Source organism: Bacillus sp. EKM208B, assembly GCF_011800725.1.
GTDB classification, from domain to species: domain Bacteria; phylum Bacillota; class Bacilli; order Bacillales; family Bacillaceae; genus Bacillus; species Bacillus velezensis.
In genome coordinates this window covers 57,456-115,126 of sequence record NZ_JAANHO010000007.1, presented here as the reverse complement: position 1 = coordinate 115,126, position 57,671 = coordinate 57,456, and the positions used below count along the sequence as shown (strand labels likewise).

53 protein-coding genes (1 of these 53 only partly in view) are annotated in these 57,671 nt (G+C 46.0%); 30 read left to right on the top strand and 23 right to left on the bottom strand.

Annotated features, from left to right (window positions below; all coding sequences use genetic code 11):
* The first annotated feature begins 85 nt into the window (after positions 1–85).
* The 8 genes from G9F75_RS13925 (at position 86) to nosA (ending at position 13,807) form a co-directional block, all read left to right on the top strand.
* Complete coding sequence (locus G9F75_RS13925; protein WP_167409168.1) at positions 86–5,995, top strand: SpaA isopeptide-forming pilin-related protein; 5,910 nt, start codon at positions 86–88, stop codon at positions 5,993–5,995.
* A gap of 107 nt (positions 5,996–6,102) precedes the next feature.
* Entirely contained in the window at positions 6,103–6,756 is a 654-nt protein-coding gene (locus tag G9F75_RS13920; protein WP_167409167.1) for a class A sortase, read from the top strand.
* Between the two features lie 242 nt (positions 6,757–6,998).
* Positions 6,999–8,603, top strand: a complete 1,605-nt coding sequence (locus G9F75_RS13915) for a sensor histidine kinase (RefSeq protein ID WP_014417172.1) — start codon at positions 6,999–7,001, stop codon at positions 8,601–8,603.
* Entirely contained in the window at positions 8,600–9,280 is a 681-nt protein-coding gene (locus G9F75_RS13910) for a response regulator (RefSeq protein WP_167409166.1), read from the top strand. Before G9F75_RS13915 ends, G9F75_RS13910 begins: the two co-directional genes overlap by 4 nt.
* A gap of 12 nt (positions 9,281–9,292) precedes the next feature.
* Positions 9,293–10,255 (top strand): tripartite tricarboxylate transporter substrate binding protein, encoded by a 963-nt coding sequence (locus tag G9F75_RS13905; RefSeq protein WP_167409165.1) that lies wholly within the window; start codon positions 9,293–9,295, stop codon positions 10,253–10,255.
* Positions 10,256–10,447: 192 nt separating this feature from the next.
* Positions 10,448–11,746 carry an Mg(2+)/citrate complex secondary transporter CitM gene (gene citM / locus G9F75_RS13900; RefSeq protein WP_060674522.1) on the top strand — a complete coding sequence of 433 codons (1,299 nt, stop codon included), beginning with the start codon at positions 10,448–10,450 and terminating at the stop codon, positions 11,744–11,746.
* Between the two features lie 51 nt (positions 11,747–11,797).
* The gene (locus G9F75_RS13895) at positions 11,798–12,592 is read left to right on the top strand and encodes an MBL fold metallo-hydrolase (protein ID WP_014417176.1); all 795 of its coding nucleotides are present in this window, start codon (positions 11,798–11,800) and stop codon (positions 12,590–12,592) included.
* Positions 12,593–12,715: 123 nt separating this feature from the next.
* Positions 12,716–13,807, top strand: a complete 1,092-nt coding sequence (nosA, locus tag G9F75_RS13890) for a nitric oxide synthase (RefSeq protein ID WP_029974070.1) — start codon at positions 12,716–12,718, stop codon at positions 13,805–13,807.
* On the opposite strand, the gene G9F75_RS13885 is transcribed toward nosA, so the two are convergent.
* Positions 13,801–14,073, bottom strand: coding sequence for an acylphosphatase (locus tag G9F75_RS13885; RefSeq protein ID WP_167409164.1), 273 nt, complete (start codon positions 14,071–14,073; stop codon positions 13,801–13,803). The two genes, nosA and G9F75_RS13885, sit on opposite strands and share 7 nt — an antisense overlap.
* 67 nt (positions 14,074–14,140) lie before the next feature.
* Between G9F75_RS13885 and G9F75_RS13880 the strand changes: the two genes are divergently transcribed.
* Complete coding sequence (locus tag G9F75_RS13880; RefSeq protein WP_014417179.1) at positions 14,141–14,800, top strand: MOSC domain-containing protein; 660 nt, start codon at positions 14,141–14,143, stop codon at positions 14,798–14,800.
* A gap of 40 nt (positions 14,801–14,840) precedes the next feature.
* Here the strand turns inward: G9F75_RS13880 and G9F75_RS13875 are convergent, their stop codons facing one another.
* The 4 genes from G9F75_RS13875 to map all read right to left on the bottom strand — a co-directional run bounded on the left by G9F75_RS13875 (position 14,841) and on the right by map (position 16,509).
* On the bottom strand, positions 14,841–14,975 hold the full coding sequence (locus G9F75_RS13875) for a YflJ family protein (RefSeq protein WP_003155609.1): 135 nt from the start codon (positions 14,973–14,975) through the stop codon (positions 14,841–14,843).
* A gap of 178 nt (positions 14,976–15,153) precedes the next feature.
* Positions 15,154–15,309, bottom strand: coding sequence for a hypothetical protein (locus G9F75_RS13870; protein ID WP_003155608.1), 156 nt, complete (start codon positions 15,307–15,309; stop codon positions 15,154–15,156).
* Between the two features lie 82 nt (positions 15,310–15,391).
* A complete protein-coding gene (locus G9F75_RS13865; protein WP_003155607.1) occupies positions 15,392–15,703 on the bottom strand; it encodes a DUF3243 domain-containing protein in 312 nt (103 codons plus the stop codon).
* A gap of 56 nt (positions 15,704–15,759) precedes the next feature.
* Positions 15,760–16,509 carry a type I methionyl aminopeptidase gene (gene map / locus G9F75_RS13860; protein WP_014417181.1) on the bottom strand — a complete coding sequence of 250 codons (750 nt, stop codon included), beginning with the start codon at positions 16,507–16,509 and terminating at the stop codon, positions 15,760–15,762.
* Between the two features lie 164 nt (positions 16,510–16,673).
* Here map and nagE point away from each other — a divergent pair, with 164 nt between their 5' ends.
* Together nagE and G9F75_RS13850 are read left to right on the top strand one after the other, a co-directional pair.
* A complete protein-coding gene (nagE, locus tag G9F75_RS13855) occupies positions 16,674–18,056 on the top strand; it encodes an N-acetylglucosamine-specific PTS transporter subunit IIBC (protein WP_017419100.1) in 1,383 nt (460 codons plus the stop codon).
* A gap of 126 nt (positions 18,057–18,182) precedes the next feature.
* The gene (locus G9F75_RS13850) at positions 18,183–18,626 is read left to right on the top strand and encodes a YfmQ family protein (protein WP_017419101.1); all 444 of its coding nucleotides are present in this window, start codon (positions 18,183–18,185) and stop codon (positions 18,624–18,626) included.
* Between the two features lie 40 nt (positions 18,627–18,666).
* Here G9F75_RS13850 and ltaS read toward each other — a convergent pair whose 3' ends face one another.
* Positions 18,667–20,604 carry a lipoteichoic acid synthase gene (gene ltaS, locus G9F75_RS13845; protein WP_017419102.1) on the bottom strand — a complete coding sequence of 646 codons (1,938 nt, stop codon included), beginning with the start codon at positions 20,602–20,604 and terminating at the stop codon, positions 18,667–18,669.
* A gap of 245 nt (positions 20,605–20,849) precedes the next feature.
* Here ltaS and G9F75_RS13840 point away from each other — a divergent pair, with 245 nt between their 5' ends.
* The gene (locus G9F75_RS13840) at positions 20,850–21,227 is read left to right on the top strand and encodes a DnaJ family domain-containing protein (protein ID WP_014417184.1); all 378 of its coding nucleotides are present in this window, start codon (positions 20,850–20,852) and stop codon (positions 21,225–21,227) included.
* Positions 21,228–21,236: 9 nt separating this feature from the next.
* Here the strand turns inward: G9F75_RS13840 and G9F75_RS13835 are convergent, their stop codons facing one another.
* Genes G9F75_RS13835 through G9F75_RS13825 form a run of 3 tightly spaced genes read right to left on the bottom strand, consistent with a single transcriptional unit; the run spans position 21,237 to position 22,201 of the window.
* On the bottom strand, positions 21,237–21,668 hold the full coding sequence (locus tag G9F75_RS13835; RefSeq protein ID WP_003155596.1) for an Hsp20/alpha crystallin family protein: 432 nt from the start codon (positions 21,666–21,668) through the stop codon (positions 21,237–21,239).
* Positions 21,669–21,683: 15 nt separating this feature from the next.
* A complete protein-coding gene (locus G9F75_RS13830) occupies positions 21,684–21,926 on the bottom strand; it encodes a spore germination protein (RefSeq protein ID WP_003155595.1) in 243 nt (80 codons plus the stop codon).
* A 14-nt stretch (positions 21,927–21,940) separates the two neighbouring features.
* Positions 21,941–22,201 carry a spore germination protein gene (locus G9F75_RS13825; RefSeq protein ID WP_007408496.1) on the bottom strand — a complete coding sequence of 87 codons (261 nt, stop codon included), beginning with the start codon at positions 22,199–22,201 and terminating at the stop codon, positions 21,941–21,943.
* 270 nt (positions 22,202–22,471) lie between these two features.
* Here G9F75_RS13825 and treP point away from each other — a divergent pair, with 270 nt between their 5' ends.
* The 4 genes from treP (at position 22,472) to G9F75_RS13805 (ending at position 27,184) form a co-directional block, all read left to right on the top strand.
* Positions 22,472–23,887 carry a PTS system trehalose-specific EIIBC component gene (gene treP / locus G9F75_RS13820; protein WP_021493878.1) on the top strand — a complete coding sequence of 472 codons (1,416 nt, stop codon included), beginning with the start codon at positions 22,472–22,474 and terminating at the stop codon, positions 23,885–23,887.
* Positions 23,888–23,962: 75 nt separating this feature from the next.
* A complete protein-coding gene (treC, locus tag G9F75_RS13815; RefSeq protein ID WP_167409163.1) occupies positions 23,963–25,648 on the top strand; it encodes an alpha,alpha-phosphotrehalase in 1,686 nt (561 codons plus the stop codon).
* Positions 25,649–25,669: 21 nt separating this feature from the next.
* Positions 25,670–26,386, top strand: coding sequence for a trehalose operon repressor (treR, locus tag G9F75_RS13810; RefSeq protein WP_014417188.1), 717 nt, complete (start codon positions 25,670–25,672; stop codon positions 26,384–26,386).
* A gap of 132 nt (positions 26,387–26,518) precedes the next feature.
* Positions 26,519–27,184 (top strand): NAD(P)H-dependent oxidoreductase, encoded by a 666-nt coding sequence (locus G9F75_RS13805; protein ID WP_029974056.1) that lies wholly within the window; start codon positions 26,519–26,521, stop codon positions 27,182–27,184.
* A 35-nt stretch (positions 27,185–27,219) separates the two neighbouring features.
* Here the strand turns inward: G9F75_RS13805 and G9F75_RS13800 are convergent, their stop codons facing one another.
* The 3 genes from G9F75_RS13800 to G9F75_RS13790 form a co-directional block, all read right to left on the bottom strand.
* Entirely contained in the window at positions 27,220–27,981 is a 762-nt protein-coding gene (locus G9F75_RS13800; RefSeq protein WP_007408500.1) for a YibE/F family protein, read from the bottom strand.
* Entirely contained in the window at positions 27,978–29,117 is a 1,140-nt protein-coding gene (locus tag G9F75_RS13795) for a YibE/F family protein (RefSeq protein WP_100261648.1), read from the bottom strand. The genes G9F75_RS13800 and G9F75_RS13795 overlap by 4 nt, the downstream gene beginning before the upstream one ends.
* Positions 29,118–29,326: 209 nt before the next feature.
* Positions 29,327–33,619: a multifunctional 2',3'-cyclic-nucleotide 2'-phosphodiesterase/3'-nucleotidase/5'-nucleotidase gene (locus G9F75_RS13790; RefSeq protein WP_167409162.1), complete on the bottom strand. Its 4,293-nt coding sequence runs from the start codon at positions 33,617–33,619 to the stop codon at positions 29,327–29,329.
* Positions 33,620–33,839: 220 nt separating this feature from the next.
* On the opposite strand from G9F75_RS13790, the gene G9F75_RS13785 reads away from it, so the two are divergent.
* Complete coding sequence (locus G9F75_RS13785) at positions 33,840–34,355, top strand: type 1 glutamine amidotransferase domain-containing protein (protein ID WP_160216774.1); 516 nt, start codon at positions 33,840–33,842, stop codon at positions 34,353–34,355.
* A gap of 20 nt (positions 34,356–34,375) precedes the next feature.
* On the opposite strand, the gene G9F75_RS13780 is transcribed toward G9F75_RS13785, so the two are convergent.
* From G9F75_RS13780 to G9F75_RS13760, 5 genes are all read right to left on the bottom strand, one after another.
* Complete coding sequence (locus G9F75_RS13780; protein WP_017419112.1) at positions 34,376–35,407, bottom strand: LacI family DNA-binding transcriptional regulator; 1,032 nt, start codon at positions 35,405–35,407, stop codon at positions 34,376–34,378.
* A gap of 135 nt (positions 35,408–35,542) precedes the next feature.
* Complete coding sequence (locus G9F75_RS13775) at positions 35,543–36,427, bottom strand: shikimate dehydrogenase (RefSeq protein ID WP_014720860.1); 885 nt, start codon at positions 36,425–36,427, stop codon at positions 35,543–35,545.
* Between the two features lie 65 nt (positions 36,428–36,492).
* The gene (aroD, locus tag G9F75_RS13770; RefSeq protein WP_021493872.1) at positions 36,493–37,254 is read right to left on the bottom strand and encodes a type I 3-dehydroquinate dehydratase; all 762 of its coding nucleotides are present in this window, start codon (positions 37,252–37,254) and stop codon (positions 36,493–36,495) included.
* Positions 37,255–37,280: 26 nt separating this feature from the next.
* Entirely contained in the window at positions 37,281–38,474 is a 1,194-nt protein-coding gene (locus G9F75_RS13765) for an MFS transporter (RefSeq protein WP_021493871.1), read from the bottom strand.
* Positions 38,475–38,804: 330 nt separating this feature from the next.
* Positions 38,805–39,020 (bottom strand): DUF1128 domain-containing protein, encoded by a 216-nt coding sequence (locus tag G9F75_RS13760; protein ID WP_003155571.1) that lies wholly within the window; start codon positions 39,018–39,020, stop codon positions 38,805–38,807.
* 155 nt (positions 39,021–39,175) lie between these two features.
* Between G9F75_RS13760 and G9F75_RS13755 the strand changes: the two genes are divergently transcribed.
* The 4 genes from G9F75_RS13755 to G9F75_RS13740 are packed head-to-tail and all read left to right on the top strand — an operon-like array spanning position 39,176 to position 40,992.
* Positions 39,176–39,649, top strand: a complete 474-nt coding sequence (locus G9F75_RS13755) for a low molecular weight protein-tyrosine-phosphatase (RefSeq protein ID WP_109566786.1) — start codon at positions 39,176–39,178, stop codon at positions 39,647–39,649.
* A 13-nt stretch (positions 39,650–39,662) separates the two neighbouring features.
* On the top strand, positions 39,663–39,989 hold the full coding sequence (locus G9F75_RS13750) for a hypothetical protein (RefSeq protein WP_021493870.1): 327 nt from the start codon (positions 39,663–39,665) through the stop codon (positions 39,987–39,989).
* Between the two features lie 11 nt (positions 39,990–40,000).
* Complete coding sequence (locus G9F75_RS13745; RefSeq protein WP_007408509.1) at positions 40,001–40,840, top strand: YihY family inner membrane protein; 840 nt, start codon at positions 40,001–40,003, stop codon at positions 40,838–40,840.
* A gap of 8 nt (positions 40,841–40,848) precedes the next feature.
* Positions 40,849–40,992 carry a hypothetical protein gene (locus tag G9F75_RS13740; protein ID WP_017419116.1) on the top strand — a complete coding sequence of 48 codons (144 nt, stop codon included), beginning with the start codon at positions 40,849–40,851 and terminating at the stop codon, positions 40,990–40,992.
* 34 nt (positions 40,993–41,026) lie between these two features.
* On the opposite strand, the gene G9F75_RS13735 is transcribed toward G9F75_RS13740, so the two are convergent.
* Positions 41,027–42,205, bottom strand: a complete 1,179-nt coding sequence (locus G9F75_RS13735) for an MFS transporter (protein WP_025284425.1) — start codon at positions 42,203–42,205, stop codon at positions 41,027–41,029.
* Between the two features lie 158 nt (positions 42,206–42,363).
* Between G9F75_RS13735 and cax the strand changes: the two genes are divergently transcribed.
* Together cax and G9F75_RS13725 are read left to right on the top strand one after the other, a co-directional pair.
* Positions 42,364–43,419 (top strand): calcium/proton exchanger, encoded by a 1,056-nt coding sequence (gene cax / locus G9F75_RS13730; RefSeq protein WP_007408511.1) that lies wholly within the window; start codon positions 42,364–42,366, stop codon positions 43,417–43,419.
* A 70-nt stretch (positions 43,420–43,489) separates the two neighbouring features.
* Positions 43,490–44,284 (top strand): YfkD famly protein, encoded by a 795-nt coding sequence (locus G9F75_RS13725; protein WP_167409161.1) that lies wholly within the window; start codon positions 43,490–43,492, stop codon positions 44,282–44,284.
* A gap of 28 nt (positions 44,285–44,312) precedes the next feature.
* Here G9F75_RS13725 and G9F75_RS13720 read toward each other — a convergent pair whose 3' ends face one another.
* On the bottom strand, positions 44,313–45,146 hold the full coding sequence (locus tag G9F75_RS13720; RefSeq protein ID WP_072177605.1) for a mechanosensitive ion channel family protein: 834 nt from the start codon (positions 45,144–45,146) through the stop codon (positions 44,313–44,315).
* 6 nt (positions 45,147–45,152) lie between these two features.
* Positions 45,153–46,274, bottom strand: coding sequence for a radical SAM/CxCxxxxC motif protein YfkAB (yfkAB, locus tag G9F75_RS13715; protein ID WP_032872324.1), 1,122 nt, complete (start codon positions 46,272–46,274; stop codon positions 45,153–45,155).
* A gap of 146 nt (positions 46,275–46,420) precedes the next feature.
* On the opposite strand from yfkAB, the gene G9F75_RS13710 reads away from it, so the two are divergent.
* A complete protein-coding gene (locus G9F75_RS13710) occupies positions 46,421–46,606 on the top strand; it encodes an SE1561 family protein (RefSeq protein WP_003155558.1) in 186 nt (61 codons plus the stop codon).
* Positions 46,607–46,706: 100 nt separating this feature from the next.
* The gene (pdaA, locus tag G9F75_RS13705; protein WP_003155556.1) at positions 46,707–47,498 is read left to right on the top strand and encodes a delta-lactam-biosynthetic de-N-acetylase; all 792 of its coding nucleotides are present in this window, start codon (positions 46,707–46,709) and stop codon (positions 47,496–47,498) included.
* Between the two features lie 37 nt (positions 47,499–47,535).
* Here pdaA and G9F75_RS13700 read toward each other — a convergent pair whose 3' ends face one another.
* From G9F75_RS13700 to corA, 3 genes are all read right to left on the bottom strand, one after another.
* On the bottom strand, positions 47,536–48,396 hold the full coding sequence (locus G9F75_RS13700) for an NAD(P)-dependent oxidoreductase (protein ID WP_167409160.1): 861 nt from the start codon (positions 48,394–48,396) through the stop codon (positions 47,536–47,538).
* 50 nt (positions 48,397–48,446) lie between these two features.
* Positions 48,447–49,094, bottom strand: coding sequence for a hypothetical protein (locus tag G9F75_RS13695; protein WP_094296488.1), 648 nt, complete (start codon positions 49,092–49,094; stop codon positions 48,447–48,449).
* Positions 49,095–49,157: 63 nt separating this feature from the next.
* Positions 49,158–50,117, bottom strand: a complete 960-nt coding sequence (gene corA / locus G9F75_RS13690) for a magnesium/cobalt transporter CorA (protein WP_167409159.1) — start codon at positions 50,115–50,117, stop codon at positions 49,158–49,160.
* A 106-nt stretch (positions 50,118–50,223) separates the two neighbouring features.
* Between corA and G9F75_RS13685 the strand changes: the two genes are divergently transcribed.
* The 5 genes from G9F75_RS13685 to G9F75_RS13665 form a co-directional block, all read left to right on the top strand.
* Complete coding sequence (locus tag G9F75_RS13685) at positions 50,224–51,087, top strand: DNA-3-methyladenine glycosylase family protein (RefSeq protein ID WP_167409158.1); 864 nt, start codon at positions 50,224–50,226, stop codon at positions 51,085–51,087.
* 134 nt (positions 51,088–51,221) lie between these two features.
* Positions 51,222–52,622 (top strand): 23S rRNA (uracil(1939)-C(5))-methyltransferase RlmD, encoded by a 1,401-nt coding sequence (gene rlmD, locus G9F75_RS13680; protein WP_029974025.1) that lies wholly within the window; start codon positions 51,222–51,224, stop codon positions 52,620–52,622.
* Positions 52,623–52,845: 223 nt separating this feature from the next.
* Positions 52,846–54,015: a hypothetical protein gene (locus G9F75_RS13675; protein ID WP_167409157.1), complete on the top strand. Its 1,170-nt coding sequence runs from the start codon at positions 52,846–52,848 to the stop codon at positions 54,013–54,015.
* A 320-nt stretch (positions 54,016–54,335) separates the two neighbouring features.
* The gene (locus G9F75_RS13670) at positions 54,336–56,375 is read left to right on the top strand and encodes a hypothetical protein (RefSeq protein ID WP_207719815.1); all 2,040 of its coding nucleotides are present in this window, start codon (positions 54,336–54,338) and stop codon (positions 56,373–56,375) included.
* 735 nt (positions 56,376–57,110) lie between these two features.
* On the top strand, positions 57,111–57,671 hold the 5' portion of the coding sequence (locus G9F75_RS13665; protein WP_007408522.1) for a tRNA dihydrouridine synthase. It continues 423 nt past the right edge of the window; 561 of the gene's 984 nt are visible here — the first part of the coding sequence; its start codon is at positions 57,111–57,113; its stop codon lies off the right edge, out of view.

Sequence of the window (57,671 nt, the reverse complement as noted above, 5' to 3'; positions counted from 1 at the left end):
AATGTAGTTTGGTTCGGATAAGGAGAATCCCATGCTTACCGGCTTGTTCGAACGTAAGTCTATATAAAAGGGGAGGAATAAGACATTGGGAGTGAGGAACTTTTCGTTCAGCCAGAAAAAAAGCAAAAGGCTGAGGGCGGCATTGATTTCATGCTTCACGCTGTTTTTCATCTTCAGCCAAGTTGTCAGCTTTACTCCGATCGCAGCCGCTTCCGGATCACAACAAAGCGAGAGCGGGTTCTTTGATTCAGTTGCAGTCAAAGACGGCAGACAGCAGACCGTTGACGGGTCAAAAGGGAGTGAGCCCGCTTTAGCACCGGGAGATAAAGTGACACTGACATACGAATGGTCACTAAAACACAAGGAAGATGCAAGTGACCGGAATATCACCTTAAAGATTCCGGAAAGTTTTACATTAGATAACGATGCCGAAGGTGAGCTGACATCAGCTGATCGGGTGATCGGTATATATAAAGCTGAAGCAAAAAGCAGCACGCTGGAAGTGAAAGTGAATGATGCTGGAGCGGATGCCGGGGATGCCAAAGGCTCTATTGCACTGTCGGCGAAGTTTACTCCCGACATAACAGATGAGACGAAAATGGCAAAAGCTCTTTTTCAACTGGATGCCGGCAAGACCCAGCAGGTGTTAATCCCTGTGAAGAAAGACGAAACAACGGATTCCGATACAGAAAAAAACACTTCTTCAACACCTGCTGAACCTCAGGAAAAGACAGAGAAAAAGTCAGCATCTGCGGACGGCGGTGATAAAGCAGAACAGACAACGAAATCAAAACCTTCTGCTAAACGCAGTCAATCAAAAATGGTGATTACAAGCAAATCTGCCGCTAAAAGCCTTCAATCAGGCGGAAGCCGGATTACGAAAAATATTTTAACTGATGTGAAATTGACGGATGAAAAAGGAAAACCATATGACAAAAACAACCCTGCGAATACGAACTCTCCGGCAAATATCACCATTCAATGGGCGATTCCGAATGAGCTGGGAAAAACAATAAACGACGGTGATCGATATGAATTTGATCTGCCTAAAGAATTTATCATGCATAATGACATTACGAACCAGCCATTGACCAACGGCGATAGTACGTACGGAACTTTTTCCATTAATACGAGCGGCCATGTCATCATGACGTTTAACGGCGAGGTAAAAGAAGACACTAACGTCAAGGGGTCATTGTATGTAAACACCCAATTCAATCAGAAAGAAATAAAAGGATCAACCACACAAAAGATTAAGTTTCCGGTTAGCTCTGATACGCCGGATGTAACGGTTTATTTTAAACCGAATGTCAATAAAACCATTGAGAAATCAGGGTCATTGGATAAAGGTATTAATCCCGGAAAGGTAACGTGGACGGTTGATCTTAATAAAAAAGAAGAAGAAGTTAAACATGCGAAATTGACTGAAAGCCTTCCGGACGAATTGACTTTCCGCTCTGTGAAAGTGTATGAACTCGATGTGAATATTGACGGTTCGGTGAGTCAGGGAAATGAGATAACTTCAGGTTATACCGTTGGCGAAAACGGTAATGTCACCTTCGCCGGGACGATCGATTCAGCCTGCCGGCTCATATATGACACGGAAATTAAAGATGAGGCAAAGCCGGGTAAAGGCGGAAAGATCACGCTGACAAACAAGGCGGCATTCAGCGGAGACAATGCGGAGCCGATTTCTGCGGAAGCTTCCGTAACAGCGGGTTACGGAAAAATGATAGAAAAATCTTCGACAGGTTATAAAGGAGAATCCCAAACGTTCAGCTGGGCTGTTATGTACAACTACGGTGAGAAAAAGATTGATCAATCCAAAGCCGGCATCAAGGATACGTTCGGATCAGACGATCTGCATCTTGTTCCCGGTTCATTGAAAGTCCTTCCGATTACATTCAGCCAGAACGGCAGCGAACAAGAGGGCGCCCCATTAAAAGAGGGTGAGGATTATACGCTGACTGATAACGGGAACGGCTTTGACATAAAATTCAAGCAAACTGTCACAGGAGCATATAAGATCATTTATCAATCTCAAGTCAACGATGGGGTCATTATTGACAGTCCTGTCAAATACACCAACACAGCAATGACAGATACAGGGGAATCAAAGGAAACTCCGGGAACCGCCATTCAGCAGAATCTGATCAAACATTATTCAAATGCAGACTATGAGAAGAAGACGGTTGATTGGACAATCACAGTTAACAAAAACGGTTACACAATGAAAGACTGGACGCTGGATGATCAATTCACCAGCGGAGGCCTGGCGCTCATTGACGATTCATTTCACATGCAAGACACGACTGATAACAAAACGCTGAAAGAAGGAACAGACTATACATTAACAAAAAAACCCGGAAATCAAGGCTTTACAATAGCATTGATCGGGGATTATGCAGAAACAAACAGTCAGTTTAAGATCACGTATACGACAAAATTCAACGCTGACTTTTCAAACGAACCCATTAAGAATACGGCGGAGTCGACATGGACGGATAAAAACGGCGGCAAACGCACAAATAAGGAATCGAGCGGCTTCACACCGAACAATCAGACGTCCCATAACGGATTCAAAAACGGCTCATACAACGCCGTTTCAAAAGAAATCACATGGAAAGTCGGCATCAATTACAATGGCGAACCTTCAAAAAATCCTTATATAAAAGATACGATCACAGATGGTCAGCAATTTTTGCATGGGTCGGTTGCTGTTAAAACGTATACCATCAGCAAAAACGGTTCCATCACTGAAGGAGAGGCGCTGGATTCTTCAAAATATGAAATAGAAGAGCCGTCAGACGGCAACAAAAATACGTTAATCGTACGTCTCAAAACTGATGACGCCTTACCATACCTGATTGAATTTAAAACGTCATTAAAAGGCCAGGTCATCAAACAGAATCAATACACAAACAAAGCAGAGTACTTTAATAATGACCATGCAGACCGAACGCTGACGGGTTCAGTTTCCATCGCAAACGGAGGAAACCTGATTTCGAAAGGCGGCAAGCAGAACGGAAACAATATCGATTGGAACATTAAGGTCAATGCCAGCCAATCGACACTGGATGACGTAAAAGTCAAAGACACCCCGGATGAGAATCAAATAATAGATGAAGATTCTTTTAAAGTATATCAAGCAAAATATAATGAGAACGGCGTTATGAAAGACAGCAGCGGAAATCTTATTCCGGGTGATGTGAAGCTTGAAAAAGATAAGGACTATAAACTAGATATAAAAACTGACAATGCCACCGGTGAACAATCATTTGTCCTCACCTTTACCGGCAGCTATAAACAAATCGACCGCGCGTATGTCATACAATATCGTTCTCTCATTAATATTTCCGGCAGCAGCGGTCAGGTCAGCAACAAAGTGTCGATATCAGGGACAAATGTTGAGGAGCAGACCCAAGAGAACAACAGCTCAGTGTTTGTCGCCATTTCAAGCGGCGGCGGCTCAGGATCAGGAGAGAAGGGAAGCCTGACGATATCTAAAACAGGATCAGACGGAACATCTCTTTCAGGAGCCGGCTTTCAATTATGGTCTAAAGACGGCAAGCAGCTGCTGCGTACGGGCACAACAGACGATGCCGGTAAACTTGTGTTTGGGAATATCCGTTACGGAACCTATGTACTGAAAGAAATAAAAGCTCCGGACGGCTACACCATCAGCGACGCTTATGTAAACGGGGTCTCCGTTACGATTGACGGCAAATCCTCCGCAGCAGGAGCACTCTATAAAGTCATAAATCAAAAAAATAAGGTGACGCTTATCAAAAAAGACGAAAACAATAATCCTTTGGCCGGTGCTGTATTTAAGCTTGAGAAAAAATCAAGCGACGGCACCTATACTCTGATAAAAAATAATATTGAAAGCGATAAAAATGGGAAAGTTGAGATCAACGGTTTGCCCGCCGGATACTATCGGCTGATGGAGACGAAAGCCCCGTCAGGGTTTATCGTAAACACAAAAGCCATTCACTTCTCAATCGCAAAGAACGAAAAGAATCAAGTACCTGATGTTGAATTGGGATCAATGGTGAATTATAAAGGAAAAGCCGCTTTAACGAAGAAAGATGCAGACGGCCGGAATCTTGAAGGCGCAGTTTTCAAAATCATCGACAGTGATGGTAAAACGGTTCAGGAAGATCTGGTTTCAGAAAAGGACGGAAAAATAGAAACATCCGGCCTTGCACCCGGTCATTACGCCTTCATCGAAACGAAAGCGCCTGACGGTTATGTGTTAAATACGGAGAAAGTGGAGTTTACCATCTCAGAAACAGCGGAAGGAAAGCCGGAGTCAACTGACGCAGGAACGGCCGTCAACTATAAAGGCTCTGTCCAGCTGACGAAGGAAGATGCAGACGGCCGGAACCTAGAAGGCGCAGTTTTCAAAATCGTCGACAGTGATGGAAACACGGTTCAGGAAGATCTGGTTTCCAATAAAGACGGAAAAGTAGAAACATCCGGCCTTGCACCGGGTCATTACGCCTTCATCGAAACAAAAGCGCCCGACGGTTATGTGTTAAATACGGAGAAAAAAGAGTTTACCATCTCAGAATCGGCGGAAGGAAAGCCAAACCCGTCTGACGCAGGAACGGCCGTCAACTATAAAGGCTCTGTCCGGCTGACGAAGGAAGATGCGGAAAGCAAGAAGCTTGAAGGTGCAGTCTTCAAAATCGTCGGCAGTGATGGAAAAACGGTTAAAGAAGATCTGGTTTCCAATAAAGACGGAAAAGTAGAAACATCTGGCCTTGCACCGGGTCATTACGCCTTCATCGAAACAAAAGCGCCCGACGGTTATGTGTTAAATACGGAGAAAAAAGAGTTTACCATCTCAGAAACAGAGGAAGGAAAGCCGAAGCCGTCTGACGCCGGCACCTTTGTCAACTATCAAGGCTCTGTCCAGCTGATCAAGAAGGATCAAGACGGAAACGTTTTAGACGGTGCAGTATTTAAAATCATTGACAGTGATGGAAAAACCGTAAGAGACGATCTGATGACAAAAGAAGGCGGCAAAATTGACGCCGGCGGTTTGGCGCCCGGAAACTATCAATTTGTTGAAACAAAAGCGCCGGATGGTTATCTGCTGTCAACAACCCCTGTGCCGTTTACGATTAAGGCTGAGAACAGCGGAAAACCGAATCAGGCTGCCCTGACTGCAGTTAACATCAAGAACAGCGTTGTTCTCACAAAATTGGATCAAGGTGACAAACGGAAAGTCCTGCAAGGTGCGAAGTTTAATCTGACAGATGCAAACGGCAAAGTACTGACAGAGGGTCTGACGACAGATGAGCACGGACAAATTATTGTACGGGGACTGAAAGCGGGCGAATATCAATTTATCGAAACAAAAGCGCCTGAACTTTACAGTTTGGATCAAACGCCAATATCATTCAAGATCACAAATACCGACATAAAACCAGTCGAAATCAGTGCGGAGAATACACTGACGCCTGGTGATGTCACACTGACAAAAGTGGATCATGACGATAAAAATAAGGTGCTGGAAGGTGCTGAATTCAAGATCACGTATTCTTCGGGACGTCCGGTAAACACCGGCGGCAGCAAAGAACGGCCGGCGGTATGGAAGACGGATCAAAAGGGCCGGTTTACGGTGAAAGGATTGGCGCCAGGGCAGTATCAATTTATCGAAACAAAAGCGCCTGACGGTTATCAGCTGAACGAAAAACCAATTGAATTCACAATTGAAAAAGGACAGTCAAAAGCCGTTGAGGTCGTCGTTTCTAATAAGAAATTAAAAAATCCCGCACCTGGGAAAGACACACCGAATCATCAAACGAATCAAGGCGGGCATCACCCTGATACCAATGGTAAAACCAATCACTCGGATACAGGCAAAAACCTGCCGAAAACCGGTGATACGGACGGTATGATGCCGGTCACGGCCGGTATTCTGCTGCTATTAGCCGGCGGAGCCGCGGCTGTCGTATCAAGAAAGAAGAAAGCAAGGAATAGATAGACGTTATCGCACCTGATCATGTAAGAATCGATCAGGTGCTTTTTTAAAAAGAGAATCATTTCTCACCAAATACTCACCGCATGACGTACAAGAAAGGAATTTTCTTCATGGTTAAAAAAATGATCATTGCCGTTCTTATTTTGTCCGGGCTGCTTCTCATTTCCTCTCCTCTCATGAAAGGCTGTTTGATCGCGTACCTCAGTAAAAGCCAAATTGAATCGGAATTGACCGCAGAACAAGCGCGGAAAAATAACATGAAAAAAGCGGACTATGATTTTGAATCCATTCATCCGCCCGGTTTCAGTGAAACAGTTCAGTCAAGTTTTAATCGCAAACCGAAACCGATAATCGGACGGATAACCATCAGCAGCATCGATTTAGACCTTCCGATTTTAAAAGGCACAACCAATGAAAACCTGCTGATCGGCGCGGCAACTATGCGTCCGGATCAGAAAATGGGCGAGGGAAACTACCCGTTGGCAGGCCACCATCTGAAGCAGGAGAACCTATTGTTCGGCCCTCTTTTACACATAAAAAAAGGCGCGAAAATCGTGATGACCGACTTTAGAAAAGACTATATTTATTCTGTAACATCAAAAACCATGATTTCAGAAATAGAAGCAAACACAATTCAGGAGACAAAAGATAAAGAGATTACATTAATCACATGCGACAAAGCGGTAAGAACCGAAGGGCGCCTGGCCGTCAAAGGAAAATTGATTGATATTTCCGGTCATTCAAATGTATCTCGGCCATCATAGAGAAACACTTTGTCAACTGAATATATGTCCGTTGTTAAACATCCCGAGACTGGCTTCTGTCAGTCTTTTTTGCGCAGCGATTATAAAAAGTTCATCCTTCTTATCTCCCTCTTGAGGGAAATTATACCAGACTGCACTTTTTGAAAGAAATGACAAGAGAAAAAGATCACGAAAATTCTCAAAAATGAGAAACAAAGATTTAAAAAGTGGTATGATTTTAGGAGGAAAGGACGGCTGGTGCTGTGTTGGAAGCGAAGCGGTTTTATGTCTCTCTGCAAATGAAAATCGCCGGATTAATCACGGCTTTATTAATACTTGTCATCGGAACGCTCACTGTTATATTTGCCTTTCAGCAATTAAAGGAAGGCCAGAAGCAGGCTGAACAGCTGGCGGTGCAAACGGCAAAAACCATTTCATACATGCCTCCTGTAAAAGAGGCATTCCGGCTTGCGGATCAAGAAGCTTTTACAAAGTTAGACGTCATTGAACAAATGAAAGAACAGGCAGGCGCGCACGCCGTCTACATTACTGATCAAAAAGGGCATGTTGCATTTCATTCGGCCCGCAGCAGCATTCCGAAAGAAAATCAAAATCTGCAAAATAAAACCGTCATGTTCGGCGGGTCTCCGGTTTCCGACGGAATGACGGCGGTCCGGGGAAGCGCCCCGGTTATTCTGGAGGAAAAAAATCATAACGAAGTCGTCGGAACGGTGACAGTCGAGTTTTTACAAGATGAGATAGAAAAAGATATGAAAGCGCATCTGCGGCATTTAGGCTATTTTGCATGCTTGGTGTTTCTTATCGGCATCGGGGGAGCGGCAGCGCTCGCAAAAAGCATCCGTAAAGATACACTCGGCCTTGAACCGCATGAAATTGCAGCGCTGTACCGGGAGCGCAATGCGATGCTCCTTGCGATGAAAGAAGGGATTATCGCCGTAAACAAAGAAGGCGCGGTAACCATGATGAATTTATCTGCGGCTGATATGCTGAATCTTCCGGCACCGATGATCGGAAGGCATATAAAAGAAATCATGCCGGGCGCAAATCTTATGCCGGTTTTGGCAGGGGGAGAATTACCGCCGAACGTGGAGGTGCGTGCCGGAGATAAAGTGTTTATCTTAAACGTGAAAGAAATGAAGCAGACCGGACAAGTATACGGAGCGGTGATCAGCTTCCGCGAAAAAACGGAGCTCAAGAAACTCATTAACAAGCTGACTGAAATGAAAAAATACTCGGAGGATCTCCGGGCGCAAACGCATGAATTCTCGAATAAGCTTTACGCGATCCTCGGTCTGTTAGAGCTGGGAGAATATAATGAAGCCATTGAACTGATAAAAGAAGAGTACGCCATCCAGAATGAACAGCACGAAATCCTCTTTCAAAACATTCATTCACAGCGGGTTCAGGCCATACTATTAGGAAAAATGGGAAAGGCGTCTGAGAAGAAAGTGAAGCTTTCAATAGATGAAAACAGCTTTTTAGAATCGCTGCCGGAGCATGTGGGTTCATCCCAGCTCATTACGATCATCGGAAATCTTATTGATAACGCTTTCGAAGCCGTCGCCGAAAAAGAGAAAAAAGAGGTCGCCTTTTTTATGACCGATATCGGCAGGGATATCGTCATCGAAGTGGCGGATTCAGGAGACGGCGTGCCTCAGGAAAAAACAGAAACGATATTTGAAAAGGGCTACTCTTCAAAGGGGACGAGGAGAGGATACGGCTTAGCCAATCTGAAAGAAGCCGTCAGTGAATTGCAGGGATCGATAGAGATTTCGCAGCAAAAGAGCGGCGGTGCCGTATTTACGGTGTTTATACCGAAAGAAAGGTCAAAGGGGGAATCGGTGTGATTAACATCGCGATTGCAGAGGACGACTTTCGAATAGCGCAAATTCACGAAAAATTTATCGAACATCTTGATGGATTCAATGTCATCGGCAAAGCAATCAATGCCAAAGACACCATATCGCTGCTTGAGAAACGGCAGCCTGATCTGCTGCTTTTGGATATTTATATGCCGGATGAGCTGGGGACAGATCTGCTTCCCCTTATCCGCGGCCGTTTTCCTTCCGTTGATATCACCATTATTACAGCTTCTGCCGAAACAAGACTGCTGCAGGAAGCGCTCAGATCAGGCGTTTCTCACTATGTCATAAAGCCGGTGTCGGCACATAAATTTACAGAAGTGCTTTTGCAGTACCGTGAAAAAAGAGAATGGCTGCGCTCACAGCCGGAGCTGAGCCAGTCCGTTATCGACATGTTTTTCGGAAGCGGTCAGAAAGAACAAAAACAGCTCAATGATCTGCCGACCGGGATTAATTCGATTACACTTCAAAAAATCAAAAACGCGCTCAGGGCAGCCCAAAAAGGGATGACGGCTGAAGAACTGGGCGAAAAAATGGGCGCCTCCAGAACAACGGCGCGGCGCTACGCCGAGTTTCTCGTTTCTCGGGAAGAAGCGCTCGCTGAATTAGAGTACGGCATTATCGGCAGGCCGGAACGGAAATATTATTTAGCACATGAATAAGGGATGGGAGAAATGAAGCGGTTGGGAGTACTTCTTCTCATGCTGGCGGCGCTGGTTTCTTTTGACGGACGGCAGATGGCGGGCATCCGTTCAGCCGAAGGGCCGGTTGAAATTGTCGTCCCGGCGGCGCCTCAAGGGGGCTGGGACGTAACGGCAAAAGCTTTGCAATCGGTAATAGAGCAGAAGCAAATATTAGGCCGACCCGTAAAGATCGTCTATAAACCCGGCGGAGGCGGAGACAGCGGCTGGAAATATGTAAACGAACGAAAAACAGATGTCATCAGTATGAATTCAAGCCTGCTGTTAAGCAATGAAATTTTGGGACAAAGCCGGCTGAAGGCAGCTGATTTTACGCCTTTGGCCATTATCGCAAAAGAGTGGCAGACCGTCGCTCTTCCGAAGGATTCAAAGATAAAAAGCGGAAAGCGGCTGCTCGGCGATATTAAAGCACATCCGGGCGGCATAAAAATCGGATTTGCGCCCGGCCTTGGAAATGATGACCAGCTCTCCTTTGCGAGAGCGGCGGAAATGGTCGGAATTTCTCCGTTTGATATCCGCTTTTTTCAATACGGGAGCAGCAATGAAGTCATTGAAGCTCTTATCAGCCACGAGATAGACGCCGCCTCAATGACCATTTCAGAAGCGAGAGGCGCCTATCGGAAAGAGAAAATCACATTGGCGGCCGTTACGTCGGACAAAAGGCTCTCCGGCTTCAGCGATGTGCCGACATGGAAAGAGCAGGGGGTGCCGTTTGTCTTTGCGCACTGGAGAGGCATCATGGGGCCGAAAGACATGACCGAAGGCGAGATCGCCTATTGGGATCAGGCTTTGAAACAGATTACCTCATCCGCGGAGTGGAAGCAAATGCTGAAAAAACGGGATTGGGAGAGCTTTTATAAAAACAGCAGCGGCGCAAAACGCTTTTTAGAAGAGCAGACCGAGTTTTATAAAGAGATGATGAGCAGCGAAAAATAAGCCTTCCGCATATTTGCGGGAGGCTTTTTATTTATAAATGAACAAAATGAACGAAAAGGTTATAAAAAATTAAAAATCTTTAAAATCCAAAATATTTACTTCAATATCCAATTCTCATAAGATAGCAAAAAGGCGGATAAAGGGGATCGGGCCTTTAAAATGTAAGCGTATTCATAATAAGGGGGGCATACTGTGTTAGCAATCTTAGGCTTTCTTATGATGCTTGTTTTTATGGTGCTGATTATGACAAAACGGCTTTCCGTGTTAACGGCGCTCGTATTAACGCCGATCGTGTTTGCGCTGTTTGCCGGGTTTTCTTTTAACCGGGTCGGCGAGATGATGATCTCCGGTATTGAACAGGTGGCGCCGATCGCAGTCATGATTATGTTTGCGATTCTTTATTTCGGCATTATGATTGATACCGGTTTATTTGATCCGATGGTTGCGCGTATTTTAAAGCTGGTTAAAGGCGATCCGCTCAAAATTGTAGTCGGAACAGCCGTTTTGACCATGCTTGTCGCACTGGACGGAGACGGCTCGACGACGTATATGATTACGACAAGCGCAATGCTGCCTTTGTATATCATGCTCGGAATCCGTCCGATTATTTTAGCGGGAATCGCCGGTGTCGGCATGGGTATCATGAACACGATACCATGGGGCGGCGCGACGCCGCGTGCGGCGAGTGCGCTCGGCGTTGACCCGGCAGAGCTGACGGGGCCGATGCTGCCTGTCATTGCGAGCGGAATGGTGTGTATGATTGTGGTCGCTTATGTACTCGGAAGGATGGAAAGGAAACGGCTCGGGGTGATCGAATTAAAGCAGCCGTCCCATACAAATGAAACGGCTGCGGCTGCGGAAGATGAATGGAAGCGGCCGAAACTGTGGTGGTTCAATTTAATGTTAACGCTTTCTTTAGTGGGATTTTTAGTGTCAGGAAAAGTGAATTTAACCGTGCTGTTCATCATTGCGTTTTGTATTGCGCTGATTGTCAACTATCCGAAGCTTAACGATCAAAGGGAGCGTATTTCAGCCCATTCGAGCAATGTGCTTGCGATCGGTTCGATGATTTTTGCCGCAGGCGTGTTTACCGGAATTTTAACGGGGACGAAGATGGTTGATGAGATGGCCATTTCCCTCGTATCGCTTATTCCGGAACAGATGGGGGGGTTTATTCCGGCGATTGTTGCCTTAACGAGCGGTATCTTTACGTTTCTGATGCCTAATGACGCCTATTTTTACGGCGTGCTGCCCATTTTATCCGAGACCGCCGTGGCGTACGGTGTAGATAAGGTGGAAATCGCCCGCGCTTCGATTATCGGCCAGCCGATTCATATGTTAAGCCCGCTCGTGCCGTCGACGCATTTATTAGTCGGGCTTGCCGGGGTCACCATTGATGAACACCAGAAATTTGCGATGAAATGGGCGGTTCTTGCCGTTATCGTCATGACGGCCTTTGCGCTCATCATCGGCGCAATCACGATTTTTTAACATAAAACACCCGGTTCGTCGCACACTAAAGGCATCAGAGGAGGTGCCATGATGAGTGATCCGTTTATGCCGCTTTTTTCAGTGAGAAGCGGCGCCGGTTTTAAAGCGGCGGACGGCGTTTACGGACTGACCGTGCAGATTGCGAATGTTTACTTTATCGAAAATCCCTCAGCTCCGCGGGAAATCATTCTGGTTGACGCGGGAATGCCGCAATCGGCGGAGATGATAACAGAAGAAATGAAACGCCGGTTCAAAGAGGGGTATCAGCTGAAGGCGGTCATTTTGACACACGGCCATTTTGATCATGTCGGTGCGATTGAAGAGCTGCTTGAGCTTTGGAATGTGCCGGTTTACATTCATGAAAAGGAGCTCCCGTACGTCACGGGGAAAGCGGATTATCCGCCTGCCAGGCCCGATGCGAAAAAAGGGCTTGTCGCAAAGCTGTCACCGCTGTTTCCGCGCCATACGATCCGCATTCCGTCCGTTCAGGCATTGCCTTCAGACGGTACCGTTCCGTTTCTTGAAGAATGGAAATGGGTGCATACGCCCGGCCACACACCCGGCCATATTTCATTATTCCGGGATAAAGACCGCGTTCTGCTTGCCGGTGATGCCGTGATCACTGTTGAACAGGAATCGCTTGCGGACGTTGTCATTCAAAAGCAAGAGCTTCACGGGCCGCCCGCCTATTTTACAGCGGATACGCAGACGGCGGCCGCATCCGTTCAGAAACTGGCCGAACTGGAGCCGGAAGCGCTTTTGACGGGTCACGGAATTCCTATGACGGGAAAAAACTACCGTGAGGATTTGCTTACACTGGCTGAAAAATTGCATTCCGTTTTGTAAAACACCTGCGAAAATCACAGGTGTTTTTTCTTTGCAGTTTCCAGTATGATACAAAAAAACCATTGTGTTCACTCCTAAAAACGATACAATGGGAAACAGATGTAAATTGAAGGAGAGAGTTTTTTGAAACATACGGAAATACTTTGGGATGAGGCGAAGGATTTTATTGATGTCTGCTATCAGGAACTCGGAATGGAATCGCAAATCAACGCGCGACTACACGCGATAAAAGATGAGATAGAGCGGACGGGAAGTTACGTCCATACGGCGGAAGAGCTTGAACACGGGGCGAAAATGGCGTGGCGCAACAGCAACCGCTGTATCGGGCGTCTGTTCTGGCAATCGCTGAACGTCATTGACCGGCGCGGTGTGAACACGAAAGAAGAGGTGCGCGACGCATTATTTGAACATATTGAAATCGCCACGAACGGCGGAAAAATTAAACCGACAATTACGATTTTCCCTCCTGAGAAGAATGGGGAGAAACAAGTGGAGATCTGGAATCACCAGCTTATCCGCTATGCGGGGTATGAGACTGAAAAAGGAAGAGTCGGTGATCCGGCATCATATGAGCTGACGGCTGTCTGCGAAAAACTCGGCTGGCGCGGGAAGCGGACCGATTTTGATATTCTGCCGCTGCTTTTTCGGATGAAAGGGGACGGGCAGCCGGTCTGGTATGACCTGCCTCAGACGCTCGTGAAAGAAGTGCCGATCACCCATCCGGATATTGAAGAGTTTGCCGATTTAAATCTCAGATGGTACGGGGTTCCGATTATCGCCGATATGAGGCTTGAAATCGGCGGACTGTCGTACAACGCGGCGCCTTTTAACGGATGGTATATGGGAACCGAAATCGGCGCAAGGAACCTTGCTGACGAAAAACGGTATGATATGCTCAAAAAAGCCGCTGCGGTCATGGGGATTTCCGCCAGCCTGAATACCGACCTGTGGAAAGATCAGGTGCTGGTGGAACTGAATAAGGCAGTGCTCTATTCATACAAAAAACACGGTGTCAGCATTGTCGATCACCATACGGCGGCGAATCAATTTAAACGCTTTGAAGAACAGGAACAAGACGCGGGCAGAAAGCTGACGGGTGACTGGACCTGGCTGATTCCGCCGATCTCGCCGGCTTCCACCCACATTTTCCATAAATCATATGACAATACGATTGTGAAGCCGAATTATTATTATCAGGACAAGCCTTATCAGTAACTGATGGTAAAAGTGCGGTACCCTTTCAGCCGGTGTGATTCTTCGATGGTTACGCCTGTGACATTTGAGAAGGGGCTGCCTTTTCTGACCGCTTCGGCAAATTGTTTTAACGACTCTTCAGGGCCTTCGGCAAGGATTTCCACCCGGCCGTCATCACGGTTTTTTACCCAGCCGGCTATCTTATGTCTGTCGGCTTCCATCTGGACGAAGTAGCGAAAACCTACGCCCTGAACCCGGCCGTCTGCCATCATATGATATTGAAGCATGGAAAAACCACCTTTTTCTTACTATGATAAAGGAAAGATAGGATATTTCGCAAAGGATGTGAACGAGGTGACGCAAGACTATTCTGTCTTATCTATCAATCTCGGAAAGCCCGCAATTCATGAATTTGCCGGCCGACAAATCAATTCCGGCATCATAAAGCGGCCCGCTGATTCTCCCGTCATGCTGTATAAAACCCATTTTGACGGGGACGGGCAGGCTGATCTGAAGAATCACGGAGGCCCCGATAAAGCGGTGTGCGTGTATCCCGCCGAGCATTATTCATATTGGGAAACAACGCTCGCGAGAAAACTTCCCGCCGCCGCGTTCGGGGAGAATGTAACGGTCAAAGGACTGGCCGAACAAGACGTGTGGATCGGAGACGTCTTTCAGCTGGGGGAAGCCGTCGTTCAAGTAAGCCAGCCGCGCCAGCCCTGCGTCAAACTCGCGCTCAAATATGGCATCAAAGATATGGTGCTCCGTGTACAGCAGACGGGATTTACCGGCTTTTATTTCAGGGTGCTTGAAGAAGGATATGTCGATCCGCGCCCCGTCCTCAAGCGTCTGTCGAGAGGAAAAGAAAGCATTTCCGTCTGGTATGCGAATGAAGTGAAATATCGTGATTCCGGCAATCTGTCAGCGATTGAAGAAATACTGCGGGAAGAAGCGCTGTCAGAAAGCTGGAGGGAGTCCTTCCTTAAAAAAAGGGACAGGCTCAGGAATGTATAGAAAAAAAGCCGTGCTGCACTGACAGCACGGCTGATTTACGTTATGCTTGTTTTTTTGTTTCCAGCAGATTGGCAAGGAAGTACTTTTTGAAGCTTTGAAGCTTTCTTCCTTCATAGTGGGTAATTCCTTTTTTCTTTAACTCTTCTACATACCAGCCTTTACTGCCATAATGCATGTCAGAAAACTCCTTTCTCCGTTCTCCCGCTGGGGAGGTTTCTTCAGTTTTTGCCAAACTTTTGGCATTGTAACATCTATAAAAAGACGCTGAAAAGGGATAACGCAAAAACTGAGACTTTCGATTCAGAGATGTAAAGCTTTCTTACATATATATGTAAAGGGCGGTCTTTTCATGCTTAATGGCCGGTTAATTTTAACAGCACCGTTCCGAGTGTCATGATTCCGAAAACGACGCCGAAATAAATCAGCATCCCCTTCTTTTTCTTCACCCCGTAAACGGTGAGAATGATGCTTTCAATAAAGAAAATAAACCCGAAGATAATAAACCACATGTTGAAAAATGGCTCCTTTCACAGACATATGTCCAGTGTAGCACAACTCTTATAACGGGGCATAAAAAAGCCGGGCACTGTATCAGTGTCCGGCAAGTTTGACGAGAAGCTGGGCCAAATGCTGTTTTTCATTGTCATCCGCAATGTCCCACAGCTCTTGTAAGAGTTTTTCTTCCGCATTGCGGGGCTCCTCGTGTTTGGCGAGATAGTCCCCGAGGATGGCGGCGCTTTTGATGATTTTGCTGTCATCCAGACCCAGTTTTTTTCCGGCGGAAATTTTCTGATGAAGGTACGCCTTAAATTCCTCGAAATCCTCTAAAATCTGCTGTTTCGTTACGCCGTGCATGGCGTGTATTTCGTTTTCGATTTTGATTTTTTCTTTATCTTTTTTCATGCGTCTCCCTCCTTCGGGTTAGTTGTTGTATACCTGTTTGGGAGGGAGATGAAACATTACAATGCAGTTAAAATAATCGGTTTGTCTTTTGTGATCACGATGGTGTGTTCCACTTGGGCGACAAGGCTTTTATCCGGCGTTTTATACGTCCAGCCGTCTCCCGTTTCAACAATCGTTTCCGCTTTCGTGGAAATAAACGGCTCAAGCGCGATCACGGTTCCGTTTTTAAGAAGCGCGTTATCAAACGGATCGTAGTAATTCATGATGTGGTTCGGCGCTTCATGGAGGTTTCTGCCGATTCCGTGGCCCGTCAGCGTTTTAATGACGGTAAATCCGTTGGAGCGGGCTTCATGGTAGACGGCTCTGCCGATCTGGTTTTGGCGTTTGCCGGCTTTTGCCTGATCCAATCCTTTCTGAAATGCGGATGCTGCGCAGTTACAAAGCTTTTGCAGACGTTCATCGCCTTCTCCGAGTACAAATGAAATGCCCGTATCGGAATAAAAACCGCCGAACTCCGCCGAAATATCGATATTTACAAGATCCCCGGCTTTTAAGATTTTAGAGGCGCTCGGAATGCCGTGAGCGACTTCGTCATTTACGCTGATGCATGTCACGCCCGGGAAATCGTATTCCTTCTCCGGAGCGGAAGCGGCTCCGTGCTCGTCAAGCACCGCCTTTCCGATCAGGTCAAGATCTTTCGTGCTCATGCCGGGCTCGGCTTTTTTCTTCATTTCTTCACGCGCCAGCGCGACGATTCTGCCGATTTTTTTCAGGCCTTCTAATTCTTGATCGTTCGTTACAATCATTGTCATTCCCGCTTTCTATTTTTAATCATCTGATTCAAGCTTACCACAACTGGTTTATAAATAGAAAACCAACAAGCCTTATGTGAATAAATGAAGGAAAATTGGTATAGATCACTAGATAACTTATGTGGTATATTTAAGAAAAAAGAAGGGGGATGGGTAAAATGCTTCAATTTTTGCAAAAACTCGGAAAATCATTTATGCTTCCGATTGCCGTTCTGCCCGCCGTTGGTATTATTTTGGCCATCGGCAGAGAGGACTTATTAAATATTCCGTTCATTTACGCGGCGGGGACCGCGGTATTTGATCATCTGCCGCTGATTTTCGCGATCGGAATCGCGATCGGGATTTCCAAAGACAGCAACGGGGCCGCCGCTCTGTCGGGAGCAATTTCTTATATCATGCTGGACGCGGCTGTAAAATCAATCAATTCGACAAATAATATGGCCGTTTTCGGAGGGATTATCGCGGGGTTAATTGCGGGATACACGTATAATCGCTTTAAGGATACGAAGCTGCCCGAATATCTCGGGTTTTTCAGCGGGCGCAGGCTCGTTCCGATTGTAACGGCGCTGATTACCATTATTTTGGCGGGGATCTTCGGATTTGTGTGGCCGCCGATTCAGTCGGTGATTACGTCCTTCGGGGAATGGATGATCGGGCTTGGCGGGATCGGCGCCGGGATTTACGGGATTTTTAACCGGCTTTTGATTCCATTCGGTCTTCATCATGTGCTGAATAATATTTTTTGGTTCCAGTTTGGCGATTTTCACGGAAAAACGGGAGATCTGGCCCGCTTCTTTGCGAAGGATCCGACGGCGGGAACTTATATGACGGGATTCTTCCCGATTATGATGTTCGGGCTTCCGGCCGCATGTCTGGCAATGATTGCCGCGGCTAAGCCAAGTAAGCGCAAAGCGACGGCCGGAATGATGATCGGTCTCGCGCTGACGGCATTTATTACCGGAATTACAGAGCCGATTGAATTTGCATTTATGTTTTTATCACCGCTTTTGTACGGGGTTCATGCTATATTAACCGGGTTCTCTTTATTTATCGTAAATGTTCTCGGAATCAGGTCAGGTTTTTCATTCTCGGCGGGGGCGATCGATTATCTCCTCAGCTACGGCATTGCCGAAAAACCGCTTTTGCTGCTCGTTGTCGGGCTTTGTTATGCGGTGATCTATTTTGTCGTATTCTATATGCTCATCAAAACGTTAAACTTGAAAACGCCGGGACGGGAAGATGATGAGGAAGAGGAAGAAGTGCTTAGTGAAGATACGGCCGGTTCCGTCGAAGAACATGCCATGCTCAAGGGGCTCGGCGGCAGGCAAAACCTCGAAACGATTGATCACTGTGCGACCCGCCTCAGGCTGACCGTGCAGGATACGTCTCTCATTAATGAGGCGGCGCTTAAAAAAGCGGGAGCAAAAGGGGTTATCAAAACGGGGAATAAAACGGCGCAGGTCATTATCGGGCCGAACGTCGAATTTGTCGCGGAAGAGCTGAGAGAGGCCGTCAGCCGTGATGACCAGAAGCAGACTTGAAAAATCCGGATCACCTATGTGATCCGGATTTTTTTTGAACATATATCAAGTTTCACATAATGTACAAAAAACAATGTTTTCTTCTATGTTAAGATTCATGTAGAACAAGTATGGAGATGATGTAAGGTGACATGGATTGCAGTTGTTTCAATTGTTGTCATAAGCCTGATTAAGATTTTGCTGACATGCCTTCCTACCGGAGCGGTGGAATGGATTCTCCGCAAGTTTGAAACCCATTCAAAGCTCAGTGACGCGTCCGCTGCCGTTTCCCTCGGCGGAAAACGTCTGGAAGGCGAAGACAAACGCCGGGTGATTGATGATTTTAACGATGCCGTGTTTATCGAACGGCATTATATATACCCAGGGGATGAAGAGCGTTATCTTCATCCGCAAAACGGAGCCGATCCGCTTGTCATTAAGACGAGAAAAGGAAAAAAAGATGTGACGGTGTTTGTATACAGCTACGAAGATCATGTAGATGTCGTCAAACAGCAGAAAAAGAAAGTCGTCGCTTATTCAGTTCTTTCCGACAGCCTGCAAAAGCGCTCTATGGCCGCCGCCGGGAGCTGAACATAAAAAAGCCAGATCATTGATATGATCTGGCTTTTGTTTATTCTTTTTGATCATCTGCTGAGGAATCTTCACGCTTCGTATAATCGAATTGTGAAGGGTCCACTTTCTTAAAGCCTTTCGGCTGATAGAAACGAAGCAGATCGCCGTTGATGATCTTATCAGACATTTCAAGCTCAGTCTTGACGAGAGAGTCTTCTTTTTTGTCGACTTCTGAATCATCTAAAAGTCTTCCGGTTTTCGTATCGTAATACTTGCCGGACACTTTCGTATAGTTCGGTGAGATGAAGTCTCCGTTACGGAACGGAATGACTTCTCTGTGCTCTTTCGATAAGATATCTGAACCTGACATGAGATAATCTTTCGTATCGACGCCGAGCAGATGAAGAACGGTCGGCGCAACATCGACTTCACCGGCAAATTTATGATTGCGGCCGCCTTTCACGCCGGGAGCGTGGATAAAGAGCGGCACCCGCTGAAGCTGGGCATTGTCGTATTCTGTGATCTCATCTTTGCCGAGCACTTTCGCCATCGCTTTATTATGGTTTTCGGAGATGCCGTAGTGGTCTCCGTACATCACGATAATCGACTTATCGTACAGGCCGTCTTTTTTCAAGTCATTAAAGAACTGTTCGATTGATTCATCCAGATAGTTCGCGGACTGGAAGTAATTATTGACGACTGAATCGCCAAAGTCTCCCGCCGGGAAGTCCGTGTCTTCTTTATCCATTCCGAACGGGAAGTGGTTGGACAGCGTAATGAACTTCGTATAGAACGGCTGCGGCAGGCTCTTTAAGAGCGGCATGGATTCTTTGAAATACGGTTTGTCTTTCATGCCGTAGTTTTTCGTGTTTTCTTCGCTCATGTCATAATAAGCGGAATCGAAAAACTTATCGATGCCTTCCGCTTTGTACATTTCGTTACGGTTCCAGAAAGTCTGCGTATTTCCGTGGAAAGCGGCAGACGTGTACTTTTTGCCTTTTAGGATCGCAGGAACGGACTGCAGCGTGTTTTGCGCTTTATTGACGAAAACCGAACCTTGCGAAAGCGGGTACAGAGAGTTCTCCATCATAAATTCCGCATCAGATGTTTTACCTTGTCCCGTTTGGTGGAAAAAGTTATCAAAGTAGAATGTTTGATTATCGTGCGCCAGTTTGTTTAAAAACGGCGTCACTTCCTTGCCGTTAATTTTATAGTCAATGATAAAGGATTGCAGAGACTCTAATGAGACGTAGATGACGTTTTTTCCTTCGGCTTTTCCGAAGTAGACGTTGTTCGGCACGTCATAGTTGGCCTTCATATAGTTTTCCACATCCGTTACATCGCTTGAATCGGCAAGCGCGCGCTGGCTGTTTGATTTCACATTCTGCACGGCATCGTAAATCGTAAAGTTGTACGTGCCCAAGTATTTCACCAGATAGTTTCGGTCAAATGAGCGTGTCAAAAGCTCAGGACGATCGGATTCCGCGACGGCGAGGTTGATCAGGAACACAAGCACGGCGGAAGCCAAAACGATTCTGAATGATTTCTTCGCCGGTTTTTCAGCCGGTTTTTTCATCTTAAGGGCCAAAATAATCAAAATGACGGTATCCAGGAAGTAGAAGGCGTCTGTCCATCTCATTAACGAGAACGCGCTGTCTCCGAGCTGGCCGCCGTTTGTCTTTGCCTGCATCATGACCGGGATGGTAATGAAATCATTAAAGAATCTATAATAGACGATGTTTGCAAAAAGCAAAAAAGACAATAAAAAATGAATCACAATAATGGCTGTCTGCTGTAATTTTTTCTTGAAAAGAAGCCCAAATCCAAGAAAGAACAAGCTGGAGCTCAGCGGATTCACAAAAAGCAATATTTTCTGGATCGTGTTGTCTATGCCGAGGTTAAAGTTTAAAATATAAGCGACATATGTTTTCACCCACAATAACACGACCGCTATCAAGAAGAAGGCAAGTCCTCTTTCTTTTATAAATGTTTTCATTGTTACACTCCTTTTTTCCGATCACGGTTTACACGGAACGATAGAAAAAACGAACGTAATCAATATACCATGAAACCAGCAAATAGAAAAGGTGGAAAAGGCTCATCGGAAAAAGGGCGAAAAACGCTGTCGCAACGGGGGTTGATCTGTTGAATGACAGCTTTAAAAAACACAAATGGCACAAACTGGGATTTGTGTTTCCGCATGATCACACCCGGTTCTATTGAAAAAAGAGGTGAACAGTGATGGATATTGCCCATATCGTGGCTGAAGATAAAATCAAGCGCGCCATTAAGGATGGAGAATTCGCCGGCATCAAAGGAATGGGAAAGCCCCTGCCCAAAGACGATGCCGCACATCTTCCGGAATCGCTCAGAATGGGCTACCGGATATTAAAAAACGCCGGGATCGCCGAGGATGAGGGCGCGCTGAAGAAAGAGCTGATGACGCTCGATTATTTGATCTCCAAGTGCCGCAATGAACAGGAGCGGGATCACCTGCGGAACAAACGGACGGAAAAACAAGTCAGACTCGATAAACTGACGGAGGAGAAAGCCATGTTCTCAAAACCCGCATCTTCTCATTATAAGGAGAAAGTGTACAGACGGCTGGGCCGCCCGTAAGCCGGCTCTTTAGATTTTTTTCTGAAAAGGAATGTGCTCCATAAGGCGCGGGTAGGAAATGTGGAGCAGGCCGTTTACGCACTGCGCCTGTAACAGGTGGGGCTCAGCCGGTTCAGGAAGCTCAATCGTCTCATCGATTTCCCCGTAATACCGGTTTTGGCAGACGCCCATGTTCTTTGGAAAAAGGGGTGTGATGTTTCCTCTTATATGCAGCCGTGTTCTTGACAGCAGCCTCAATGTCAATTCTTCTTCGTAAACGCCGGGCATTTCCACAATGACAAATGTGTGCTGTTCATCCTGATAAATATCATAAGTCAGGGTGTTTTTTTGTAAGGAGAAAAAATCTTCGGGAGATTTCCGTTTCAGGACATTGGTCCAAAAGTCGCTGGGCTTGTGCTCGTTCGTAATCTCAAGCCACTTTCTCATTTTTTCGATATCCACTTCGGCAGAACCTCCCTATATTTGATTTGCGATCGGCATTGACGGGTTGGCGATCTGATCTTGGTCGCTCACGTCAGGGTCAAGATGGCCCGAATTCAAACATCCGGCGGCCGGCGAAAAATCCCCTAAAGAAAAGTTCGCGCCGACAAATTTGCTGTTGGCGGTGTGGCTGTTTTGTACGGTCTGACCGATATCGACGTTTCCGTTTTGCGTTGCTCCGTTTACTTTTATATTGACGACGTTAATTTGGTAAGGCATTCATAAAAACCCCTTTAATCTATAATGGGCGGCACCGGCGTAATATTTGCGGTATCTGCGGTTCCGATGGCTGTCTGGTCGTTGACATCAGGATCATTTAACAAGTTCTCCATCATCGATTCTATAGGTGACGTATCGCCGAATGAAGAGTTCAGTCCTTGTGATTTGTTATTTGTGGTGGGACTGTTGTATGCCGCTTCCCCAATCGTAATAGATCCGTTGCCAGAAATACTGTTAATCTTCAAATAGTACAGGTTGATAACAGTGGATGGCATCTCTTCACACCTCTTTAACTTAGTTGTACAGTACTGTATGCTTTTTGTGCTCCTGTTGTGAATTCCGCCCGGACATGTTCCCGATAAAACAAGAAGTCAAGGCCCGGTTCCGGCGGGGCTTTTTTTGTTTCAGGGTCTTTCGCAGTATATTTGTGATGAAAGCGCTATAAAAATAGATTGACGACATGTATATACATCATTACAATAGAGTCATAAACATGTATATACAAGTTTGCAAGACGAAATGAAAACGGTTACGGAGGGGTTGGCATGGGTGAGTTTAACCGGGCTGCGCGGCAGATCGCTGAAGCTGTCGGCGGAATCGAAAATATTGAGGCGGCGACTCATTGTGTGACGCGTTTGCGGTTTGCGTTAATAGATGAAACCAAAGTAAACCAAAAAATGCTTGATGCAATAGACATTGTCAAAGGATCTTTTGCAGTAAACGGGCAGTTTCAAGTCGTGATCGGGCAGGGGACGGTCAACAAAGTATATGCGGAATTAGTGAAGGAAACGGGGATGGGTGAAGCGTCCAAAGATGACGTGAAGAAGGCGGCAGCGCAAAAAATGAATCCTTTACAGCGTGCTGTGAAAACGCTTGCGGACATCTTTATTCCGATCTTGCCGGCGATCGTCACGGCCGGGCTGTTAATGGGTCTGAACAACATTTTAACGGCGGAAGGCATTTTCTATAGCGCCAAATCGATTGTCCAAGTATATCCGCAATGGGCGGATCTCGCCAATATGATTAATCTGATCGCGGGGACGGCTTTCGCTTTTCTGCCGGCTTTAATCGGCTGGTCGGCAGTGAAGCGGTTCGGAGGAAGCCCGCTTTTGGGCATCGTGCTCGGGCTGATGCTGGTGCATCCTGATCTGTTAAACGCATGGGGCTACGGGGCTGCCGAGCAGAGCGGCGATATTCCGGTGTGGAACCTGTTCGGCCTTGAGGTGCAGAAAGTCGGGTATCAAGGTCAGGTGCTTCCGATTCTGCTGGCGTCTTATTTACTTGCCAGGCTTGAGCTCTTTTTGACGAAACGGACGCCGGAGGGCATTCAGCTGTTGGTCGTCGCGCCGGTGACGCTTTTGGTCATCGGTTTTCTATCCTTTGTCATCATCGGTCCGATTACCTTTGCGATCGGTAACGCGCTGACGGCGGGATTGATTGCCGTTTTCGGCCAATTCTCCGCCATCGGAGGCCTGCTGTACGGAGGGCTGTATTCGGCGCTTGTGATCACGGGGATGCACCATACGTTTCTCGCGGTCGATCTTCAATTAATCGGCTCAAAGCTCGGCGGCACATTTTTATGGCCGATGCTCGCATTGTCAAATATCGCTCAAGGATCGGCGGCTTTGGCCATGATGCTGATTACAAAAGATAAAAAACAGCGGGGGCTTTCACTGACGGCCGGCATTTCCGCATATTTGGGCATTACCGAGCCGGCGATTTTCGGCGTGAATCTGCGTTACAAATTTCCGTTTGTGATCGCCATGATCAGCTCGGGAATCGCGGGGATGTTCATCTCCGTCAAAGGCGTTCTCGCAAGCTCGGTCGGAGTCGGCGGCGTGCCGGGGATCTTCTCCATTATGAGTCAGTACTGGGGTCCGTTTGCGATCGGAATGCTGATCGTGCTGATTCTCCCGTTTGCGGGAACATACGGGTATGCGCGGCTGAAACGGCAAAAATAGAAAACCTGCGGGGCGCCTTCTATCAGGCTGTCCCTTTTCCCTTTCAATTCAAAACATTACAGGCGGTGAAGAAAAATGAAAACAGACAGCACATCATGGTGGAAAAAGGCAGCAGTATATCAAATTTATCCGAAGAGCTTTAATGATACGACGGGAAACGGGATCGGTGATCTGAACGGTATTATCGAGAAGCTTGATTATTTGCAGAAGCTTTTGATTGATGTCATTTGGCTTACGCCGATTTACGATTCGCCGCAGAATGACAACGGTTATGACATTCGCGATTACTGCACCATTTATGAAGAATACGGAACGATGGAGGATTTTGAACGCCTTCTCGATGAAGCGCACAAAAGAGGAATCAAGGTCGTCATGGATCTTGTCGTAAACCATACATCAGTCGAGCATCGGTGGTTCAAAGAAGCGGTCTCGTCACCCGACAGTCCGTATCGGGATTTTTACATTTGGAAAGACGGAAAGGAAGACGGCCGGGCGCCGAACAACTGGGAATCAAAATTCGGCGGTTCCGCTTGGGAGCTCGACCCGGTGTCAGGCCAGCACTATCTGCATTTATTTGATGTGTCGCAGGCCGATTTGAACTGGGAAAATGAAGAGATGAGAAAACAGGTTTACGACATGATGCATTTTTGGTTCCGAAAAGGGATCGACGGCTTCCGGCTGGATGTGATCAACCTCATTTCTAAAGACCAATCGTTTCCTGATGCCGAGGATGGGCGTGACGGGCGCCCTTATTATACGGACGGGCCGCGCGTGCACGAATTTCTCCATGAGATGAACCGGGAAGTGTTTTCGAAATATGACAGCATGACGGTCGGTGAAATGTCCTCGACAACGGCGGACCACTGCATCCGGTACACAAACCCTGAGAATAAAGAACTCGATATGACCTTTAACTTTCATCATTTAAAAGTGGATTATCCGAATGGTGAAAAATGGGCGCTCGCTCCGTTTGATTTTCTGAAGCTGAAACGGATTTTAGCGTTTTGGCAGACGGAGATGCAAAAAGGCGGAGGCTGGAATGCATTATTCTGGTGCAACCATGACCAGCCGCGGGCCGTATCCAGATACGGAGACGACGGCGTATACCGGACGAAATCAGCCAAAATGCTGGCGTCGGCCATTCATATGATGCAGGGCACGCCTTACATTTATCAAGGTGAGGAGATCGGCATGGGCAATCCGAAATTCGATGACATCGGCTCATACCGCGATGTCGAATCATTGAACATGTACAAAAAGATGAAGGAAGAAGGCGTGCCCGAAAATGACATTATCGCCATTTTAAAAGAGAAATCAAGAGACAATGCAAGAACCCCCATTCAGTGGAACAGCGGGCCGCACGGCGGTTTCACGACGGGAACGCCTTGGATTCCGGCGGCGGATGATTATCGGGACATTAACGCGGAAGCGGCTTTGCGGGACCCGGATTCAATTTTCTACCATTATCAGAAGCTCATCAAGCTCAGAAAGGAATATGACATCGTGACTGAAGGAACGTTTGAGCTGCTTGCTGAAGACGATCCGGCGGTTCTGGCGTACGTCAGACACGGCAAGGATGAAAAACTGCTGTGCATCAACAACTTCTACGGGAAAGAAGCTGACTTTACGGTTCCGCTTAAAGACACGGACGGCTGGCGGTTTACGGTGCTGCTGACGAATGATGAACCGAGGGAAGGGCGGCCGGAACGATTGACGCTCCGTCCGTATGAATCGATCGTTTATCATCTGACAAAAGCGTGATACACTAATCTGGGTGGTCAAATGAAAGTGAATAAATACATCACAATCTATAAAGATATGGTGCGGCAGATCGAAAGCGGCCAGCGGAAGGCTGAAGACGTTCTTCCGTCTGAAAATGATTTGTGCGATCAATACGGCACATCACGAGAAACCGTCCGCAAAGCGCTCAATATGCTGGCGCAAAACGGCTACATCCAGAAAATCAAAGGCAAAGGCTCCGTCATATTAGATAGAGAAAAAATGCGTTTTCCCGTCTCAGGCCTGATCAGCTTCAAAGAGCTTTCGGAAACGCTCGGAAAAGAGACGAGAACGATGGTTCACCGTCTCGGGCTGATCCTGCCTCCCTCAGAAGCCGCAAAAGAGCTTGGTACAGAAGCGGATGAAAAGGTGTGGGAAGTCGTCAGATCAAGACGGATTGACGGAGAACATATTATTTTGGACAAGGATTACTTTGTGAAAAAACACGTGCCTCTATTGACGAAGGCGATTTGTGAAGATTCGATCTATGAGTATCTCGAAGGAGAGCTCGGCTTGTCCATCAGCTACGCGCAAAAGGAAATTGTCGTGGAGCCGGCGGGGGAAGAGGACCGGAAGTATTTGGATCTCGGCGGATTCAGCCATATGGCGGTCGTGAAAAACCGCGTCTTTTTGGAGGATACCAGCCTCTTTCAGTACACGGAAAGCCGGCACAGGCTCGATAAATTCCGTTTCGTCGACTTTGCGAGAAGAGAAAAATAAAAACGGACTGCCGCGGCAGCCGTTTTTTTTGTCAGTATCAAAATGAATACTATCCAACAAAAATGTGCGTACTGGTACTTTCAAAAATAATGGCTACAATAGTACATAACGATTGAAAAGGAGAGATCATGAATGTCAGATAAAAAACAGCAGATCATCGAAGCGTATCAATTCAGACACGCCACAAAGGAATTTGATCCTGAGAAAAAAATTTCAGAAAGCGATTTTGAATTCATTTTAGAAACGGGAAGATTATCCCCAAGCTCACTCGGTTTGGAGCCTTGGAAATTTGTCGTCGTTCAAAATCCGGAGCTTCGTGAAAAACTCCGCGAGTTCACATGGGGCGCGCAAAAGCAGCTGCCGACCGCAAGCCATTTCGTACTTCTGCTTGCCCGGACGGCAAAGGATATCCGTTTTGACGCCGACTATGTCAAAAATCACTTGCGGGAAGTCAAAAAAATGCCGGAAGATATGTATGAAGGCTATATCAGCAAAACGGAAGACTTCCAGAAAAATGATTTCAATCTGCTTGAATCAGATCGCGCACTGTTTGACTGGGCATCCAAACAGACTTACATCGCCCTCGGCAATATGATGACAGCCGCTGCGCAGATCGGAATCGACTCCTGCCCTGTAGAAGGCTTCAACTACAAAGAAATTCACCGGATTCTTGAAGAAGAAGGGCTTCTGGAAAACGGAAGTTTCGACATCTCTGTTATGGCCGCATTCGGCTACCGTGTCAGAGACCCGCGCCCGAAAACAAGATCTGCCTCAAAAGACGTTGTAAAGTGGGTATAAAATAAAAAAAGCTGCCGGGCGTGTCCCGGCAGCTTTTAACGTTTATTTGGTTTTGCTAAAAAACAGGCGGTGATCCAGGACGTAACGGGAATGATGATGCCGATCCCGATTCCGGCACAAAGAATGGTGACGGCTTCCGCACTGAATACTTTTGAGTTCACTATTTTTTCAGCTGAGTATGATAAGTCTTTAAACCAGATAATTAAAGCCAAATAGCTGCCGAAAAAAGCAAAGAATAACGTATTCGTATTCGTTCCTAAAATATCTCTCCCGATGCTTAATCCGAATGTGTACAGATCTTTTCTGCTCATGGACGGATTATGACTGTAAATTTCCCGCATGGGTGAAGTAATGGAAATCGCGACATCGGTAATCGCCCCAATCGTGCCCATGATGATCATGGCTGCGGTAACCTTCACAAAATCCACCCCGACAAACAGTGTGAATATGCCGATATCACCCAATTCTTCTTCACCGAATCCCTGAATCGAAGTATGTTTTGTTACGGACATAATAAAAAACAGCAGCAGTACAATCGTCAGCATTGCAGAAATAAAGGCGGTTACGGTTTTGACGTTTCCTCCATTAATATAAAAAAGAGTAATGCTGCAGATCACGGCGGAAGAGAGCAATGTTAAAACAATCGGATTGATATGCGGGTCTGTCATGAAAATGATGGTGAGAAAGAGAACTCCGAAATTTAAGAATAACGCAATAAAAGACCTCGCTCCTTTTTTTCCGCCGATGATGACCATTAATAGAAATAAAATCGCCGCGAGAATTACGATGACATTCATGAGCTTGCCTTCTTTCGTTTAATAAAAAAGATAGAAGCATACAGACTGGCGGGTATGGCTAATACGATTCCGATCCCTCCGGCCAATGCTCTGGCTATTTCCAAGGAAATGTTCATAGAAAGAGTGAATCCTATCGGGGAATCATTTTTCAAATACAAAAGCATCATCGGAATAGAGCCGCTTATATAAGCAAAAAACAGAATATTGGTCATCGCCCCCATGATGTCTTTTCCGATCTCCATCCCGGAACGTCTGAGAGCTTGTAATGAGATACCCTTGTTTTCTTCATATAATCCGAAGACAGATGACGTCATGGTAATGGCTACATCCATGACCGCTCCCAGTGATCCGATAAATACCCCGGCCATAAACACCGTGTGATAAGGGCGGGTTAAATACTGCATTTCCTCATATCTGAGACCTTTCTCTCCGGTTGCCAGCATTACCAGATACGTAATCAGCAGGGAAACGAAAGTGCCTGCGAGTGTCGCGGCAATGGCGGCGTATGTTTTCGCGTGAAAACCGCTGACAAGCAGCAATGAGATGACAGTAAAGATGAGAATACAGATACCGCAGATGAAAATTAACCCTATATTAGGATGCTTCCTGTACAAATCTAATGCAAACGACAGTAAAACGGCGTTAAACATCAGGCTGACGATCGAAAAGAAGCCTTGTTTTTTGCCGACGATAAGCAAGGTGAAGATGAAAACCCAAGCGATCAGCAAAAGCTGTTTATCCCGTTTTTTATCTATAATGCTTCCCGATATATCTTTGTTTGATGGTTTCCCTTTATCAATAGAAACGAATACTTCATCGCCAATCGAATATTTCTGATCGTTCGCTCCGGATGATGAATACTGATTGGACAAATGAATGAGCTGTCCTTTCTGACTGCCGTTTTCAAGTCTGGCAGTGATCGTCTGATTGAAAATCTTATCTTTGTTTTTATGCATGTCTTGTACGTCAGACTGATGTTCCAATGTTGTTTTCGTCACTTTGGCAATCGGGCGCTCATAAAAAGAAGCGTTGTGAGTGACGAAAATGAGCGAGCTGATAAAACAGAGCGCTGTTATCACGTAAAACAGCTTTTTCTTGTAAGACATGCGGTTTTGTTTGTTTCCTGTTATCTTCAAAAAAAGTCCTCCAAACAGGCGGCGCCGTGTGAAAGAGAGGCCCTGCCGTGAAGTGTTAAACGATGCGGATGCAGTCTTTCGCGAATAACGTTCATATTTTATCACTCGGCCGTACGGCTGTCGACTCAGAGGGGGACCGAGATAAAAAGCTCCCCTGAAATCAGATCAGGAGAGCTCTTGGGATGAACCGCCCGATAAAAGCGGTCTTTTTATGCTTCGTTCACTTTTTTTGCTTTTCTTCTTTGATACAGATACAGTGCGGTTCCGAGCGCGCTGATGAGTAACCCGGCAAGAAGGATGGAATACATCGTTGTGGCCGTATCAGGAAGCAGGCCGCCCGGCGATACTCCGTCCTGCGCAGGGCCGGATGACGGTTTTTGTCCGCTTGGCTGCTTTCCGGAGCCGTGATCTCCGCTTGTCGGCGGCGCGCTCTTCGTGTTTGCGTTTAATATGGTGTATTCACTGAAATGATTTGTATAGCCCGTGACGAGATCGTGTGAAACCGAACCGTTGTCTGTTTTTGTATAGACGTTCTTTTTCCGGTCTACATGGTAAATGCCCGGCTGTTTCGCCTTTTTCGTATTCTCAATGCGCAGGGTGAGCTTTACCGGCGCTTTGAATGTTTTGATGTCTTTGTTTTTCTGCTTCATTGTAAAGTCGTATACATTTGAAAGCGCCCCGCTTACTTTTCCTTTCGGCGTCACGCCGAATCGTGTATCAGCTGAAGCAGCGTTTGCCATCGGCATTTTCATGCTGAACTTGTCATGCAGGATCGTAAGGGAAGAATCCGATGTTCTGTCCTTTAACAGGCCGATTTGTTTTTTTGTCACGCTGAGATCAATCGGCTTTTTGGCGCCGTCATTCTTATCGTAATACACGATCGGCGTGTTAGCGTTTTTGGCATAGACGGCAAATGCGCTGTCATCTTCAAGCGTCCACGAGCCGTTTTTTTGTTTCGTCGGCAGGTACACTTCCTGCGCGCGGCCGTCAACTTTCGGTTCCACCGCTTTTCCCGCTTTTTCAAGCTGCTCGGTGAAGACCTCATAGTCGACAAAGCCAAGGTCTTCTTTATGGGACGCTTCGTTAAAGACGGAATATCCGTCTCCGCCTTCACCGACAAAGTTACTGGTGGCGACTCTGTATGTCTTCTTATCAGAAATCGGCTTTACGCTGCCGTCATCCTGTACGGCCGCAGCTTGAAGAACGCGGTGTCCCGGCTTTTTATTCAGTGTAAACGTGTATGTTAAACCGGCAACTTGAGGGAAGGCGCCGCCTTGAGCCTCAATTCCGCTTAACCCTTGTTCCAAGGCTTGTTTGATCTGTTTTCCGGTTAAATCCGCGACGTAAAGCGTGTTGCCGAACGGCATCACATTCAGCACATCGCCGAGTGTGATGTCTCCTTTATCAATGCCCGCTCGGATGCCGCCCCCGTTTGTGATCGCGATTTGGGCGCCGGCCGCTTCCTTCGCTTTTTGCAGCATGCCGTCTGCGATGAAGTTTCCGAGATTGGTTTCTTTGGAGCGGACATGCTCGCGCTGGCCGTCAAGTGCGACCTTCGTTGAACCGACTTTTTCATTTTTGACTGAGACGAGCTCTTTTTTAAACGGATCAAGCTCTTTTTTCAGATCCGGGTCTTCTTTCGTCTGCTCGTTCACCGGCAGCGCCTGAAGAGAGGATTGTTCCGGCAGGACGACGCCGTTTTTGTCAAATGCGACATCGACACGGCCTAAATATTCGCCGTATTCTTTTGCCTGGGCGACGATGGTCGGCTCTTCGTTTTTGACAATTTCCATTTTATCTACAAGCGTATGCGTATGTCCGCCGACGATTAAGTCGATGCCTTTTACCTTTTTTGCGAGATCGAGATCACGCTGATGCCCGATATGGGTCAGGGCGATAATTTTATTGACATGTTCCTTGTTCTGTATTTCTTTTACCGTATCTTGTGCGGATTGGAAGGCATCATGAAAGACAATGCTTTTTCCCGGGCTTGATGTGACGGACGTATCTTCTGTCGTTAAGCCGAATACGGCGACTTTTTCTCCGTTTACATCAAGCAGAATGTATGGATAGATGCCTGCTTTTTTCTTTTTCCCTGCCGTAAATGTGCCTGCTTTTTTCATGAATGGTCTGAGTTTTGACTCTTTGGACACATCGACATTTGAGCTGACGAGCGGAAAGTCAGGCGCTTGAAAATTGTATTTTCCGGACGGATCAGCCGCGCTCCCGTTACCGCTCAGGAAGCTGGCGAGAGCACCCGGACCTTTATCAAACTCATGATTTCCGAAGGTCATTGCGTCGTAGCCCATGCTGTTCATCAATTTTAAATCAGCCAGCCCCTGCCACTTTGTGAAATAGAGATCGCCTGAGAAAACGTCTCCCGCATCCAGTAAAATGCTGCGGTCGGTTTCGCTTCTGATTTCTTTGATTTTCGTCATCCGCCTCGCCGCGTTATCAAGGTGGGCGTGCGTGTCGTTTGTATGCATAACGGTGAGTTTCCATGCATCATCTTTCGGCGGCTTTGTGCCCGGTTCATCATCTTTGAATTGGAGCTTGTACTGTCCGTAGCCCGCGTTTTGTGATTCACCGATATAGGCGACGTCATCTGCGCGGTCGGCAAACGGCTTTGCAGCCAAGGAAGATTCAAATGTCAGGTTTGTCCCTTTGACCGGAAGGATGGACCAGTTATGATCAGCCTGCGGATTAATCGTTTTCTGCTGGATGATGTAATCCATTAAGACCTGCCTGTTCTCATCGGCAGAAGAGTATACGATTTTATCATTGCTTAAGTGAGGGAATCCTCCGCCGCCTGAAGCGCGGTAATTATTTGTGACGATCAGAAATTCCTGCTTGGCGCTGACGGGCTTTCCTTGATAAGAAAGGTTGACGATCCGGCTTGCATCGGGATGAATGACTGTTCCGTTTTCGTTGTATTTCGCCGGTTTTGTGACATCGACCTGATAGGTGACACCGTCAATGACATCAAAATTGTATGAGCGGTAGGCGTCATTTAAAAGCGCTTGGCTGCCGCCTTTTGCCTGATCGATCTGATTAAATTGCCCCGCGGACATTTCGAGCCAGTCTTTCACTTCGCTTCCGTTCAGCTTGACGATCTGAACCGTGTTGTCATACAGGTACAAATCGCCGATGTTTTTGATGGCGAGGTCGCCAGCGGAAATGTTTGTATAGTAATTTGAGCCGTTCCGCCCGCCGGCTTTAAACGGAGCGCCCGCCGAGAGGATTGGCAGATCTTTGTATTCCGTATCCTTCATCTTATTTTCGGCGTACCATTTTTGCGCATCCGTTACGATTTGAATGGACGGATCATCTTTGACTTGGGCGAAGAAACTGTTGATATCGGCTTTTGTCTGGCCGACGGGTTCTCTGATGTATTTCAAAGTGCCTTCGTGCGCTTTTTTGACGGTATTGACGACGGTTTCGTTTTCCGACGTCACATTGCCGGCAATCGGCTCGATGCTGCCTTTTGCATCTTCCACATGCCACGCGCTGTCTGTTTTTTCAAGCCGGAGGTCGATGACGCCCGCATATTTGCCCCAGCTGCTTGACATAACAACGGGGATGCCGTTAATCGTGCCTTTATCGACGTCGAATTGATCAGCGCCTTTGTATTCGGCATCAGGGAAAAGCCCGTGCTGATGGCCGGATACGATCGCGTCAATTCCGCCGACTTTCGTTGCCAGGTCAAAAACGGCGTTTTCCGCTCCGGAAGACTGCGCTTTTTTTTCGATGCCGCTGTGGGCGAGTGCGATGACGATATCGGCTCCTTCAGCTTTCATTTTCGGAACGGTTTTCTTTGCGGATTCCACAATGTCCTCGACCTGAACGCGGCCTTCGAGATTTTTCTTATCCCACGTCATAATTTGGGGAGGAACAAAGCCGATGTAGCCGACTTTTATCTGATGCTTGCCGCCGTTTTGATCCGTGACGGTTTTGTCTTTTATGACATAAGGCGTATAACGGTTTTCGCCGCTTAATGTTTTCACATTGGCGTTAACGATCGGATAATCAGCGCCTTTGATTGTCCCGTCCAGAAATTCAAGCCCGTAATTAAATTCATGATTGCCGAGTGTTCCTGCGTCATAATGCAGACTGTTCATCACTTCAATGATCGGATGGGTCTTTGCGCCTGAAATGATATCATTTTTCTCATATTTTACGGCGTATTCTCCGAGGGGATTCCCCTGAATCAGGTCTCCGTTATCGACAAGCAGCGTATTCGGATTTTCGCGCCTGTGCTTCTCAATAAGCTGAGCCGTTCTGGCCAGCCCGAATTCCGTTGTCGGTTTGTCGCTGTAGTAATCGTAGTCCATCATGTTAGCGTGAACGTCAGTTGTGGCTAAAATGCTGAGATTCACACTGGAGGATTTGTTTTCTTCTGCTTTAATGGGTGATGTTGGGAGGATTAGACTAAGTATCATAACTAGGGGCAGCAGAATACGGAGTGTCATATTGACGCTGCATCGTCTTTTCTGTATTCTCACCTGTTCTCCACCTTTCAACAAATTTTGTCATGCAGTACCATTGTAAGAATATTTTGTGAAAGTTCATATAGATTTCATGATGATTCTTGTAAAAAGATGAAAAATGAGGATAATGACCTATGTAAAACGGATGAGCGGCAAACGCGTTACTTATGTTTGATGTTAGTGTGGCTGGGGTACATGGATTTATGTAGACTTCATCAAGCAGGAGGTAGTAACTATGGGTAAAAAAATTGCAGTTGTATTAACGGATTATTTTGAGGATGTCGAGTATACTGAACCTGCGAAAGCTTTTAAAGATGCGGGTCATGAATTAACCGTAATTGAACAGGAAAAAGGAAAGACAGTCAAAGGCAAACAAGGGGAAGCGGAAGTGAAAGTGGACGCGTCCATCGATGATGTGAATCCGAAAGACTTTGACGCATTGCTGATCCCGGGCGGATTCTCTCCTGACATGCTGCGTGCGGATGACCGTTTCATCCAATTTGCCAAAGCGTTCATGGATGATAAAAAACCGGTGTTCGCCATCTGCCACGGACCTCAGCTTCTCATCAACGCGAAAGCATTGGACGGGCGCAAAGCGACAGGGTTTACTTCAATCCGAATCGACATGGAAAACGCGGGCGCGAATGTTGTGGATGAAGAAGTCGTCGTCTGCCAGAACCAGCTGGTTACAAGCCGCACACCGGATGACATTCCGGCATTCAACCGCGAATCATTAAAACTGCTTGCGTAATATAAAAGCGGAGCGCCGTATCAGGCGTTCCGCTTTTTTTGTGAAGATTCCCGGATGACCAGCTCAGGCGCCAGAATAATGCGTTGTTTTTTGTGCTGGGAGCTGGTGATTTTATGATGCAGCAATTGAGCCGCTTCTTTTCCCGACTGCCGCGGAAAGGAAGAAACGGTTGTAAGCGGGGGATAAGAAATTTCAGCTTCCGGCACGTTATCAAAGCCGATAATGTCAATATCTTCGCCCGGAACGAGCCCGGCTTTTCTGATCCCTTGCATGACGCCGAACGCGACCAAATCACTGAAGCAGAAAATTGCGGTCGGGCGCTCAGACCGGCGGAGGAGCTCCGTCACGGCTTCACAGCCTGCTTCGCGGGTCGGCGCGCTGTCAATGACATATTCATTTTTCACTTCCAGATCCGCTTCACGGAGCGCTTTTTTAAACCCTTTCATACGCTTCGTCCATGTTGATGAGTGCTTCACGCCGCCCAGAAACGCAATCTCCTGATGGCCTTTCTCAATGAAATGACGCACTGCCTTATAGGTGCCTTCCTCATAATCGGCTCCGACAAAATCACAATCTGCATCGGCAATCTCCCTGACGGCGAGCACGACCGGAATGTCAAGCTGCTCAAGGCGGGAAAGGGTTTCCTCAGCTGTACCTGAAACCGGACACAAAATCAATCCGCCGACCCTGTGCTCCAGCATGGTCGAGATCAGCTGCTCCTGCTTGGCGACGGAATCAAATGTCGTGCCTAACAGCACCGTTAATCCGACTTCCTCAAGCGTATTCTGAACGCCGATCAGAAACTCTGAGAAAAACGTATTGGAAATGTCAGTAATAATCAATCCTACCGTTGTGGACGTCTGTGATCGTAAATTCGCGGCGACCCGATCATATACGTACCCCAGCTCCCGCATGGATTGCAGCACTTTCTCACGGGTCGCTTCGGAAATTCGCGGATTGTTGCGGACGATTAATGAAGCGGTGGATGTTGAGACGCCGGCATGTTCAGCGACCTGCTGCAATGTCACCCGGCGTTTTTTTTGCTGTTTCATACGTCGCATTCCTCACTTGGTTTTTATTCGTTACATCCATTATAAGCGTTTTGGCGCATGAGAAGAAAGAGAGAGGGGAGAAAATGACAAAGCGCCGGAAGACGGATTGTCCTTCGGCGCTTCTATTACAATAGGTTATTCAAACATTTGCTCTTTAATATACTGAACCGGCATTTCACGGCCTGTCCAATATTCAAACGCCATGGCGCCCTGCCAAAGCATCATGCCGAGGCCGTTAATGGTGCTGCAGCCGGCCGCTTGAGCTTGTTCAAGCAATTTCGACGTAACGGGGTTGTAAACGACGTCTGTCACAATCAAATCAGGACGGAGCATGGATGTATCTTCAATGACGCTCAAGCCTTCAAGCGGTTTCATGCCGACACCTGTTCCGTTTGTGAAAATATCGCTTGAAGCGATTTCAGCACGCAGCGCATCTTGATCTTCGAGCGGGAAGACTTTCGCTTTGCAAGAAGATCCCTTCATTTCTTCATTGATAATGCGGACGTTTTCTTCCGCTTTTTCGAAAAACGCGTCATTACGGGCGAAAATAGAGATTTCTCCGAGGCCTTCCAATGCGGATTGAATCGCTATCGGAGTGGCGGCCCCGCCGGAACCGACCAGCGTCATTTTTTTGCCTGTGATATCGATGCCGTGTTCTTTTAAGTTGCGGACGTATCCCATACCGTCAGTCGAGTGTCCGATCAGTCTGCCGTTTTCATTAACGACTGTATTCACCGCGCCGGTGAATTTCGCTGAATCCGCGAGTTCATCGAGGTAAGGGAGAATGTTCATCTTGTTCGGCATCGAGACATTGAATCCTCTGACGTTTAAGGCGCGCATTCCCGTTACCACATCTTCCAGCTGTTCATTGCCAACTTCAAACGCGAGGTAAGCGTAGTTCAATCCTAATTTTTTAAACGCCAGGTTGTGCATCGCCGGAGATAAAGAGTGTCCGATCGGTGTCGCGAATAATCCGATAAGCTGAGTTTTTCCGTTAATCCGTCCTAAATCTTTCTTCATGATGTATTCCTCCGTTAGTCCATTCATTTGTTTTTCATCCCGCTTTGAGGGCAGAAAAACGCTGATTACATATGTTTATTTAAAATGCTGAGTACGCTGCGCAATTCTTCAACGGGAATCTGTCCGGGCGCTGATGCTTCTTTGCCCGCTCCGAACGTGCACGCTGAGCCGAAGACTTCGCCGGCCAGGCGGCTGATCAGGCCTGTCCCCGCCATTGACATCGTGATGATCGGCCGGTCTGCGTATTGTGTTTTCATCGTGTGAGTGGCATCCAATAAGACGAAAACATCTTCAGTGCTTTGCGGCATCACCGCGATTTTCGGAATGTGCGCGCCGTACGCCTGCATGTTCCGCAGCCGGGAAATGATTTCTTCTTTTTTCGGTGTCTGATGAAAATCATGATTGGACATGACGACATATACGCCGTTATCTTCAGCGGTTTTCACAATTGATTTGACTTCCGCTTCTCCCGTAAACAACTCAACGTCTGCAAGGTCAATATGTTTTGTTTCGATGGCGGTTTTAAGCAATTCAATGTAAAAGCGGTCATCAATAACTTTATTTCCGCCTTCTTTATGGGTTCTGAATGTGAAAAGCAGCGGTGTTGCGCCTGCGGCTTTCCGCAGCTTTTCAAGCATGCCTTTTACGGCGTCCAGGCTGTCAACATGCTCGTACACATCCGCCCGCCACTCAATGATATCCGGGCAAAGCCTGTTGACGGCTTCCATTTCTTCGAGCAGTTCTTTCTCTCCGGCCGCCATCAGCGGCACAATGATCTTCGGAAGCCCTTCGCCGATGACCGTGTTTCTGATCGTGATAGATTGCATGATAAATCCTCTCCCTTAAAAAATAGTCAGGCTTTCATCACTTGCTTAAAGCGGATTCCGATAAACAATGCGAGAAGGGCGCTGACGGCCGCAATTCCGATATCAAGCAGAAAAACAGGCGTCAGGCCGGCCGCTTTGGATATCGCTCCCGTTACAAGCGGAATGACAATAAAAGATAAGCTTGATGCTATATTAACAAAAGATGTGATCGTACCTTTATTTTTAGGGAATAAAACAGCCATAACCGTCATCGCCAATTGCAGAATGCCCGCAGTTGAAAGTCCGATGACAAAGGAGCTGATGACTGATACGGCCGGCTGATGAATGAAAATCAGAGCAAGCAGCGCGATTGCCGCGATCACAGGGTACAGCACCATTACCGTAATCGGCTGAATCACTCTGTTTAACAGCACAGCCAGCAATAATACGGATACAAGCGCCCCGATGCTGTAATAGCTCAACAATTTGACGGCCTGCACCTCAGGCATGCCCAAAACGGTTTGCCCGAACTTAGGAAGCCATACTTGAACGAGCATAAACAGCGCCGTAGATGAAAAGCCTAACAGAATGATCGCAAGGCCTTCACGCCATATCGACGGCTGTGATGTGAACGCGCCATCAGACGGAGAGGCTTCCGTCCGGCCGCCGTCTTCTTTTTGCTTATGATTCGGAAACGGAACTTTTAACAGGAAAAAGCCGTTCAGGAAGAAAATAATGCCCGGTACGAAAAACGTCCAGCCGTAAAACAAATGCCTGTCCGCAATAAACGCGATAAAAAACGGAAGCACCGTCGCGCCGATGGATACAAACGCTTTGATTAACACGGTTGCAGAGCTTGCGTTTTTCGGAAATCCTTCAATAAGCGCCGGATATGTCCCGGAATCCAAAAAGGAATTGGCGATCCCGGCGAAAATGGCGAAGATAAACGCGGCCGTGTAGTTTGTCGAAAGCGGAATTCCGATTAGGAAAATCAGATACAGAAAGGCGCCCGACACGATAAACGGCCGTCTCCCGAATGTATCCGAAAGCTTCCCGGCAAACAGAAGCGAAATCAGCTTCCCGATCCCGATGGCGGAGACCAAATAGCTGACCCCGGCTGCGGATGTATGAAGCTGTTTTGATAATGCCTCCATATTGGATGCGATAATAATATTGATCATGCCCAGCAGGAAATAGTTAATATAAAGACCCGCTGCCATTTTGGTGTATATGTTTTTCATGATGACATCCCCTAATGCGGTTAATAAAGAATTAAATTATTTTTTAAATTGATAAAAGAACAGCACCATTCCCCTTTATTGAACCACTGCCTTTCTTTGAAAACTGTTTGATAAAACGGTTGCAAAACAAACTTGAATAACGCTGAGATCACAACGAGTATATCGTTCTACTAAATAAAAAAAGATAAGCGGCCCGCTCATTTAGTATATCGTTCTACCAAGTTCACAGTTACTATACTCCTTCTTTTTATATGTGTCAAACCGATGAACTTTTTTTGCTTTTTTAAATCAAAAAAAGACCTGCCGTTTTTCGGCAGGTCTGACATGGGTTTATTTTCTGAGAGAGGCGAGCTCCTCGGCAATGGCCTGCATTTCACTCGGGCTGAATGATGCTTTTTTCATGACCATTTGATGAAGGTATGTAAGATCTTCTATTTTTTCATCACTGAAATCTTCCGCTCTGATGACGCCGACATTGAGCATGTTGAGCTTTTGCGAAATGTCTTCAATCATTTTGTTTAACGTTTCTGTTTGTTGGCTCGGCAAATTCATGCATCCTTTCATGACCTTTTTCGTATCCTTTATTCTAACAGAATTCATTTAGAATAAAAGCTTATTTCCACAGCCGCAGAAAAGTTGCTAAGATGATGATAAGGTTTTTGATCCTCAAAATGCGGGGAAAGAATAGGGAGGTTATCGATATGATACAAGTGCTGTTTGTCTGTCTGGGAAATATTTGCCGGTCGCCTATGGCAGAGGCGGTATTTTCTGATATGGTGAAGAAAAACGGGCTGAACGGGCAGATTAACATTGATTCAGCGGGAATCGGCGCCTGGCATGCGGGAAATCCGCCGCATGAAGGGACAAAGGAGATCCTGAAGAAGAAAGGGATCAGCGCAAGCGGCATCACGGCGAGGCAGGTGCGTGAGTCTGACCTGACCGATTTTGATTACGTCATTGCGATGGATGCAGAAAATATCGGTCATCTTCGCAGCATGGCCGGTTATAAAAAAGCGGCGCCGCGTATTGCAAGGCTGCTTGATTATGTACCGGAGTCGGACCTTGCGGACGTGCCCGATCCGTATTATACCGGGAATTTCAGCGAGGTGTACGCTTTGGTCGAATCCGGGTGCCGTCATTTGCTGGAGACAATAAAGAAAGACCATCATTTATAAGGGGGATTGACCGATGAAGCAGACACGCATCATGGCAAAAGCGATTCTGATCGGCGCTGCCGCCGGCGGAGCACTGTCCTTATTACATAAGCCGACGAGAGAGGCATGTTTCCGGAACATGGACGCGTGCAGGCGGCGTGCGGCATTTTACCGGAAACATCCTGAAGCCCTGAAGCAGCAGGCTTCCGCAAAAATGGATCAAGTGAAAATCTTCGCCAATACCGTATCGGAAGATCTGAGTTTTTTAAACGGGCAGATCACCAAGCTGAAGCAGACGACGCCGCAGGTCATTGACCTGTTAAAAGAAACGAAGGAGCATTTTTCGAAAAACGATCATTGAGGTGGGATGTCATGAGTTTTATAAAGGAGCTGTTTGCAAGGTTTTCTCTGCATGAAGGACAAAGTAAATCGGCGGAGCTGGCGTATTTTTTCCTGCTGTCATTGTTTCCGTTGATGATTTTCATGCTGACGCTCACCGCCTATCTTCCCATATCGGCAGAAGACGTGCTCGGGGCGGTCGATCAATACGCGCCCGACAGCGCCATGTCCATGGTGAAATCCATTACGGAGCAAACACTGAACAAGCGCAGCGGCGGGCTTTTGTCATTCGGGATTATCGCCGTCATCTGGTCGGCTTCGAATGGTATGAACGCGATTGTCAGAGCATTTAACCATGCCTACGAAGTCGAGGAAAACCGCTCATTTATCATCATTCGCCTGACCTCAATTTTTTTAACCATCGCGATGGTGGTTACGATTTTAATCGCATTGCTTCTGCCGGTGTTCGGCAGAGAAATCGGAATGCTGGCCGCAGATTTTATCGGCGCCTCCGGCCTGTTTTTGCAGGTGTGGTCGGTTGTCCGCTGGGGTATCAGTCCGCTTATCCTGTTAATCGTGTTTACCGCGCTTTACATTTTCGCGCCGAATAAAAGGCTTTCCCTCCGTTTTGTGCTGCCGGGAGCCGTATTCGCGGCAGCCGGCTGGATTATCGTCAGTATGCTGTTCTCATTTTACGTCGGCACCTTTGCCAACTACAGCGCCACATACGGGAGCATCGGGGGAATTATCGTCCTTATGATCTGGTTTTATCTTACGGGAACACTGCTGATTTTAGGAGGAGAAATCAACGCGCTTTTACATAAACGTAAAAAGCTTCCTGATGAAAATCCGTACCGCGGGAGCAAGCTATAGAGGAACGGATGACGTTCAAGCTGAAAAACGGAGGGGAATCGATTATGACCAAGCATACGAAAAAAGGCGGAAGCCATAATAAACAAAACTCCAAAAACGGCCCGAAGAATAAAACAAGCGGAAGCGCTAACGGGCAGAACGGATACCACTAGAAAGAAGCCGCCTGACTCAGATCAGGCGGCTTTTTTATGAGGCCGGAAAAGAATGGGATTCGGATGCGGGACTATGCTTTGTTTTCCCGAAGACGAGCGCAAGCCAAATACAGACCAGAATCACCGTAATAAAGTAAAACAAGTTGGCGCTTTCAAACCGCTGCATATACCAGCCGCCCGCCACCGGGCCGATCATGCTGCCGAGGCTGAAGGAAATGCCGCAGAGCAGATTGCCCGCCGGCAGCAGATGGGACGGCAGCAGGTCGCTCATATAGCTGATGCCGAGGGAAAACATACTGCCGACCGCCATTCCCGCCGTGAAAAAGCAGCAGCCGATGACAGAAGGCGACGGAAACAGTCCGGCCGTCAAAAAGCAAAGGGCACCCGTTAATAAGATGACGAGCAGGACACGTTTTCTCCCGAATCGATCGCTTAATAAACCGAGAGGGAACTGGAATACAATACTTCCGATAGCAAAAGCGGGCAATATCAGCGCGACGGCATCAACGGATATGCCTAAACGCAGGGCGTACACGGGAAAGCTTCCGTTCAGCGCCGTTTCTAAAAAACCGTACCCGAAAGCCGGGAGAAAAGCGACCCAGCCGAAAAGAAGAGCGCGGTAAAACCGTTTTGCGCTGTTATCCCCGGATGTTTCATCCGGACCTTGCGCCGGGTACTCGTTACGTAAGACAAACACAAACAGCCAGGCGGCAAGACTGATACAGCCGGATACGATAAACGGAAGGGAAGGACTTGTTTTCACAAGAGGGACCATGAACGGGCCGACAGCGAATCCAAGCCCGAAGGACAGTCCGTACAGCGAAATGTTTCTTCCTCTGTTTCGGGGCGTTGACTTTGACGTCACCCACGTTTGGGTTGAAAAATGCAGCATATGATCCCCGATTCCGATAAGCAGCCGCAGAAAAAACCATAACCATATGGATTGAAGCCAAATAAAACTGAATAAGCTGATGATAACAAGAAATCCGCCCATGACCATCAGAGGTTTGAATCCGAGCTTGCGCAGCGGGGCCTCCATAAACGGCGACGCCAGAAGCACACCGATATAAAGGCCGGTTGCGTGAAGTCCGTTTATGGCTGCGGATTCTCCGTTCGTTTCAAAAATGACGGAGATCACCGGCAGAAGCATGCCTTGGGAAAATCCGGAGATGGAAACAAGCAGAACCAAAATAAAGAAGTACAGTCGTGACATCGCGTATTTCTCCTTCTTCAGTATCTTTCTTGATCGTACACGGATTTGTCGCGTCCGGCAACCTGAAAATGCCAATTCGGGCTGCCGCGGAAGTGTAATTGAGGGAGTTTTTGAGAAGGATATAAAAAGACTCATTCGAAAAAAGGAGCCAGGCAGATATGAATCGGATTTTTTTCTTTACGGCTGCGGCGGGAGTGCCGCTTTCAGTCATCGGCGGCCTGATGCACTGGCCGTCAGCGGTTTTGTTTATTATTTATTGCTTGACGATTATTGCGCTTGCAAGTTATATGGGGAGAGCGACCGAATCTCTTGCCATTATCGCGGGACCGCGGATCGGCGGTCTGCTGAATGCCACGTTCGGCAATGCGGTAGAGCTGATTATATCGCTTTTTGCCTTAAAAGAAGGGCTGACGGGCATCGTGCTTGCTTCATTGACCGGTTCGGTGCTCGGCAATCTTCTGCTCGTCGCGGGATTGTCGTTTTTTATCGGCGGTTTGAAATACAAGCGGCAGGAATTCAATATTCATGATGCCCGTCATAATTCTGGCCTGCTGATTTTTGCCATTATCGTAGCTTTTGTCATTCCCGAAGTGTTTTCCATGGATATGGGGGAAAAAAACAAGCTTGATTTGAGTGTCGGCATCAGCATCATCATGATCCTTCTGTACGTGGCAGCTCTTTATTTCAAGCTCGTCACCCATCGCGGTGTTTATCAGCCGAACCAGCCGGAGGCAAAGGAAGAAGAGGAGCAGCCTGAGTGGTCGGGGAAAAGAGCGACAGCCGTCTTATTTATTTCAACCATTATCGTCGCCTACATATCTGAAAACCTTGTCCATACGTTTCATGCGGTGGCTGAACAGTTCGGCTGGAGCGAGCTGTTTATCGGAGTGATTATCGTCGCAATCGTCGGAAATGCCGCAGAGCATGCGTCGGCGATTATTATGGCGTACAAAGACAAGATGGATGTCGCCGTTGAAATTGCGGTAGGCTCGACTTTGCAGATCGCCATGTTTGTGGCCCCGGTTCTTGTGATCTGTTCCATCTTTTTTCCGGTCAATATGCCGCTTGTATTCACATTACCCGAACTTGTCGCGATGATATCATCCGTCCTTTTGATGACGATGATTTCAAATGACGGTGATTCGAACTGGTTTGAAGGGGCTACGCTCCTTGCCGCTTATGTCATCATGGCGATCGGTTTTTTCCTGCTTTAACCTGTAAAAAATGCGGATAACAACGATTGCGGAGGAAAAGACTAAAGGAAAATGCTATAGAAAGAGTGATATGATGAGAAAGCTGTTTCATGCCACACTGATTCTGCTGTTATCCTTTAGTTTTTTCGCAACGCCGTCTGCCGGTGCAAAAAAACCGTTTAAAGTTCCCAACTCTGTCGTAAGCATTTCAAAGGAAAATACGTATCCGAATTCTTCACAGGACCAGCCGATGCTTCAGCCGAGCAAACTGGCAAAGGAATTGTTAGATACATCAGAGATCAACATCGAAAATCCGCATCTGATTAAAATGCTGAATGAATCCTCGGTTTCCGGTTCACCGCTTGCCATCGGATACCGGGCGACAATATTTCTCGGGAAATGGGCGCTCGGCTATCAATCGAACGAAACGGTCGCCAACTGGGAATATAAAAAAATCAACACAAACAGAGCGGATAACCGGGGCGGGCAGCAAACCGCGGTTATCTCATACGCCCAAGAACAGCAATACAAAATCAAAGGCGGGCTCACAGCGAAGGTGCCGAACGCAGAAGACGTAAAAAGCATGATGATGCAAAAAGCGATGAAGAAAACAAAACTGCCGCTCGCGTTTGAAACGGTTATCGGCGCAGGCACAAAACGCGATCAAACCTACAAAATTTCTCCGCAGCGGCTCGGCTACCTGCACGCCTACGCTCCGGCCGTTAATGAAAAAGGAAAAGTAACATACGGTGAAGTGTATTTGGTGCTGAAAGGCAGCAAGCGGAAACTTGTCGTCAAAAATGTGACTTCGCAAGGAATCGGGGCTTGGATTCCGGTGCAGGATCATGTCACATTCGGTTTTCAAACGACAGCGCAGCCGAGATAAATAAAAAAAGCTGATTCCGGTTCGGGAATCAGCTTTTTTGTGTGTGATACATTTCCTCAAGCAATTGAACATTGTTGTTGTACAGCTCCCGGGCAAGAACGCGTCTCACCGCAAGGCTCGCCGAGAAGTATTCTGTGTCTTGAACCATGCCTTTGACGGTAAATTCAATGCCTCTGGTTAATTTGTTCAGACTCATAATTCCATGCACTTGAAACGGCTCAGTCGCATTGAGAAATTCATCCCGTTTCAATGAATCGCGAAGCTCATCATTGAGCATGTCGCAGGCTTTTTCTAAGACGGCATATACCCGCTCGGGATCTTCCTTGTAACTGATCACGACGGACTCGGTGATCCGCATATAATCAATGTTATAGTTTTGAAGCTGTCTGACCTCACCGTTAGATATGGTAAGCAGCTTGCCGGTCCACTCACGGATCTGGAGGGAACGGAGTCCGATTTCTTCCACTGTGCCGTTGAACAGATTGTTAATCGTCACGTAATCGCCTTTATGCAGCTGGCGTTCATATATTAAAAAGATACCGGCCAAAATGTCCTTGATTAACGACTGGGCGCCGAAACCGATAACGATACCGGCAACGCCCGCCCCGGCTAAAATTCGGCCGAAATCATGAACAAATAAAGAAATGACGTAAAAGATAAAACCGATCGTCGCCGTATACTGGGTGATGGACCGGACGAGGCTCTCAATCGTCTTCCCTTTCCGTTCCTCTAAGAAATCCGTGCGTTTAAATAACACCTGGACAAAGCGGTTGATCAGATATACACCGGCGTAAAGCACGAGAGCGACGATGATGATCTCAACCACTTTGCTTTTCAAAATGTCCGTAATTGTCGTTTCCATCTTCTGTTAACCTCTGGCTTTTCGTAATGAAAAATCCGTGTCCTGATAATAACTGTTTTTGACAAGGACGTTCGGGCCGAGGCACCGGACGTTTGTGCAGCGGCAGTTCAGCTCTTTGCTCAGCTTCGTCTGTCTCCACTTGTCATATGCTTCGGGAAGGCTGTCTGTTTTAATATTGCCGAGCGGCGGTGTATCGCCGAAATCCGTGACAATGATATTTCCGTCAAAAATGTTGACATTCAGGCGGGAGCGGCCGTCAGGGTCGTTTCGCACCGTAACGTTTTTCGCTTCCCGCAGGCGGCGGAGAAGCTTCTGGTCTTCTTCATCAGGACTGCATGCGTAAAACGGGAGCGTACCGAACAGCATCCATGTCTCTTCATCTCGAATGTCGAGCAGATGATGAATAGCCTGTCTCATGTCCGTCAGGCTGAGTGATTCAAGCGCGCTGGCGAAATCACTCGGATACATCGGATGGACTTCGTGCCGCTGGCATTTCATTTCTTCGGTAATCTGCCGGTGAATATGTTCGATATGCGGCAGTGTCCGTTTGTTGAGCATCGTTTCCGCTGAAACCATTACACCTGCTTCGACCAGCGTGCGGCTGTTTTCAATCATTTTGTCAAAATAGCGCGCCCGCTGTTCAAATGTCGGTTTCTTCTCCATCATCGCAAATCCGATATCGGCAAAGTCCTCGACCGTTCCCCAGTTGTGAGAAATGTGAAGAACGTCCAAATAGGGAATAATCCGTTCGTAGCGCCCGATATCAAGCGTCAGGTTTGAATTGATCTGTGTGCGCACGCCGCGTTCATGCGCATATTTTAAAAGCGGGACGACGTATTCCTTTACCGATTTCAGCGAAAGCATCGGTTCGCCGCCCGTAATGCTGATAGAGCGTAACAGAGGAATTTCATCAAGCCGCTTTAATAAAAGGTCGATCGGCAGCGCATTCGGGTCTTTCGGCTGGAGCGTGTACCCGACGGCGCAGTGCTCGCATCTCATATTGCACAAAGTCGTCGTTGTGAATTCAACGTTCGTCAGTTTCATATCTCCATACTGGTCGACATCCATGTACGCTTCCCAAGGATCGTACTCCGGTGTGATCGGACGCAGTGTTGTGTTTTGTGTCATGACTATCTAACTCCTTTATAAATGGGGCATACTAACGTCTGCCAACTGTTAATTTTAGACCTGATCTGCCAAGATCGCAAGTAGCGGAACCATTGAAAAACGGCAAAAAATACGCTACCATTATAAAAAATGAATGGAGTGGAAGTATGGGGAATGCAGTAAACAGCAAAGATCAGCAGCTCGATTACCTGAAGAACAGACTCGATATGTTTATGAATGTCATTGATTCATTAGACCCTGAATCAACGGACGTTGAAGATATAGACCGGCTCATCGGCATGCTTGATGATCTGGAAGCAAAATACGAACGCTTTAAAAAGGATTGGGAATAAACCCCGGCGGATGCCGGGGTTTTTCTTTTTCCATAATGCGGCTGTATAAAAGGGCAGGGCCTACTGCAAAATAAGGAAAAATGCAGAAGGAGTGCTGGTCATGAAATGGTTTTGTTCAATTTGCTGCATGGCCGTTTTACTTGCGGGAGGCATCAACAGCGCAGAGGCCGTTCCGAATGAACGGATAAACTGGGGCTTTAAACGCAGCGTCAATCATCAGCCGCCGGATGCCGGCAGACAGCTGGACAATCTGGTCAAAAAATATGATGCCTTTTATTTAGGCAATACGAAAGAAAAGACCATCTATTTAACGTTTGATAACGGATATGAAAATGGGTACACCCCGAAAGTGCTTGATGTGTTAAAAAAACATCACGTCACGGGCACTTTTTTTGTCACGGGTCATTTTGTGAAAGAGCAGCCTGATTTGATTAAACGGATGTCAAAGGAAGGCCATATCATCGGCAATCATTCTTTTCATCATCCTGATCTGACGACAAAAACGGGCGATCAGATTCAAGACGAACTCGATTCCGTCACGGAAGCTGTGTACAACATTACCGGAAAGCGGGACAACCTGTATCTCCGTCCGCCGCGCGGCGTATTCAGCGAATATGTCCTGAAAGAAACGAAACGCCTCGGCTACCAAACCGTTTTCTGGTCCGTCGCATTTGTCGACTGGAAGGTTAACGAGCAAAAAGGGAAACAATACGCCTATGATCACATGATAAAGCAGGCGCATCCCGGCGCGATCTACCTTCTTCACACCGTTTCAAAGGACAATTCAGAAGCTCTGGACGATGCCATTACCGATCTGAAAAAAGAAGGCTACACGTTTAAAAGCATTGATGACCTGATGTTTGAGAAAGAAATGAAGCTGCCGCGCCTGTAGAAAACACCTCTCCTGGTAATGGAGAGGTGTTATTTTGTTATTTTAAGCTTTTAATCAGTGCAGCCCAATCCAGATCCCCGAAGCCTTGTGCGATCCCGCTTTCAAAATGGCTCTTGGCCAGCTCGGCAAGAGGGAGTTTTGCGGAAACCTGTTCAGCGGCGGCGAGCGCCAGATTGGTATCCTTGAGCCCTAAAGACATTTTGAAACCGGCCGGCTCAAATTTCTCATCAGCCATGATCGTGCCGTAATTTTGATAGACGGGAGAGCCAAAGAGCGCGCCGGCGATTTCTAAAAATTGTTTCCGTTCTAACCCGTATTTCTCCATCATTAAGAATGATTCAGATAACGCCTCCAGCATAGAAACGAGCAAGAAATTGACGCTGATTTTCGCGGCATTGGCCGTTTTTGTTTCTTCACCAGTGTCAAATACTTGCTGACTCAGGATGTTAAGCAGCGGTTCGGCCTTTTTCTTCGCTTCTGCCGGTCCGGCTGTGATGATGCGGAGTTCGGCCTTCTCAGCGGCATCGGGGCGGCCGAGGACGGGAGCGGCGATAAAGGACTGCCCTCTGCCCGAATGTGCGGCGGAAAGCTGTTCTGACAGCGCTGTACTGATCGTGCTCATCGAAATATGAATGCCGTTTTCAGATAACCCGGCAATAATGCCGCAAGCTCCGAAAGTCACGTCTGTTACGGCTTCATCGTCTGACAGCATTGACAGCACGATATCCGCATGTTCAGCTGCCTGGCGGGGCGTTTCGGCATATTCGGCCCCTTTTTCCAGCAGGTCAGCCGCTTTTTCTTTCGTCCGGTTATATACAGTCAGGCTGTATCCGGCTTTCATGATATTTTCGGCGATGGGGCGGCCCATATTGCCGAGTCCGACGATGGCGATCTTCATTTGACAGTCCCTCCAATGAAAAGTTTTCCACCATTATACATGCAAAATGGTTAATCTGCTGTGTACAGGATTGCCACTTTCAGTTCAGGTTCGGAAGACCATCCGGAGTCTGAGGCGGCTTTCCCCTTATAAAATCCGGTAAATCGGGTTTTGATGATTGTTTTTGAACGGGGTTTTACAGTGAATGTTTTTGATTTGAATGTGACGTCCTTTATGTTTTCTGATAAATCCGGGGTGACAGAAATGGTTTGTTCCCCTTTTCCGTAATGATTGATATAAAGCGTGCAGCTCATGCCCGCTCTTTTTCGCTCAACCAGATAACTGCATTCGCTGCGGTGCTTCAAATATTCGACAGCCTCTTTTTCGGGCGCGAACTGTTTTAAGGAAAAAGCAGCATATTCAGTGGCGGGACTGATACCGGAAGCGGCCCCCATACTGAGAAAGATCAGAAACAGCCCCGCTGCGGGAAGCGTCCGCCTGAACGCGGCGGCACACCAGATTAACGCCGCAAAGTAAAGCAGGACCCCGGGGATGACGGAGATATGGGCTCCATCTTCCGGCCAAGAGGAATAGCCGAGCGACTCAAAGATGTAATCAGACACCGTACGGCCGTTATACAGCGGGGCAATGGACATGACACTGAAAAGCAGGAGGACAGAAGAAATGATTTTGTGAGAAAGGATGGTAACGGCGCACACCTATTTACGTTTTTTTCCAGACTATCATGTTTTCTCAAAAAAAAGAACAGCCGGCAGCCGTTCTTACTTGAAAATATTAAACCAGCCTTTGCGGGCGAACCAAAACAGCATGGCGCCCACAAGGACGGCCATTACGCCCAAAACGATAAAATAGCCGTATTTCCAATGAAGCTCAGGCATGTTATCGAAATTCATGCCGTAAACCCCCGCGATGAACGTCAGCGGGATAAAAATGGTCGAGACGATAGTTAATGTCATCATAATGGCGTTCATCCGGTTTGAATTCAGCGTCACATAGCTGTCCCGCAAATCTGACGTCATATCACGGTTTGACTCGATCAGCTCAGCCAGTTTTAATAGGTGGTCATAAATATCGCTGAAATACGCCTTTGTTTCACGGCTTTCTTTTACATGGTCAAGGCTCAAAATCCGGTACATTAAATCGCGCATCGGAATGATCGTCCGCCTCAGGTTCAAAAGATCAGTCCGCAATTCAAACACTTCATTCATTAAAGTGCCGTAAGATTTATGGGTTCTGCTGTCTTCAATTTCATTCAGCCGGTCTTCAATTTTGTACAGCACGGGGAAATATTCATCGACAAGCTGATCCATAATCATATAAGTGATATGCCCGGGCCCTTTTTTGGCTAATCCCGGAGAAGCGAAAAACCGTTCTCTCACCCTTGAGACGCCGGGCGATTCGTGCAAATGGAAGCTGACGATGAAACGGTCGGACTGAAAAATGTCCACCTCTTCCATTTCCAGTGTGTCCGGGTTCAAGGCGTGGAGCACATAAAAACGGTAGCCGTCATAATGGTCGATTTTCGGCCGCTGCATATGCTGAAAGCAATCCTCGATCGCAAGCGGATGAAAGTGAAAATAATCCCGCAGCAGCTCGATTTCATGCATCTCGGCGCCGAAAAAATCAATCCAGTACCATGCGATGTCCGGTTGTTCTGTACGTGATAGGGGGATATTATCTAATATCTCATTATGTGTTGTGATTGCGGTTATATGTATCATAAACAACCCTCCGCCTGCCATTATATCATGCGGCGTTATGAAGAAAAGTATACGAATTGCCGCCCGGCCGCTTCATGATATACTTGGACAAAAAGGGGTGGAGCATATGTGGAAGGAAACGGTTTCGGTCACGCCGCCGTATCATTTTGATAAAGTCCTTGAAAGGCTGTCGCTCGATCCGCTGAATGCGGTCGATCTTCATGCAAGATCAATCAAAGTGCCGCTCAGAACACGGGACGGCAAACTGTCCGTCATCACGGTTCAAGCGGAAGGCACCGCCGCAGACCCGGTCTTCCTTGTCAGCGGAGAAACGGACCGGGCGGAGATGATTGAACGGATCAAACACATTTTTCAGTGGGAGCAGCCGCTTCAGCCTGTGCTTGATCATTTCTCAAAAACAAATCTGTCGGCGCTTTTTGAGGAGCATGCGGGAACCCCGCTCGTCTTGGAGTATGACGTCTACAACTGTCTCATGAAATGCATCATCCACCAGCAGCTCAACCTGTCTTTCGCATTTACCTTAACGGAACGGTTCGTCCATGCCTTCGGTGAACAAAAAGACGGCGTCTGGTGCTACCCCGAGCCGAAAACGATCGCGGCGCTTGAGTATCAGGACTTGCGGGAGCTCCAGTTCAGCATGAGAAAAGCGGAATATGCGATTGACATTTCACGGATGATTGCAGAAGGAGCGCTCAATCTGGCGGAACTTACCCATTTATCGGATGAAGACATTATGAAAAAGCTGATCGCCATCAGAGGCATCGGCCCGTGGACCGTCCAAAACGTCCTCATGTTCGGTCTCGGCCGCCCGAATCTGTTTCCTTTGGCGGACATCGGCCTGCAAAACGCCGTCAAACGCCGCTTCGCCCTAGAGGATAAACCGTCAAAAGACTTGATGCTTCAGGTAAGCAGCGAATGGGCGCCGTATTTAAGCTATGCGTCCTTGTACTTGTGGAGAAGCATTGAATGATGAGGATTTTTGGAAACTTCCAGTGAAAAACATGAAGGAACCGCCGGCTGCATGTTATACTGAACAGATGTGATATTTCAAATCAGCCGCTTTCCCATGAGAAAGGCTTTATATAGAAACGGAGAGAAAAAAACGTGAATCAACATCAAAAAAAGGCGCCTGCCGAATTGAAAATCGGACAGACATTTCCGCTGACCATCAAACGTCTCGGCATTAACGGAGAGGGCGTCGGCTATTTTAAGAAAAAAGTTGTCTTCGTTCCCGGCGCTCTGCCCGGTGAAGAAGTCGTTGCCGAAGCGACAAATGTGCAGCCGAAATTTTCAGAAGCACGCGTCAAAAAAATCCGCAAGCCGTCTGAACACCGTGTCACGCCGCCATGCCCGGTCTACGACCAGTGCGGCGGCTGTCAGCTTCAGCATCTGGCATACACCCAGCAGCTTCGCGAAAAACGCGACATCGTCATTCAGTCTCTGGAACGTCATACGAGATTCAATGTCGAAGAAATGAACATTAAAGATACGATCGGAATGGACAACCCTTGGAATTACCGGAACAAAAGCCAGTTCCAAGTCGGACGCTCGCAAAGCGGCAGCATCATTGCCGGCTTATACGGACTTGATTCCCATAAAATCGTCCCGATTAAGGAATGCATTGTCCAGCATCCGGCAACAAACAAAACAACGGGTATCGTCCGCCGTATTTTGGAAAAACACAACGTGTCCGTTTATAACGAACGGACCAAAAAAGGCGATGTCCGCACCATCGTGACGAGAGTCGGTTTTGAAACAGGCGAAGTGCAGGTCGTGCTTGTCACCGCGAAAGAGACACTGCCGAATAAAGACGAGATCGTCAAAGCCATTCAGAACCGTCTGCCGGAAGTGAAATCGATTATTCAAAACATCAATGGCGCGCGCACATCCGTCATTTTCGGTGACAAAACAAAAGCGCTGGCCGGAAGCCATGCCATTCAAGAAGTGCTCGGTGACGTGTCATTTGAACTGAGCGCCCGCGCCTTCTTCCAGCTCAACCCTGAGCAGACGGTTAAGCTGTATGACGAAGTGAAACAAGCGGCTCAGCTGACAGGAAAAGAAAAAGTCGTAGACGCGTATTGCGGCGTCGGTACGATCGGCATGTGGGTTTCAAGCGGCGCAAAAGAGATCCGCGGCATGGACGTCATTAAAGAATCAATTGACGATGCGAAGAAAAACGCCAAAAAACACGGCATCAAAAACGCGGCATATGTCACAGGAACAGCCGAACACTGGCTCCCGAAATGGACGAAAGAAGGCTTCCGCCCTGACGTGGTCATCGTCGACCCGCCGAGAACGGGCTGTGACAGAACATTTTTAGATACCATCAAAAAAGTAAAACCGAAACGCTTCGTCTACGTATCCTGCAATCCTTCCACACTGGCGAAAGACTTGCAGACGCTGTCGAAGGACTATCGCGTCGAATATATTCAGCCTGTTGATATGTTTCCGCAGACGGCTCATGTAGAAGCCGTGGCGAAGCTTGTATTAAAATCGTCTAACTAAAATAAACAATTCGTAATCAGACCTGGATTTCGGTAAATAAACAATTCCGATTTCCGGGTTTTTTTTATGCGCAGCCTTTGCCCTGGCTGTCTTTTCGATTCTTTTTTCCTCCTTTTAATAGTAATTCTAAAATATGAGATTTTTGGAAATTCTTCAACGATTTTTGTGTTAACTTCAACTATAATTGAATTGTAGTCTGTTTAATATAGGAGGAAGGGATATATTGGTCAAAAAATCATTTATTGTAATTGAAAAACCAAAAGGAAACATAACAAAACTACCTTATTCACCTATAAAAGAATCTCTGTTACTAAACTTAAAAACTAGGAATGAAAAGGGAGAAATAGAATTAAGGTGTGAGTGTTCTGATAAGATAGTGCTTAAAGTTTCCAATGCAAAATCACCGTATTTATATAATTCTACCAGACAATTTAAACATTCCAAGGATTGTTGCCGACATCCTCAATTTGTGGGTTCAAGCCCATATGAAAAGGCCTGGAGCTACGATGAGGAAGAGGGATTACATATTGTTAGAATTAAAGAATTACATCTTTCTCAGCTAGGGGATAATAACGAAAGAAACAGTAATGTGAGAAATAATGTGATTTGTCATGAAGGAACGGGATCTAATAAAAATGTATCAACGATTTTTGGCTTAGCCACAAGAATAAATATGATGGCGTGGGAAAGTATGGTGTTAGGAAAAAAACATAGAGTTCCTAATGATAAATATGAGTTAGCTAAACATGTTTATGGTATATCGGCTCGAATTAGGTTATCGAGAAAAAGAAAAACTTTAAACGAGATGTTTTATAAACAAGTAGGCATATGGAATGTAAAAGTAAAAAAAGATATCTATTTTGTTTACATGTATGTAAATAGTGTAATACCGCTTGGAGAAGATACTCTATTTGATAATACAAAAAAAGATATTCTGTATTGTGAAGATGCTTTTGGGCGAACTAATCGCTTCTATGTTGAAAAGGAGGAATATGAACACAAGAAAAAAATAGAACCGCATAGCCCTGAATATGTGGTAGCAGGTTTTGTGTATAAAGAAGACAAGTATCATAAATGTATGACTCTAAAAAATTACTGTTTAATACCGATATCTGGTAGAGGTTTATATTGTGAAAGTTCTCATGAAAAAAATATATATGATCGGTTATGTGAAGATAATCTAACATTTTATAAGCCTTATTTGCCAATAGAAGGTTATGGAAATTTTATTCCGGATGGATACGTTATCAATAAAGACAAGGATATAATATTTGAGGTGTTTGGTATTACTGGTATGTCCTCATATGATGAAAGAAAAGCAGAGAAAATTGCCTTATCTCAAACGGATTCCTTTAAGAGTATGTATAAATTTAAATATTGGGAAGTAAACTAATAGGAATGGAGTTTTCATTTAATGAGGGATAGTCATAGTTCCCATTAAGAAATTAATTCGTACCCAAAGTACATAAGCGAAGTTCAGGAAAGTATAAAGTTGCTTATTATAAGGGAGATTAATTGGGTTATTATAAACCAAGGAGAAGATTTGACTGTCTATAAGATCCAATTGCATGCGGGTTTTGGTAACGGAAATATAAAGCTGTAATAGATATACAATACAAACCCCATGCGATAGAAGTCTTGATTATAGCTAGACATAAATGGAGAAATATATATAGTGGATTTGTTGAAAAAAATATAGAAGGAGAGAACAACTTGAAAATATGGAACCATTATGAACTTGAGGCTTTGTTTAAAGATTCAAAGGAATTTATTCCTTTTTTAAACGAATTTATGCAAAACAATTCTCTGGAAGATACTTTAGAAATCGTTAGAGTCTCAGGCGTTTGTTTTAACATCTACAATAATAGACAAAAGATATCAAAAAAAGTCATATCTAACATTAAAGCAGTTTATAAGAGTGATATTAAGTTAATTGATAATTTTGAAGAAAAAATTAATATAATTAATTCAATTTTTAAGGATTTTTATAAATTGAGATCATCCAGGAAATTAGACCAAATTCCTCAGAAGAGAGAGGTAATAACATTTATTCTTTCTTTAGAGATTATGTTAGGTTCTCTAATTGAGTATATTAATGGGAATTCTATACATAGAATTAAAGAGGTGTATCCATACGTCATCTCATTGTTTGATGAAGGTAAACAAAAAATATTACCTGCTCAAAAAGATATAAATCGTGTATTAGGTATAGCTGATAGTATTGCAGAGTTTGCGGGGAGTTTACTGAAGTCTATGGGAGGTGGAAAAGGTAATATAGGAAAACTTGAAACTATGCGCATGAGTCACATAAGAGTCGCAAGAGAGCATATTGAACTATTTGATTTGTGGTCGTCTCTTTTGAACATTGAACAAAAATGGCGTTTTATCGGTACAGATTTTGATATAGATAATAAGAAAATTCACATCCAGCCCAAGAATGAAGATTTTTTACATGCACAAGAAATCTCAAAAGTGAGATTTAAGGATCAAAGAAGTAAATGGTATACGGATTTTAATTTAGCCGATAAAACAGAATTGGAACGTAAAATTGATCAAAATGCAAAGAAATTACCTCCAGCTCATTATCTTTGCGAGAATGAAGCATATTATTGTATTGCGATAGGAGAATTTCTACACACTCATGATCTAAATATAAGGCTTTTAGGTGTGTCACTCGCAGAATGGATTAGAGCTTACGTTGTAATTCAAATTGAGGCTGAAAATTATTTAAAGGAAAGATTCGAGTCAAAAGTAGTTAAACCATTAAACTTAAATAATTGGACTATTATGAAAACTGAAACTTACTGGATAAACTTATTTGTTTCAAAGGGAGTATCTCAAGCCAGTGCTCTTAAAATCATCAATAACTTCAAATTTAATCAAGATGCAAAAGATTTGTTAGATTGTCCTTTTGTCGTTCATAATGACAGTTTGATTATTATTCCTTCTGTGGCATCACATATAGATCCTTCAATGTCATTGATATCTCTGTTAAATAAGAAGAAAGTGGATATTTCTTTTAAGGGTACTGGATTAGAAGAATACATATTAAATAAACTAAACAAGCTAGATATTGGCGCGAAAAGACTAAAGAGAATTGTTAATGGTGAAACATATGAATGTGATGTAGTTTTTACTATTGACAATGATTTGTTCTTTGTAGAATTAAAAGCCTTTGGTCAACCACTAACTATTAGGGAATATTATAATTTCTTAATAAAGATAATACAAAGGGAAACGGAAAAGATAAATAAAAGCCATAAAGAAAGAAGTGCTGTCGAGCAACTAAATCGTATTGTTGATTATTACGTGGAGAATATAAACATTGTAAGAGAAGAATTGAAACTAGAAGAAGAATGGCATCCTAAAAATATTTATAAAGTTATTGTAACGACAGCAATGCTTGGTGAAAGTATGTATTATAATGATTGCTATATTGCTGATACTTCAGCTTTTGTTCGGTTTTTAGATAGGAATCCTCCGGGTTTTTCAATAGGAAATAGATCTTTAAAACCGTATCACGAAGATTTTGAAGGAAATATAACATCTGAAAAGCTAATTAATATGTTGAAAAATCCTCCACAAATAGAGTTGGGAAATATAAGAGTCAAAAAGAATTATAGAAACCTTGCGATAAATGATTTAACTGTTCAATACCCATATTATAATGATCAATTAGGTGATTTTATCGAATACGATAAAGAATTATTGCAAAGATTAGGTTTAGAGAAGGATGAAATTAAAAAAGATTAAAAAAATTGCAGAATAAAAAAATTAAGCTCCACTCATTGAATGCAAGCTTAAATTTATGCCTACAGCTAAACTTAGAGATAAATGGTGGGTCTATTTTTAAGATGTAATTACTATTAAAGATATATGTTAGGCAAGCTAAGCGTTGATAGATAAATAGGGAATTTTTTTATAATGTGGATTTTTGGAGGAGATGATAATGGATTTGAAAATCAAATTACCATAGGAATTCTTCATTAAGGGAAAGGCTAATCATACAATTAATTTTGAAATTCCTTTGCCTGAACATATAAAATGGGCTAAAAGATCAAAAATTTAGATCAATGAAAGGTGTTTATGTAACAGATTTAAAAAACCAAACTCGTAATTGTATATATGTGGGGGAAGGTAGCATGCGTAATAGATTAAGTAGACATAAGTATACATTAAAGAGTCTTCTTAGTAATAATGAGCATTGTCGATCTTCGGTCTTTTTCTTGCACGGCCCTCTCCAGATTTTCATTTTAAAAAATGAAACATAAGAGGACAGGCGATCACGTTGATTAGAGCAAAAGCAAGTAATATGAATGATTTGTTTCAACCTAATACCATTTATGTGTGTTAATGAAATGTTCAAAATTTACTATCGTTTGATAAGAAGTGCTGACACATGCTATAAGTGTAAAAGAAGCATGGTCAGTTTTTAATTTTGGGATAAAGGTTTGGCTGTATCCCATCATGAAAGGATTTGGATTTGTTATGACAGATAATTTCTGGCGTGAATTACCGCGGCCATTTTTTGTACTGGCACCAATGGAAGATGTGACGGATGTCGTTTTTCGCCATGTTGTGAGTGAAGCAGGCAGACCTGATGTGTTTTTCACAGAGTTTACAAACTCAGAAAGCTATTGTCACCCGGATGGGAAGGATAGTGTGCGCGGCCGTTTGACTTTCACGGAGGATGAACAGCCGATGGTTGCCCACATATGGGGAGATAAGCCTGAAAACTTTCGCCAAATGAGTATTGGGATGGCGGAATTAGGGTTTAAGGGCCTGGATATCAATATGGGCTGTCCTGTACCTAATGTGGCGGGGAATGGAAAGGGAAGCGGCCTGATTTGCCGTCCTGAAGTTGCAGCCGAATTAATACAGGCGGCGAAAGCAGGAGGTCTGCCGGTCAGTGTGAAGACCAGACTTGGCTACACGGACATAGACGAATGGCGCGGCTGGCTGACACACATACTGAAACAAGACATTGCGAATCTTTCCATTCATCTGCGTACAAGAGCGGAAATGAGTAAAGTAGATGCGCATTGGGAG

Bases quoted from the DNA above. Each gene is read 5' to 3' on its own strand.
- G9F75_RS13920 (WP_167409167.1), top strand. From the start codon at position 6,103: ATGGTTAAAAAAATGATCATTGCCGTTCTTATTTTGTCCGGGCTGCTT.
- G9F75_RS13905 (WP_167409165.1), top strand. From the start codon at position 9,293: ATGAAGCGGTTGGGAGTACTTCTTCTCATGCTGGCGGCGCTGGTTTCT.
- G9F75_RS13895 (WP_014417176.1), top strand. From the start codon at position 11,798: ATGAGTGATCCGTTTATGCCGCTTTTTTCAGTGAGAAGCGGCGCCGGT.
- G9F75_RS13885 (WP_167409164.1), bottom strand. From the start codon at position 14,073: ATGCTTCAATATCATATGATGGCAGACGGCCGGGTTCAGGGCGTAGGT.
- G9F75_RS13875 (WP_003155609.1), bottom strand. From the start codon at position 14,975: ATGCATTATGGCAGTAAAGGCTGGTATGTAGAAGAGTTAAAGAAAAAA.
- G9F75_RS13870 (WP_003155608.1), bottom strand. From the start codon at position 15,309: ATGTGGTTTATTATCTTCGGGTTTATTTTCTTTATTGAAAGCATCATT.
- G9F75_RS13865 (WP_003155607.1), bottom strand. From the start codon at position 15,703: ATGAAAAAAGATAAAGAAAAAATCAAAATCGAAAACGAAATACACGCC.
- map (WP_014417181.1), bottom strand. From the start codon at position 16,509: ATGATTGTAACGAACGATCAAGAATTAGAAGGCCTGAAAAAAATCGGC.
- nagE (WP_017419100.1), top strand. From the start codon at position 16,674: ATGCTTCAATTTTTGCAAAAACTCGGAAAATCATTTATGCTTCCGATT.
- ltaS (WP_017419102.1), bottom strand. From the start codon at position 20,604: ATGAAAACATTTATAAAAGAAAGAGGACTTGCCTTCTTCTTGATAGCG.
- G9F75_RS13840 (WP_014417184.1), top strand. From the start codon at position 20,850: ATGGATATTGCCCATATCGTGGCTGAAGATAAAATCAAGCGCGCCATT.
- G9F75_RS13830 (WP_003155595.1), bottom strand. From the start codon at position 21,926: ATGCCTTACCAAATTAACGTCGTCAATATAAAAGTAAACGGAGCAACG.
- G9F75_RS13825 (WP_007408496.1), bottom strand. From the start codon at position 22,201: ATGCCATCCACTGTTATCAACCTGTACTATTTGAAGATTAACAGTATT.
- treP (WP_021493878.1), top strand. From the start codon at position 22,472: ATGGGTGAGTTTAACCGGGCTGCGCGGCAGATCGCTGAAGCTGTCGGC.
- treC (WP_167409163.1), top strand. From the start codon at position 23,963: ATGAAAACAGACAGCACATCATGGTGGAAAAAGGCAGCAGTATATCAA.
- treR (WP_014417188.1), top strand. From the start codon at position 25,670: ATGAAAGTGAATAAATACATCACAATCTATAAAGATATGGTGCGGCAG.
- G9F75_RS13805 (WP_029974056.1), top strand. From the start codon at position 26,519: ATGTCAGATAAAAAACAGCAGATCATCGAAGCGTATCAATTCAGACAC.
- G9F75_RS13800 (WP_007408500.1), bottom strand. From the start codon at position 27,981: ATGAATGTCATCGTAATTCTCGCGGCGATTTTATTTCTATTAATGGTC.
- G9F75_RS13785 (WP_160216774.1), top strand. From the start codon at position 33,840: ATGGGTAAAAAAATTGCAGTTGTATTAACGGATTATTTTGAGGATGTC.
- G9F75_RS13780 (WP_017419112.1), bottom strand. From the start codon at position 35,407: ATGAAACAGCAAAAAAAACGCCGGGTGACATTGCAGCAGGTCGCTGAA.
- G9F75_RS13775 (WP_014720860.1), bottom strand. From the start codon at position 36,427: ATGAAGAAAGATTTAGGACGGATTAACGGAAAAACTCAGCTTATCGGA.
- aroD (WP_021493872.1), bottom strand. From the start codon at position 37,254: ATGCAATCTATCACGATCAGAAACACGGTCATCGGCGAAGGGCTTCCG.
- G9F75_RS13765 (WP_021493871.1), bottom strand. From the start codon at position 38,474: ATGAAAAACATATACACCAAAATGGCAGCGGGTCTTTATATTAACTAT.
- G9F75_RS13755 (WP_109566786.1), top strand. From the start codon at position 39,176: ATGATACAAGTGCTGTTTGTCTGTCTGGGAAATATTTGCCGGTCGCCT.
- G9F75_RS13750 (WP_021493870.1), top strand. From the start codon at position 39,663: ATGAAGCAGACACGCATCATGGCAAAAGCGATTCTGATCGGCGCTGCC.
- G9F75_RS13745 (WP_007408509.1), top strand. From the start codon at position 40,001: ATGAGTTTTATAAAGGAGCTGTTTGCAAGGTTTTCTCTGCATGAAGGA.
- G9F75_RS13740 (WP_017419116.1), top strand. From the start codon at position 40,849: ATGACGTTCAAGCTGAAAAACGGAGGGGAATCGATTATGACCAAGCAT.
- G9F75_RS13735 (WP_025284425.1), bottom strand. From the start codon at position 42,205: ATGTCACGACTGTACTTCTTTATTTTGGTTCTGCTTGTTTCCATCTCC.
- cax (WP_007408511.1), top strand. From the start codon at position 42,364: ATGAATCGGATTTTTTTCTTTACGGCTGCGGCGGGAGTGCCGCTTTCA.
- G9F75_RS13725 (WP_167409161.1), top strand. From the start codon at position 43,490: ATGATGAGAAAGCTGTTTCATGCCACACTGATTCTGCTGTTATCCTTT.
- G9F75_RS13720 (WP_072177605.1), bottom strand. From the start codon at position 45,146: ATGGAAACGACAATTACGGACATTTTGAAAAGCAAAGTGGTTGAGATC.
- yfkAB (WP_032872324.1), bottom strand. From the start codon at position 46,274: ATGACACAAAACACAACACTGCGTCCGATCACACCGGAGTACGATCCT.
- G9F75_RS13710 (WP_003155558.1), top strand. From the start codon at position 46,421: ATGGGGAATGCAGTAAACAGCAAAGATCAGCAGCTCGATTACCTGAAG.
- pdaA (WP_003155556.1), top strand. From the start codon at position 46,707: ATGAAATGGTTTTGTTCAATTTGCTGCATGGCCGTTTTACTTGCGGGA.
- G9F75_RS13700 (WP_167409160.1), bottom strand. From the start codon at position 48,396: ATGAAGATCGCCATCGTCGGACTCGGCAATATGGGCCGCCCCATCGCC.
- corA (WP_167409159.1), bottom strand. From the start codon at position 50,117: ATGATACATATAACCGCAATCACAACACATAATGAGATATTAGATAAT.
- G9F75_RS13685 (WP_167409158.1), top strand. From the start codon at position 50,224: ATGTGGAAGGAAACGGTTTCGGTCACGCCGCCGTATCATTTTGATAAA.